Below are 55604 nucleotides of genomic sequence, written 5' to 3' on the forward strand. Positions count from 1 at the left end.
GTGTCGTGTTCTTCAGCGGTGGTTCTTCTGCTGTGCCCGGGGCCGGACCCGGGCGGCGGCGTCAGACGGCGAGTGCCTGGGCGCGGCGCTTGACCTCCGTGCCCCGGTTCTCCCGCAGGGCCGTCACGGGCGAGCCGGGCAGGGACTCGTCCTCGGTGAACAGCCATTCGAGCATCTCTTCGTCGCTGAAGCCGTCGTCCTGCAGGAGCGTGATGGTGCCCGCCAGGCCCTTCACGATCCGGCCCTCACCGATGAAGGCGGCCGGAACCTGGAGCACCCTGTTTCCGGACTCCGCTTCCCGCCGCACGGCGATCAGCTGGCCTTCCTTCACGAGCTGCCGTACCCGGGTCACTTCGACGCCGAGCTTCTCGGCGACGTCGGGAAGGGTGAGCCAGGCGGGGACGAGAGCATCGGTCTTTGCGTCAATCTCGGTCACGGGTTCCAGACTGCCATCTGGGACCGGCGGCCACTACCGCGCCGCCTGCTTCAACGCCACGGCCGCGTCGCGGACCAGCGCCCGGTTCACGGCCGTACCCTGCTGAATCAGCTTGCGGCCCTGCGTGAGATCGCGCGGACGGCCGACGGCCAGCAGCGCGGCCAGCCGCTCCCCGCGCAGCCAGCACACGCTCCAGGCGGCGCCCTCCGGCGAACCGCGCCACACCAGTTCGTCGCCCGGACCGTGGTGGCCGATGTACTGCACGAAACGGCCGAACTGCTCGGACCAGAAGTAGGGCACCGGGTCGTAGGCGACGCTGTCGGCCTCCCCGTCGGCGTGCCCCTCGGCCAGCAGGTTGGCCGCGACCGTACGGGGGCCCTGGAGCGCGTTGTCCCAGTGGTGGATCAGCAGCCGCTCGCCGTAGCGGGCCGACGGGAAGGAGGCGCAGTCGCCCACGGCGTAGATGCCGGACGCGTGGCTGCCGGAGACCGGGGCGCGCAGCCGGGCGTCGGCGGCCACGGAACCGTCGGGGGCGAGTTCCACGCCGGAGCCGCGCAGCCAGCCGGTCGCCGGGCGGGCACCGATCCCGACCAGCACCGCGTCGGCCGGCAGCCGCGTCCCGTCGGCGAGCAGCACCTCGCCGCGCTCGACCGCCTCGACGGCCACCCCGGTGCGCAGCGTCGCCCCGGCCTCCGCGTACCAGGTCCGCATCGGCTCGGTGACCTGCGCCGGGAGCGCGCCGGGCAGCGGTGTCCGAGCGGCTTCCACGACGGTGACCTCGCAGCCCCGCTCGCGCGCCGCCGTCGCGAACTCCGCGCCGATCCAGCCGGCGCCGACCACCACGATCCGGCCCCGCTCGGCCAGCACCGGGCGCAGCCGCCGCGCATCGTCCAGGGTGCGCAGCAGATGGACGCCGGGCACCCCCTCGCTGCCGGGCAGGGTGACCGGCTCGGCGCCGGTCGCCAGCACGAGCCGGTCGTAGTGGACGGGACCGGCGTCGGTGACCAGCAGCCGTTCGTCACCGCTCAGACCGGTGACGGTTCTTCCGAGCTCCAACTCGATGCCCAGCCCGGCGAAGTCGATCTCGAAGAGCGGAGCCTCCGCCTCCGTACCGAGCAGCACGGCCTTGGACAGCGGCGGCCTGTCGTACGGCGCATGCGGCTCGGCCCCGATGAGCCGCACGGAACCGGGCCAGCCCTGTTCGCGCAGCTGCACGGCGGTCTGCACGCCGGCCATCCCGGCGCCCACGATCACGATCCGCTGCTGCTTCTGACTGTCACTCACACGATCACTGTATGCCGGTCGAGTCGTGCGGCCATCGGTCACCGGTCGTAGGCCCGGCGGTGGGGCGTCCCCGAGCGCACCGACGGCCCTTACCCGGCTCGCGCGCACCGCAGTAGGGTGGGTGCGGTAGTTACGGCATACGCGGGAGCCCGGACGCACCGGGCTGAGAGGGAGGCTGCGGCGGCCTCCGACCGTCCGAACCTGATCCGGGTCATTCCGGCGAAGGGAGCAGCAGCGCCCATGCGCGGCACCGCAATTCCGGCAGCAGTCCACCCGAGTCCCGATGTACTCGTCCTCGGCGGCGGCCTCATCGGCCTGGTCACCGCCTGGCGCGCCGCCGGGCGCGGCCTGGCGGTCACCGTCGTCGACCCGGAGCCCGGCGGCGGCGCCGCACGGGTGGCGGCGGGCATGCTCGCGGCCGTCACCGAGCTGCACTACGGCGAGGAGACGCTGCTGGAGCTCAACCTCGCCTCGGCGGCGCGCTATCCGGACTTCGTCGCCGAACTGGAGGACGCCACAGGGCTGGAGACCGGCTACCGGGCCTGCGGCACGCTCGCGGTCGCGCTCGACGCCGACGACCGCGCCCATCTGCGCGAGCTGCACGCGCTTCAGCAGCGGTGCGGGCTGGAGTCCCAGTGGCTGACCGGCCGCGAGTGCCGCCGCCTGGAGCCGATGCTGGCGCCTTCGGTTCGCGGCGGAGCCCGGGTGGACGGCGACCATCAGATCGACCCTCGCCGACTGGCGACAGCGCTGCTGGACGCCTGCGAACGCGCGGGAGTCGCCTTCCGCCGCTCCCGCGCGCTGCGGCTGCTCACCTCGCGGGACCGCGCCCTGGGGGCCACCCTCGAGGACGGCACGGAAGTGCACGCGGGGCAGACAGTTCTCGCGCTCGGCTCCCGCAGCGGCACGCTGGAGGGCCTGCCCCCGGAGGTGGCACCGCCGGTCCGCCCGGTGAAGGGCCAGGTCCTGCGGCTGCGGATGCCGCCCGCCACCCGGCACGGCGCCTTCCTCTCCCGTACGGTCCGCGCCGTCGTCCGCGGCGGTCCCCTCTATCTGGTGCCGCGCGAGGACGGCGAGCTGGTCGTCGGCGCCACCAGCGAGGAGCTCGGCTGGGACACCACGGTCACCGCGGGCGGCGTCTACGAGCTGCTGCGGGACGCGCACGAACTGGTGCCCGGCGTCACCGAACTGCCGCTGGCCGAGACCCGCGCCGGGCTGCGTCCCGGCTCCCCCGACAACGCGCCGCTGCTCGGCCCCACCACACTGGCCGGGCTCCAGCTGGCCACCGGCCACTACCGGCACGGCGTACTCCTCACGCCCGTCACCGGCGAGGTGCTGGCCGAACTGCTGACCACGGGCGCGCTGCCCGAGCCGGCCCGCCCCTTCACCCCACAGCGCTTCGCCTCCTCCCGCCCCCGTGCGCTCCAGGAGCAGCCCGTATGACCTCCACCACCCGGACGCTGACCGTCTCCGTCAACGGCGAGCCCCGCCAGGTGACCGCCGGGCTCACCCTCGACCAGCTCGTGGCCACCCTCACCACCGCACCCGCGGGCGTGGCCGCGGCCCTCAACGAGGACGTCGTCCCCCGGAGCCGCTGGGCCGCCACCCCGCTCGGCGAGGGAGACCGCGTCGAAGTTCTCACCGCAGTCCAGGGAGGCTGAGCACAGCGATGGCCGACGACCCGCTGACCATTGGCGACACCACCTTCGCCGCGCGCCTGATCATGGGCACCGGGGGCGCGCCCAGCCTCGACATTCTGGAACGCGCCCTGCTGGCCTCCGGCACGGAGCTGACAACGGTCGCCATGCGGCGGGTGGACCCCTCCGTGAGCGGCTCCGTACTCTCCGTACTCGACAAGCACGGCATCCGCGTGCTGCCGAACACCGCCGGGTGCTACACCGCCGGTGAGGCAGTGCTCACCGCGCGGCTCGCCCGCGAAGCCCTCGGCACCGACTGGGTGAAGCTGGAGGTCATCGCCGACGAGCGCACTCTGCTGCCCGACCCCGTGGAGCTGCTCGACGCCGCCGAGACGCTGGTGGACGACGGCTTCACCGTGCTGCCGTACACCAACGACGACCCCGTGCTCGCCCGGAAGCTGGAGGACGTGGGGTGCGCCGCCATCATGCCGCTCGGCTCCCCCATCGGCTCCGGCCTCGGCATCCGCAACCCGCACAACTTCCAGCTCATCACCGAGCGGGCCGGGGTGCCGGTGATCCTGGACGCGGGTGCGGGTACGACCTCCGATGTGGCCCTCGCCATGGAGCTGGGCTGCGCCGCGGTGATGCTGGCTTCCGCCGTGACCCGCGCCCAGGAACCCGTACTCATGGCCGAGGGCATGCGCCGTGCGGTCGAGGCAGGGCGCCTCGCCTTCCGCGCGGGCCGCATACCCCGCCGCCACTTCGCGGAGGCGTCCTCCCCCGGCGAGGGAGTCCCCGTACTGGACCCCGAGCGGCCCGCCTTTCGCTAGCTGAGGGCCCCGCGCACGGCGTGTCACCGTTCGGCTCCAGATCCTCCGCAACCCGCAACCACACGACCGAGCCGGCGCAGCCCCCTCGTACACTCTGCGCAATGGACACCACCCTCAAGGACCCCCTGGTCGGTCAGGTTCTCGATGGCCGGTACCGCGTCGATGCCCGGGTAGCCGTCGGCGGCATGGCGACGGTGTACCGCGCCATGGACACCCGCCTGGACCGCGTGCTGGCCCTGAAGGTGATGCACACCTCCCTCTCCGCGGACGACACGTTCGTGACCCGTTTCATCAGGGAGGCCAAGTCCGCGGCGCGCCTCGCGCACCCCAATGTGGTCGGGGTCTTCGACCAGGGCACGGACGGCACGTACGTCTATCTCGCGATGGAGTACGTGGAGGGCTGCACACTCCGCGACGTCCTGCGCGACAGGGGCGCCCTGCGCCCCCGCGCCGCGCTCGACATCCTGGAGCCCGTCCTCGCCGCGCTGGGCGCCGCGCACCGTGCCGGTCTCGTGCACCGGGACGTGAAGCCGGAGAACGTGCTGATAGGAGACGACGGCCGGGTGAAGGTCGCCGACTTCGGGCTCGTACGCGCTGTGGACAGCCAGACGTCCGCGACGACGGACTCCATCCTGGGCACCGTCTCCTATCTGGCGCCGGAGCAGATCGAGGACGGCACGGCCACCACACGCACCGACCTCTACTCGTGCGGCGTGATGCTCTACGAGATGCTGACCGGCGCCAAACCGCACTCGGGGGCCTCCCCCGCGCAGGTGCTCTACCAGCATCTGAACAAGGACATGCCGGCCCCCTCCGCGGCGGTGCCGGGGATGGCGGCGGCGCTGGACGCCCTGGTCGCACGGGCGACGGCGCGGGTGCCCGAGGAGCGCCCCGCGGACGCGGTCGCGCTGCTCTCGGAGGTGCGGACCGCCCGCGCCGGCCTGACGGACGCGGAGCTGGACGCGGTACCGCCGCAGGCCAAGGAAGACGGCGCCGGACCGGTCGGCATCGCTCCCGCGGAGAGCGCGGAGGAGGTCGCCGCGGCAGCGCACTCCGCGAGCGCGAGCGCCGCCTCGCAGACCGAGGCCGACACCTATGTGATCCCGCGCCCGGTGGGGACCGCGGCGAGCGGCCCGGTGCCGGACGCGGAGCCGATGGACCGCACGGCGCTGCTGAGCACTTCCCCCGCGGAGCCGCAGACGGCTCCGCCGGGCGGCGCGGGCGTACCGGCCGACGGGGCCCCGCGGCGGCGTGCGCTCCAGCCGCGCTGGGTGCTGGTGACGCTGGGCGTACTGCTGGTGGCGCTGGTGGGCGCGGGCGTCTGGTACGTCAATTCCGGGCAGTTCATCCGGACGCCTGCCGTGCTGGACAAGCCGCAGTCCGAGGCGACGAAGACGCTGTCGGACGCCGGGCTCGACGTCAAGGTGGAGCAGGACTACAGCGAGCGGGTCGAGCGCGGCCATGTCATCAGCAGCGACCCGAAGCCGGGCGAGCGCGTCCGCAAGACGGGCAGCGTCACACTGACCGTCTCGCGCGGTCCCCATGTGGTGAAGATCCCCGATCTGAAGGGCACACCGCTCTCGGACGCCCGCCGCAAGCTCAAGGACGCCGGTCTGGAGCCGGGGACGGTCAAGCGACGGTTCGACCAGGAGACCGCCCAGGGCTCCGTCATCGCCACCGACCCCGCGCCGGGCAGCAAGCGCAGGCCGGGCGCTGCGGTGGCGCTCACGGTCTCCAAGGGCGCGCCCGTGGAGGTGCCCGATGTGGTCGGTGACGACCAGAGCGACGCCACGGACGAGCTGAAGGAGGCGGGCCTGAAGGTCCGTATAGCCTCCGAGCGGGTCCACTCCGAGCACGACAAGGGCACCATCGCCCGTCAGTCCCCCACCGACGGCACCAGGGCCGCGAAGGGCGACACGGTGACGCTCACGGTCTCCAAGGGCCCGGACATGGTCGAGGTGCCGGACGTGGAGGACAGCAGCGAGGACGAGGCCACCTCGACGCTGGAGCAGGCGGGCTTCCAGGTGAACGTACGCCGCATCTTCTTCGGCGACACCGTCTTCAACCAGTCCCCCGACAGCGGCGAGAAGGCGCCCCGGGGCTCGGAGGTCACCATCTGGCTCCGCTGAGCCGGACCCTGTCTCTGCCCCTGCGCCCTTGCAGCGCCCAGCCCCGCGAGAGCCGGTCCGCCGGCCCTCGCGGGGCTTCTTCCGATGTAGCGGCCTGCTCACCCCGCGTGCGACAGATGTCCGACTTGGTGCGCATATCCCGTCACGGGCAGTGGTGTCCGCCCTCGTGGCATGTGAGCCCACCCATAGGACGCACATCACCTACGAAATGGAGTAGTGGCCAGGAATCCGCCGCTCGACCTGGAAAGCAGCGCATAAAACAGCGGTCGGTGTGACTCCCGGCAACGAATTCGGGTAGTACGTCACACCTTTGATTTCGCAAAACCAGCCCTTTAACAATTGCGGTCGTCGCACGGCGCCGAAACAGCACTCGGCGTTTCCCCCCGGCTCCCCGCCTCTGCGACGACGCCAGCGATGAAAGGGTCCGCACATCCTCATGCCCAGCATCTCCAGCCTCAGTCTCGGCCCCAAGGCCAAGAAGTTCTCCGCCATCGGTCTCGGTGCCGCGGGCGTCGCAACCCTGGCCGCGACGGTTCTTCCGGGCACGGCGGCCCACGGCGACTCCGGCCAGGCCGCCGCCAAGAAGGTCACCGCCGAGAGCGTCGCCTTCAGCTCCCACTCCTCCGTGCTGCCCAAGCAGGGCAAGGACCTCACCGCCCAGCAGCAGTCCCTGGTGAAGGTGCCCGCCGAGGCCGAGCAGGTGGCCAGCGTCAAGGACGCCACCACCACCGCCAAGAGCTTCACCAGCACCGACGAGGCGGCTGCCGCGATCAAGGCGGACGCCGAGAAGCGGGCCGCCAAGGCCGCGGCCCAGGAGAAGGCGGAGGCAGCAGCGGCGAAGGAGCGCGCGGCCCAGGCCGCGGCGAACCGCTCCAAGCAGCGCGCCGCCGCGCCCAGCTACCCGAACAACCTGGACGGCTGGATCCGTGAGGCCCGCGCCATCATGGCCAAGCACGGCATCCCCGGCTCCTACGAGGGCATCAAGCGCAACATCATCCGCGAGTCCGGCGGCAACCCGCGCGCCATCAACAACTGGGACATCAACGCCATCAACGGCGTGCCCTCCAAGGGCCTGCTCCAGGTGATCAAGCCGACCTTCGACGCCTACCACGTCGAGGGGACCGCGTACGACCAGTACGACCCGGTCGCGAACATCGTCGCCGCCTGCAACTACGCGGCGGACCGGTACGGTTCGATGGACAACGTCAACTCGGCATACTGAGTGGTGTGACCACGAACGAGACGCAGCACCTGCGTAATCCCATTGGCGGCCATGTTCCCGTAGCCGGGGGCCTGGCCGCCAACGGCATTTCCTACGCCGCCGATATCGGCGCCGAAGCACTTCAGGTATTCGTCGCGAATCCGCGCGGCTGGGCGACGTCGGCCGGAAATCCGGACCAGGACGCCGAATTCCGCACCGTATGCGCGGAGCGCGGACTTCCCGCTTATGTCCACGCCCCTTATCTGATCAATTTCGGCTCGCACACCGAGGAAACAGCCACCAAGTCCGTGCTCTCGCTGCGGCATTCGCTGCGGCGCGGGCGGGCCATCGGTGCGCTGGGCGTCGTCGTCCACACCGGCGCGGCGACCGGTGGCCGGTCCCGGTCGGTGGCGCTCGCCCAGGCGCGCACCTTGATGATGCCGCTGCTGGAAGAGCTGACCCACGACGACGACCCCTGGCTGCTGCTGGAGCCGACCGCCGGGCAGGGCGCCTCGCTCTGTTCCCAAGTGCACGAGCTGGGCCCGTACTTCGAGGCGCTGGAGCACCATCCGAAGCTCGGCGTCTGCCTCGACACCTGCCATGTCTTCGCCGCGGGACACGACCTGGCCGCGCCCGGCGGGGTGGGGCGCACCCTCGAGGAGCTGGTGTCGGTGACCGGCCCGGAACGGCTGCGACTGATCCACGCCAACGACTCCAAGGACGTGGCCGGCGCACACAAGGACCGGCACGCGAACATCGGCGCCGGCCACATAGGAACCGAGCCGTTCGCCGAACTGCTGGCCCATCCACTGACGGCGGGCGTGCCGCTCGTGATCGAGACCCCGGGCCGCAAGGAGGGACACGCGGCGGACGTGGCGATGCTGAAGAAGCTGCGGGACCGCTGAAGCGCACCCGGCACCGGTGAACCGCGCATGGGCGCTGGCGGAATACCCCTTGGGGGTATAGCGTTACGGATGTGCGAAGGCGCTATCCGCTCTGCTTCACAACGAGAGGTGCCCCATGACCCAGCACAGCCGGCACGACTCCGCCCACGCGCAGCACGAGCACGTCCAGCGCGAGCACGAGCAGCACGGCGGGCATGAAGCCCAGCAGCACGGCGGGCATGAAGCCCAGCACCCCGGCGGGCATGAAGCCCACCTGCACGGTGGCCACGACCCCGCCTCCTGGGCCATGGCCGCCAAGGCCACCCTGCACTGCCTCGTCGGCTGCGCGCTGGGCGAGATTCTGGGCATGGTGATCGGTACGGCCCTGGCCTGGCACAACGCGCCCACCATGGCGCTGGCCATCGTCCTGGCGTTCGCCTTCGGCTACAGCTTCACGATGTACGCGGTCGTACGCGCCGGACTCGACCTGCGTACGGCGATCAAGGTCGCCCTCGCCGCCGACACGGTCTCCATCCTGGTCATGGAACTGGTCGACAACGGCGTCATCCTGCTGGTCCCCGGCGCGATGGACGCGCATCTGGACACGGGGCTGTTCTGGGGCGCCCTCGCGGTGGCCTTCGCCGTCGCCTTCGTGGTCACCACGCCGGTCAACCGCCGGCTGATCGCCGCGGGCAAGGGCCACGCGGTGGTGCACCAGTACCACTGACGGGACGGGGGGGCGGGGCGGCTACAGCTCCGGACCGTCCCCCGGCTCCTCCTGGTAGGAGTAGCGCTGTTCCTTCCAGGGGTCGCCGATGTTGTGGTAGCCGCGCTCCTCCCAGAAGCCCCGGCGGTCCGCCGTCATGTACTCGATGCCCCGGACCCACTTGGGGCCCTTCCACGCGTACAGGTGGGGCACGATGAGACGGACGGGAAAGCCGTGCTCCGCGGTGAGCAGCTCACCGGCCCGGTGCGTGGCGAAGACCGTCTTTTCGGATGTGAAGTCAGACAGCCGCAGGTTCGAGCTGAAGCCGTACTCCGCCCACACCATCACATGGGTGACGTCGGGCGTGGGCGGCGCCAGTTCGAGGATCGTGCGGGCGAGTACGCCGCCCCACTCGGCGCCCAGCATGCTGAACTTCGCGACGCAGTGCAGATCGGCGACCACCGTCCGGTACGGCAGCGCGGAGAACTGCTCATGGTTCCAGCAGTGCTTCTCGCCGTCCGCTGTGGCGCCGAAGACCCTGAAATCCCACCGCTCCCGGCGGAACTTGGGTACCGGGCCGTAGTGCGTGACCGGCCACCCGCGCTGAAGCCGCTGCCCGGGCGGAAGCTCCGGTTGCTCCCCTTCGCGGCTTTGCAGCTGACCCATGCCCCCATGGTGACAGACCCCGGCCCCTGGTCTTGACCACCCCCCGAGCGGGTACTCGCCGGGGACGCCGTCACAGCTCACAACAGCAAATACGGGCACACTCGGTAAGCGTGCACTTACTGGACCGAGCCGGTGGGCGGTGACAGGATGCGCGATTGCGCGCCCGCGCATCCTGCGCCCCGTGCGCACCTGCCCGATACATGCGTCATGCCCCTGGAAGGAGCCCGCCACCATGCAGGGCGACCCCGAGGTCATCGAGTTCCTCAACGAACAGCTCACCGCCGAGCTGACCGCCATCAACCAGTACTTCCTGCACGCGAAGATGCAGGAGCACTTCGGCTGGACCAAGCTCGCCGAGTACACCCGCGCCGAGTCCTTCGACGAGATGCGGCACGCGGAGCGGCTCACCGACCGCATCCTCTTCCTGGAGGGGCTGCCGAACTACCAGCGGCTCTTCCATGTGCGGGTCGGTCAGACCGTCACCGAGATGTTCCGGGCCGACCGGCAGATCGAGGTGGAGGCGATCGACCGGCTGAAGCGCGGCATCGACCTGATGCGGAACAAGGGCGACATCACGTCCGCCAACATCTTCGAGGACATCCTCGCGGACGAGGAGCACCACATCGACTACCTGGACACCCAGCTCGACCTGGTCGACAAGCTGGGCGAGTCGCTGTACCTCTCCCGGCAGATCGAGCAGAAGGCCGCGAATGAAACCTGAGGTCTGACGTCGGGTGTTGTGGTTGCGGACCGCGTTGTCTTCCGCCGGGCTATGCCGCTTGTGCGGCGGCGGCCGGTGCCGTCAGCGCTGCGACCTCCGCCGGTTCCGGGGTGACTGCCGTCGGGGACGACTGTGCCGCGAGCGGGGACTCGCCGCGGTCCAGGGCCGCTCTGCGGGGGCACTGGCCGCGGCCGAGGATGCCCTGGATACTGCGGACGCAGGAGCCGCAGTCCGTGCCCGCCTTGCTGGCGGAGGCTATCTGGCGCGGGGTGCACGCCCCCGCGGCCGCGTGCTCTTGCACCTGCTCTTCGGTGACACCGAAGCACGAGCAGACGTACACGCGGTCACCTCCGCCTCGGATCGATCCGGTCAGACTCAGACTTGCTGAGGTTAACCTAACCTTACCCTTCTGGGCCTGTCCACATACGCCGATGGGGCCCGCGTCACACTGGTGACGCGGGCCCCATCGGTCAGCGGCGGTGGGCTCGGCGGCTCACTGATCGCGGTACATCTCCGCGACGAGGAAGGCCAGGTCGAGCGACTGGCTGCGATTGAGCCTGGGGTCGCAGGCCGTCTCGTAGCGCTGGTGCAGATCGTCGACGAAGATCTCGTCGCCGCCGCCCACACACTCGGTGACGTCGTCACCGGTCAGCTCCATGTGGATGCCGCCGGGGTGGGTGCCCAGGCCCTTGTGGACCTCGAAGAAGCCCTTGACCTCGTCCAGCACATCGTCGAAGCGGCGCGTCTTGTGGCCGCTGGCCGCCTCGAAGGTGTTGCCGTGCATCGGGTCGCAGACCCAGGCGACGGTGGCACCGGAGGCGGTGACCTTCTCCACCAGCTCGGGGAGCCGGTCGCGGATCTTGTCGGCCCCCATCCGGGTGATGAAGGTGAGGCGGCCCGGCTCACGGTCCGGGTCGAGCCGCTCGATGAGGGCGAGCGCCTCTTCCGAGGTCGTCGTGGGGCCCAGCTTCACCCCGATCGGGTTCCGCACCCGGGAGGCGAACTCGATGTGCGCGCCGTCCAGCTGCCGGGTTCGCTCACCGATCCAGACCATGTGCCCGGACACGTCGTAGAGGTTGCCGCTGCGCGAGTCGACGCGGGTGAGCGCCGACTCGTAGTCGAGCAGCAGCGCCTCGTGCGAGGAGTAGAACTCGACCGTCTTCAGCTCTTCGGGGTCCGTGCCACAGGCGTGCATGAACTTCATGGCCTGGTCGATCTCGCGCGCCAGCGCCTCGTACCGCTGCCCGGAAGGGCTGGACTTGACGAAGTCCTGGTTCCAGGCGTGCACCTGGCGCAGATCGGCGTAGCCGCCGGTGGTGAAGGCGCGGACCAGGTTCAGCGTGGCGGACGAGGCGTGGTACATCCGCTTCAGCCGCTCCGGGTCGGGCCGGCGGGCCTGCGGGGTGAACTCGAAGCCGTTGACCGAGTCGCCCCGGTAGGAGGGCAGTGTCACGCCGTCGCGGGTCTCGGTCGCCTTGGAGCGGGGCTTGCTGTACTGGCCCGCGATCCGGCCGACCTTGACGACGGGCACCGAGCCCGCGTACGTGAGGACGGCTCCCATCTGCAGCAGCGTCTTGAGCTTGTTGCGGATGTGCTCGGCGCTGACCTGGTCGAACGCCTCGGCGCAGTCGCCGCCCTGGAGCAGGAACGCCTCACCGCGCGCAACCGACCCCAGCCGCTCCCGCAGCTGGTCGCACTCGCCCGCGAAGACGAGCGGCGGATAGGACTCGAGCTCGGCGAGCACGGTACGCAGAGCCTCGTGGTCCGGCCAGTCGGGCTGCTGTGCTGCGGGCAGGTCTCGCCAGGTGTGGGCACCGGCATCGGTGTGGGCGTTCACAGTCACGGACCCAAGGTTACGGTGTTCTGCGGGGAACCCGTCCGGGTGCCCGCCATACGAGACCGGTATCACGGGCCGCCGGGCGGGGACGGCGGCCGGGGCGGAGCGGTGGGCGGCTGCGGTATCGGGGGCACCGGTAGCGGGCCGTCGTAGAGCAGCTCAGCCAGCAGGAAGCGGCAGGTCCAGCGGCGACCGTTGCGCCGGCTCTCGGTGATCCTCACAAAGCCGTCGGGGACCTGGTAGAACTCCACCCCCCGGGGATTCCATGGGTGCTCGGGCTCATAGGCGCGGGCCTGCACCTCCAGCGCGGCCAGGGCCTGCTCGCGGGTGCCGGTGCAGGCGCCGAGCACTTCGATGCTGCGGTGCAAGATGTCGGGAGAGGGCTCGTTCTGCTCGACGAGGAACTGCCAGGTCGTGTTCAAGTCCGCCTCTGTTGAAGTCGGTTGCTCAGCCCGCTCCGCCTGCGGCCGGGTCATCCTGGTCGGACCGCCCGGCAGGGACCTCGGGCTCGCATAGGACATCGCGGCCCGCTCGTCCGCTATGGTGTGCGACATGCACGCGCTGTCGACCATGAACTGGTGGTGGCCCGCCCGCACGGCGGCCCGCCACGACGCGCGTATGCACTGAACAAGCTCAGTCACGTGCCAGGCCGCCCGAGGGGCGGCCTTTTGCATTTCCGCGGCCGTTCCTCCCGTACACCTCGTACACCGCGAAGGGACTCCGCATGCACCGCACCGCCACCGCCGCTTCCGCACCCGCACCCGCCGCCCTCATCGAGCGGCTGACCGGCGCTGACGCGCCACCGTTCGCGCTGTTGCGCAGGCGTACGCCCGGCCGGGACACCGACCTCGTCGAGGTGCTCACCGGCAGCGTGCGGGAGGTGGAACGGCTCGCCGACCTCCCCGTGCGCCCGGACGGGGAGGCGGGCGCGCTGGCGCTCGTACCGTTCCGGCAGATCCGCGAGCGGGGCTTCGACGTACGGGACGACGGCACACCGCTGTCCGTGCTGCTGCCCGACGAGCGGTACGAGCTGCCGCTGACCGACACGCTCGCCGCGCTGCCCGACCACCCGGTGCGGGTCGAGCAGGGCGCGTTCGATGTGGCCGACGGCGTATACGAGGAGATCGTGCGCCGGGTGGTCACGGACGAGATCGGTGCCGGTGAGGGCGCCAACTTCGTCATCCGGCGCGACTACGAGGCCCGCATTCCGGGCTTCTCCCGCGCGGACGCGCTGGCCCTCTTCGGGCGGCTGCTGAGGGGTGAGCAGGGTGCCTACTGGACGTTCGTGGTGCACACCGGCGACCGGGTACTGGTGGGCGCCAGCCCTGAGGTCCACGTACGGATGAGCGGGGGCACGGTGGTGATGAACCCCATCAGTGGCACCTACCGCTATCCGCCGCAGGGCCCGGACGTGGCGGGGCTGCTGGACTTCCTGGCCGACCGCAAGGAGAGCGAGGAGCTGTCCATGGTCGTCGACGAGGAGCTGAAGATGATGTGCACCGTCGGCGACGAGGGAGGCGTCGTCGTCGGGCCGCGGCTGAAGGAGATGGCGCACCTGGCGCACACCGAGTACGAGCTGCGCGGACGCAGCACGCTGGATGTGCGCGAGGTGCTGCGCGAGACGATGTTCGCCGCGACGGTGACCGGCTCGCCCGTGGAGAACGCCTGCCGCGTCATCGAGCGGCACGAGGCCGGCGGGCGCGGCTACTACGCGGGGGCGCTCGCGCTGCTCGGTCAACATGCGGGCGGCGCCCAGACGCTGGACTCCCCCATCCTCATCCGTACCGCCGACATCGACGCGTCCAGCGGTCGGCTGCGGGTGCCGGTCGGCGCCACGCTGGTGCGCGCCTCCGATCCGGCGAGCGAGGTGGCGGAGACACACGCCAAGGCGGCCGGTGTGCTGGCCGCGCTGGGGGTGCGCGAGGTGCCGGCCCGTACGCCGGGCGGTCCGCGCCCGCGGCTGGCGGACGATCCGCGGGTGCGGGCCGCGCTGGAGGGGCGGCGGGCCTCTCTCGCGCCGTTCTGGCTGCGGATGCGGGTGGGGCGGCCGGAGCGGACCGACGCGGCACAGGTGCTGGTCGTGGACGGCGAGGACACCTTCACCTCGATGCTGGCGCATCTGCTGGGCTCGACGGGGCACCCGGTGCGGGTGCGGCGCTACGACGAGCCGGGGCTGGCCGAGGCAGCGCTGCGGCACGAGGGGCCCGTGGTGCTGGGCCCCGGGCCCGGTGACCCGCGCGATGCGGGCGACCCGAAGATGCGGCTGCTGCGCGGTCTCGCCGCCGAACTGGTGCGCGCCCGGCGGCAGCCGCTGCTGGGTGTCTGCCTCGGGCACGAACTCCTCGCGGCGGAACTGGGTCTGGAGCTGGTCCGCAAGCAGCACCCCTATCAGGGCGCGCAGGAGACGATCGAGTTGTTCGGGCGGCAGGAGACGGTGGGCTTCTACAACTCCTACACCGCACGCTGCGACGACGAGGCCGCCGCCGAACTGGCCCTGCACGGCGTCGAACTGAGCCGTGACCCGGCAAGCGGCGAGGTCCACGCACTGCGCGGGCCCGGCTTCGCGGGGGTGCAGTTCCACCCGGAGTCGGTGCTGACGCTGGACGGGGTGACGGTGACCGCACAGCTGCTGGCGGCGGCGAGCGAGGGAGCCGCGCGCGCGGGACGGGCGTGAAGGGGCCGACGGAGAGGAGACGGGCGGAGCCCCCGAGGGGGCTCCCTTCTCCGTCGTCAGCCGATCTCCGTCATCAGACGCCGGCGTCAGCCGAAGAAGACGCCGGCCTCCTCGTAGAGCGCCGGGTCCACCGTCTTCAGCTTCTCGGTGGCCTTGGCGAGCGGGACGCGGACGATGTCGGTGCCGCGGAGGGCGACCATGCTGCCCCACTCCTCGTCACGCACCGCATCGATGGCATGCAGGCCGAAGCGGGTGGCCAGCCAGCGGTCGAAGGGCGTGGGGGTGCCGCCGCGCTGGACGTGGCCGAGGACGGTGGTGCGGGCCTCCTTGCCGGTGCGGGACTCGATCTCCTTGGCCAGCCACTCGCCGACGCCTGACAGTCTGACGTGCCCGAAGGAGTCCGTGGAGCCGTCCTTGAGAACCATCTCGCCGCCCTTGGGCATCGCCCCCTCCGCGACGACGACGATCGGCGCGTAGCTCGCCTTGAAGCGGGAGGTGACCCACTCGCAGACCTGGTCGACGTCGAACCGCTGCTCGGGGATCAGGATGCAGTTGGCGCCGCCCGCCAGGCCCGAGTGGAGGGCGATCCAGCCCGCGTGCCGTCCCATGACCTCCACCACCAGCACCCGCATATGGGACTCGGCGGTGGTGTGCAGCCGGTCGATGGCCTCGGTGGCGACGGTGACCGCCGTGTTGAAGCCGAAGGTGTAGTCAGTGGCGGAGAGGTCGTTGTCGATCGTCTTGGGCACGCCGACGCAGCGGATGCCGTACTCGTCCGTCAGCCGCGCTGCCACGCCCAGGGTGTCTTCGCCACCGATCGCGATCAGCCCGTCGACCTCGTACTTGGCGAGGTTCTCCTTGATCCGGCGGACGCCGTTGTCCTCCTTGAAGGGGTTGGTGCGCGAGGAGCCGAGGATGGTGCCGCCGCGCGGCAGCATGCCGCGCACCGCCGGGATGTCGAGCCGGACCGTCTCCCCCTCCAGCGGCCCCCGCCAGCCGTCACGGAACCCGGTGAACTCGTAGCCGTACTGCTGGACTCCCTTACGGACGACTGCCCGCATGACCGCATTGAGACCGGGGCAGTCGCCGCCGCCGGTCAGCACTCCGACCCGCATGGGATCTCCCTTCTCCGCATGGACGCGCCTGGATGCGACGCCGTGAGCCCACGGCGCAACATCCGTCACGCTAGCGGTGATCCACGTCACACGGGATGCGGCGAGCAGCGGATTTCCTTGGGAGATCCGGGATTTGAGGCTTGGGCAATCACCCGTACGAAGGACAGGCGTACGCGGCGACTCCGCGGCCCTCGTCGGCAGGCGCTAGTCGTCCAGCCCGCGCTCGATCGCGTACCGCACCAGCTCGACGCGGTTGTGCAACTGGAGCTTGCCCAGGGTGTTCTGGACATGGTTCTGCACAGTGCGGTGCGAGATGACGAGCCGCTCGGCGATCTGCTTGTAGCCGAGCCCCTTGGCGACCAGGCGCAGCACCTCCGTCTCGCGCTCGGTCAGCTTCGGCACGCCCGGGGCGTCCTCGGCGGCCGGAGCCGGGTCGGCGGCCAGCCTGCGGTACTCGCCCAGCACCAGCCCGGCCAGCCCCGGGGTGAAGACCGGGTCGCCCAGCGCGGTGCGGCGTACCGCGTCCAGCAGTTCTTCGGGTCCCGCCGACTTGACCAGATAGCCCGTGGCCCCGGACTTGACGGCCTCCAGCACATCGCTGTGCTCGCCGCTTGCCGACAGCACCAGCACCCGCAGCGCCGACTCGGGCCCGACCAGCTCACGGCAGACCGCAACGCCCGGCTTGCCCGGCAGGTTCAGGTCCAGCACCAGCACGTCGGGGGAGGTGGCGCGGGCCCGGCGGACCGCCTGCTCGCCGTCGCCCGCCGTGGCCACGACCTCGAACCCGGCCTCGGCCAGGTCCCGTGCGACGGCCTCGCGCCACATCGGATGGTCGTCGACGACCATCACCCGGACGGGTTGTGCCTCAGTTGTCATGTTTCGGAACCCTCATCTCCACTTCCGTTCCCTGGCCGGGCACCGACACCAGCTCCGCCGTGCCACCCAGGTCCCGCAACCGTCCCCGGATGGAGAGCGCGACGCCCATCCGGCCCTCGGCCTCCGCGTCCGCCAGCCGTCCCTCGGGGATGCCGGGCCCGTCGTCCCGTACGGTCACGATCACCACGTCCGGCTCGTCCTCCAGCAGGATCCACGCGTGCGCCTCGCCCCCCGCCCCGTCGCCGGCGTGCTTGGCCACATTGTCCAGGGCGGCTCCGACAGCCGCCGCCAGTTCGGCGGCCACCCGGGCGGGCAACGGCACCGGCGCCCCGGGCTCGACGAAGGTGACCAGGGACCCGGCGTAGGAGGAGAGCAGCGCGCGGACGTCGCAGGGGGCGGCGTCGGTGCTGTCGGTGCCGTCGGTGCCGTCGGTGCCGTCGGTGCCGTCCGTGCCGTGCATCCCGGCCTCGGCGACCGAGCCGGTGGCGGTGCCGGTGGCGCCGTCCGTGGTGAGCGCGGGCCGGCGGGCACCGGTGAGGGTGCGCCCAGGCTCGGGCACCACGCCGCTGGAGACCAGGGCGCGCAGGGCCACTTCCTGTTCCCCCGCCATCCGGCCGAGCTCCGCCGCCTCGCCGCCCAGCGCCGTGCCTCTGCGCTGCACCATGGCCAGCACCTGGAGCACGCTGTCGTGGATGTCGCGGGCCAGCCGTTCCCGCTCCCGGGTGGCGGCCTCGATCTGGAGGGCGCGCGCCAGGGTGCGTTCACTGGCGCGGGCGACCTCGATGACGTAGCCGATGGCGACGCTCGCGACACAGACGAGCAGCACATTGTGGAAGGTGGAGCGGGTGATCATGCCGCGCTCCACGATGTTGGCGATCCCCACCAGCACCGAGGCGCCCGCGGCCCACCGCCAGCCGCCCTTGAGCGCGAACGCGAGGACGGGGCCCGCCACCCAGATGGACGGCAGGGTCGGTCCCACCAGGTCGTGGCCGTCCACGACCGGGGAGAGGAGGATGCCGACGACGCCCAGCACGATGTCCGTGACGAGGAACCGCAGCGTGCAGCGGTCGGCCGAGCCGAGGTTGCGCAGGGTGCCGAACGTCCAGCAGGCGAGCACCAGGAGGTAGATCCCGCCCGGCACCGGAGCGCTGTACTCCCGGTAGCTCCAGAAGAAGACGCCAAGGACGTAGAGGACGGCAAGAATGCGGTAGCCCGTCAACGCCCGCCACAGCGGCTGCTCCACGGACATCAGCTTTGCACCCATGGCTCCCCCAAGAATCTTCCCGCCGCTGGCCGGAAGACGGCCGGACTAGGCAGCCCTGTTGCCGCCCGCGTCATCCTGACCGGCCCGCTTCTTCGCGGCTTCCTCCCCCTGCGCGGCTTCCTCCCTCTTGGCGGCCTCCGCGATCTTCGCGGCCTTGGCGGCCTCCGCGATCTGCCGTTTGGCCGCCGTCGCGTACATGTCCACGTACTCCTGGCCGGAGAGCTTCAGGATGGCGTACATCACCTCGTCGGTGACGGCGCGCTGGATGAACCGGTCGTTGTCCATGCCCTGGTACCGGCTGAAGTCCAGCGGGGTGCCGATCCGGATGCCCGGGCGCATCAGCTTGGGGACGACCTTGCCGGGTGGCTGGATCTTCTCCGTATCGATCATCGCCACCGGGATCACCGGCGCGCCCGAGCGCAGCGCGACCCGGGCGAGGCCGCCGGGCTTGCCCCGGTAGAGGCGGCCGTCGGGCGAGCGCGTGCCCTCCGGATAGATACCGAAGAGCTCGCCGCGCTCCAGCACTTCGAGCCCGCTCCTGATCGCCGCCTCACCCGCGCCGCGCACGCCGGAACGGTCGACGGGGAGCTGGCCGACGCCCTTGAAGAACGCGGCCGTCAGCTTGCCCTTGACCCCGGGCGAGGTGAAGTACTCGGCCTTCGCGATGAAGGTGACCTTGCGGTCGAGGACGGCGGGCAGGAAGAAGGAGTCGGAGAAGGAGAGGTGGTTGCTCGCCAGGATGGCGGGCCCCTCCTCGGGCACGTTCTCCAGGCCCTCTACCCAGGGCCGGAACGCGAGCTTCAGCGTGCTGCCGACCGACAGCTTCATCGCGCTGTAGAACAACCTCGACCTCCTTGGTGGGACGCACCGACCCTATCCCGCCACCGCGCCGCCGGACCCCCGCCGCCCACCGTCCGGCCGCGGGGTGCCCGTCCCGGCTCGTTCACACCTTCACAACGATCTTTCCGATGTGCTCGTTCGACTCCATCAGACGGTGGGCATCGCCCATCGCCTCCAGCCCCTCGAAGACCTCCGCTACCACGGGAGCCAGTTCGCCGGACGCCAGCCCCGCGCCGAGGAAGGCGGCGGCGCGGCGGCGGAAGCCCGGGTCGTCGGCCAGCAGGCCGTTCGCGTACGTGTGGACGGTCAGCGGCCAGTTCATCGACAGCACGATGGGGCGCGGATCCAGCCAGCCGTAGGCGACGATGGTGCCCCCGGCGGTGAGCGCGTCACCGACGGCGGCGAAGCCGGGGCCGCCGATGCCGTCGAAGGCCAGCCGGACACCGGCCCCGCCGGTGAACCGCTTCACCTCCTCGACCAGGTCCTCCGAGTCCGTGCTGATCACATGCGCGGCGCCGAGTTCCCGCAGCTGCTCCCGCTTGGCCACGCCGCGTGTGGTGACGATCGGGACGGCTCCCACCCGCCGGGCCGTCTGGACGGCGGCCGTACCGACGCCGCTGGACGCGCCGGTGATCAGCACCTGGTCGCCGGGCGCCAGCCCACCGGTCTCGACCATGCCGCCGTATGCGGTGGTGTACGTCAGCCACAGCGCCGCCGCGCTCACCGGGTCCGCGCCCGCCGGGCCGGGCACCAGCGAGCTCTCCGGCAGCACGATGCGCTCGCCGTACACCCCGTGCACCCCGAAGTCGAAGTTGCCGGCGGTCAGCACGCGGTCGCCGGGTGCGAACGCGGTCACGCCCTCGCCGACCGCCTCCACCACTCCGGCCGCCTCGTAACCGAGCCGGGAGCCCGGCAGGGTGGGCCGGTAGTAGTACCCGCCCGAGCGGAACAGTGCCTCAGCCCGGTTGAGGCCGATCGCCTCGACGCGGAGCAGGACCTCGCCGGGGCCGGGTGCCGGCAGCGGCACCTCCTCGACCTTCAGGACCTCGGGCCCGCCGAGTTCGTGGAAGACGACCGCCCGGGTCGTGGTGGGGAGGGAGGTCGGTGCGGACCGAGTGGCCGATGTGGTCGGTGTGTGCGATGCGGTTGATGTCATACCGATGACCGTAGAGAGCCCCGCAGCGACGACCAATATCCCAAAAACTCTCCTTCATGTCCCATCGTCTCCCGCACTGCGGGGAACAGCGGGCCGTCGAGAGACCAAGGGGATACCGTGCGGGCATGGACGTACTGAGCGACGCCATCGCCGCCATGCGCACCGGACGGCCGCACTCCTCCCGCACCGTCAAGCGTGCGCCCTGGGGCGTGCGGTTCCCCGACTCCGACGGCGCCGGGTTCCATGTCGTCCTCCAGGGTTCGGCCTGGCTGCTGCCGCCGGACGACGCCGAGCCGGTGGCGCTGGCCCCCGGAGACGTGGTCTTCCTCGCCCATGGCTACGGCCACGGGCTCGCCGACCACCCCCGGACCCCGCTGGAGGACGCCGTGCCGGAACCCGACGGCAGCTGGCCCTCGCTCCGCCACCGCGGGCCCGCCCAGAGCGACGAGACCCTGATGCTCTGCGGCGCCTACCGACTCGACAGGTCACGCGCCCACCCGCTGCTGACCGATCTGCCGCCCTACATCCACCTTCCGGCGCGGGTGGGAAAGCACGACCGGCTGCGCTCCGCAGTCGATCTGCTCGGCGCGGAGCTGTCCGAACCGCTGCCCGGCTCCGACGCCGTGGTCCCGGCCCTGCTGGACACCCTCCTGCTGTATCTGCTGCGCACCTGGTGGCTGGCCGAACAGGGCGAGGAGCCCGCCGGCTGGGCGGGCGCGCTCGGCGACCCCGGCGTCGCCGCCGTACTGCACGCCCTCCACGACGACCCGGCCAGGCCCTGGACCGTCGAGGGGCTCGGCGCGCTGGCGGGGCTGTCCCGGGCCGCCTTCGCCCGCCGGTTCACCACGCTGGTCGGCCGTCCGCCGCTGGCCTATCTCACCTGGTGGCGGATGACCTGCGCCGGCCGGCTGCTGCGCACCACGGAAGCGCCGCTGCGGAGCATCGCCGAACGCACGGGCTACACCTCGGAGTTCGCCTTCGCCAAGGCGTTCAAACGGGAGTACGGCATGTCGCCCGGGCACTACCGCAGGGCCGGGTCCGCGCTCCGAGCGGGGTGACCCCGTGGGGCCCCTGGACACTGCCGGAGTACCGGACGACGAATTAGGGTGGCAGCACGCCTTGTCGAGCCCCGACCGCTGAGCCTCTGGAGGCCCACCGTGCCGCCCATCCTCCCCGGAGCCGAGCCATTCCGCCGCGACGGATCAGCGACCGGTGTGCTGCTCTGTCACGGCTTCACCGGGACCCCGCAGTGCCTGCGCCCCTGGGCCGAGGACCTGGCCAGGCACGGGCTGACGGTCTCCCTGCCGCTGCTCCCCGGGCACGGCACCCGCTGGGAAGACATGGCGATGACGAGCTGGGAGGACTGGTACGCGACCGTGGACCGGGAGCTGCGGCTGCTGAGCCAACGCTGTGACCAGGTCTTCGTCTGCGGGCTTTCGATGGGCGGCACCCTGGCGCTGCGGCTGGCCGCGCTGCACGGGAACGCGGTGCGCGGGGTCGTCGTCGTCAACCCGGCGATCACCTTCCCCCGGTTGCCGGGGTATCTCCTGCCCGTCGGCCGCTTCCTGGTCCGCTCGGCGCCGGGGATCGTGAGCGACATCGCCAAGGAGGGCCGGCACGAGCTGGGCTACGACCGGGTGCCCACCCGGGCTGCGTACGCGCTGCGCGACTTCTTCCGCGTCACCCGGCCCGAGCTGCCGAAGGTGACGCAGCCGCTGCTGCTCCTGCGCAGCCGTGCCGACCACGTGGTGCCCCCCGCGGACTCGGCACTCGTCCTCAGCCGCGTCTCCTCCGTCGATGTGACCGAGACCGTGCTGGAGAACAGCTTCCACGTCGCCACCCTCGACCATGACGCGGAGCGGATCTTCGCCGACTCCCGCGGTTTCATCGACCGGCTCACCGCCGAGCGCGAGCCGGCTCCCACGGTTCGGAGCGCCAGTGACGGGGCGTGACCCGGACGAGGGCGAGCCCCGCGACCCTGGGGAGAGCAAGTCGTCGCTGCCACCCGAAGAAGAGGCGGCGTGGGCAGCGATCGTCGCGGCGTACGGAGACGAGCCGACGGAGCCGCCGGGCGCGGACGGCTCGTCCGAGGTCCGGCGCCCGGACGGGGACGGTGACGGCGAGGGGGCCGGGGAGCCGGACGGTGACATGCTCACCAAGCCGCGTCCGGCGCCGGACGCGGAACCCCCGGTGCGCAGCTTCACCGTCTACGCCGCCGGGACCGGGCCCCGCGACTGGGAGCCCGCCGAGGAGGCCGGGGACGAGGACGGCGAGGGGCACTTCGAGCCGCCCGAGCCGCCGCCGCTGCCGCAGACGGACACCACGACGAAGTTTGCCTGGCTGGCCGCGCTGGGCGGGCCGCTGCTGCTGATCGGCGCCGTACTCGTGCAGGCCGATATGACGTGGTGGATCGTCACCCTCGGGGTCGGCGGCTTCCTCGGCGGCTTCGCCACACTGGTGACCCGGCTGCGGGACGGCCGCGACGACGATGACTGGGAGGACCCCGGGCGGGGCGCCGTGGTGTGAGCGGGGGGCTATTCCCCCGGGACCCGCAGCGCTGCCAGGACCGGGAGGTGGTCGGTGGCGGCGGTCAGGTCCGCCGCGGTCACACCCGGCAGCCCGCGGGGCACGCCCGCGCCCAGTACCTCGACGCCCTCACCCGCGAAGACGGCGTCGATGCGCTGCACCGGTGCGGCGGGCGTCGAGGTGTACTCGGCGCCCCACGGCTCGACCGCCCACGCGTCCCGCAGGCCCGCCGCGTCCCGCAGCCCCTCCCCGAGCAGCCCGAACGTCCGGCCGCCGGCCCGCTCGTTGACGTCACCGGCAGCCACCACCCGGTTGCCGCCGAGCGCGGCGGCCCGCTCCAGCAGCGCCCGGGCCTGCTGCCGCCGTTCGCGGGCCTGGAGGCTGAGATGGAAGCTGATCACGCCCAGCCGGGCCGGGGGCACCTCCTGGGGGTAGCCGGGGGACGGCCCGAACCGCAGCTCGGCCATGGCGAACCCGCGCTGGTGCAGCCCGGGGGTACGCGGCAGCAGCACGTCCTCGGTGCGTTCGACGTGGGCCCGCAGCGAGGCGAGGATCATCGGTCCGGCCGCCGTCGCGCCGCCGGTGACATAGGTGAGGCCGGTGCGGCGCGCCAGCCAGCCGGCCTGCTTGCGCCAGCGGAAGAACCGCGGCGCCTCCTGTATGCAGACGACGTCGGGGGCGCACGCCCGGATGACCCGGACGAGCGCCTCCCGGTCGTCCCGCAAGGAGCGGATGTTGTAGCTGAGCAGCCGGACGACGGCCGAGCCGTCGGGCTCGGTACGGGAGGGCGGCAGGTCGACGACCTGCACGCCCCCTCCCGGCGTCGTCCCGCCCGTCTCCCCCGTCATCGCGGCGGCCCCCCGGTGCGCTCAGCCCTGGCGGGCCAGGTCGGCGACGCCGACCATGCCGGCCTTGTTGCCCAGTTGGGCGGCGAGGACCTCCGCGTGCGGGCGCCAGCGGCTGCCCACCAGCCAGCGGCGGTAGGACTTGCGGATCGGGTCCAGCACCAGCTCGCCCTCGTCGGAGACGCCGCCGCCGACGATGAAGGCGCCCGGGTCGAAGAGGGAGGCCAGATCGGCGAGGCCGGCGCCCGCCCAGCGGGCCAGCTCGCGGAAGGAGTCGATGGCCACCAGGTCGCCCTGCCGGGCCGCCTCGCTGATGTGCTTGCCCCGGATGCCCTCGCTGGTGCCGTCACCCAGTCCCAGCAGGATCGCGGCGTTGTCCGGGGTGGCGGTGGCGCGCTGCTGGGCGTAGCGGAGCAGGGCACGCCCTGAGGCGTACTGCTCCCAGCAGCCCTGGTTGCCGCAGCCGCACAGCAGACCGTCCGGGACCATCCGGATATGGCCGAACTCGGCGGCCACGCCGTACCGTCCGCGGTGCAGCTTGCCGCCGATGATGGTGCCGCCGCCCAGGCCCGTGCCGATGGTGATGCAGACGACGTCCTCGTGACCTGTGCCGACACCGAACTTGTACTCGCCCCAGGCGGCGGCGTTCGCGTCGTTCTCGATCACGACCGGCAGGTCGATGCGCTGCTCGACCTTGTCCTTGAGCGGCTCGTGCCGCCAGCTGAGGTTGGGGGTGAACAGCACGGTGGCGCGCTTGTCGTCCACGTACCCGGGGGCGCCGATCCCGACGGCCTCCACCTGATACTCGGCGCTGGCCTGGCGTACGGCGTCCGCGATGGCGTCGATCACGGCTTCAGGGGTGTCGGGTGTGGGCACCGTGCTCGTCTCGAGAATGGTGCCTTTCTCGTCCACAACGCCAGCCGCGATCTTGGTGCCGCCGATGTCGACCCCGATTGTGAGTCCCATGTGTCCCTCGGTCATCCGATGTGATCCCCGCCGCCGCCAACGGTACCGGAGCACGCTTCCGCGAGGGGCCGCGCATGGTTGCCCCGCGTCGCCGCTGGGCTGGGGAGGGGGTGCCCCTGCCTGGCGTACGCAGGCTGCCGGCTTGTTGTGGCTTGTCGCGCAGTTCCCGGGGCGCCCCCTGGCTAGTCGGCGTCCTCGTCCTCGTCCGGCTCGACCGCGATGTGCTCCTCGACGGCCTGCTCCGCGGCTCGCGCGTCCAGGTCCGCCTGGTGGGAGAGGTCGGCGGCCTCCTCGACGTCGATCCGCTCGGCGTCGGCGGCGCCGGGCGGTTCGCTCCAACGGCGTTCGGCCTCGTGGACCACGGAGCGGTAGGCGGCAAGCAGTTCGCCGCCCGCGGCGGCGAGGTGGTCGAAGAGCTGCGGGTTGCGCTCGACGACGGGCTCGATGGTCGCCCTGGCCTGTTTGAACAGCTGCTGCGCCACGCCCTGTGCGGCGGCCGATCCGGCGGCGCCCATCAGGGGCTTGCCGAATTCGGCGACCTTCTCGGTGACCGCGTCCGCCAGCCGACGCAGCTCCTCGGCCGGGCTGGTGGGCGGCAGACCGTACTGGGCGCGGCGGCGTGCCTTCTCGGCGGCCAGGTCCTCCTCGCACGCGGTGGCCCAGGCGTCGGGGTCCGGGGCGGCAGGGCGATCGGCGGCATCGCTCATGGCGGGCTCCTACGGGCGACAGGTGGTTGCGGGGTACGGGCCGTGCACCTTCCGACGTTACCCGAACGGCGGCACGGGGTTGAGGGCGACGGCGGCGGCCCGGGGCGGGCCCCTGCGCCGTCAGCCGCTCCGCCCCGCGGGTTCGGAGCGCCCGCGCCGGCCGGGCCACAGGTCGGGGTCGGGGGTGAAGCGGACGCCCAGCACCCCGCCCTTGAGGCCCGCGCCGGAAACGCGGCAACGGCGCAGCGCCGACGGGAGCGGGAGCACCCTGCGGTAGGGGCCGACGCCGACGGTCAACTCGTCGCCGCGGCGCACCAGTTCCAGCTCGTCCCGCTCGGCGCCCGGCAGGGGCAGGTGCCACACCAGTTTGCCGTCCGCGGCCAGCCGGTCCTCCAGCCAGCCGTAGGCGATGTCGGTACCGGGGCCGCCCTCGGCCCCGGCGGGCGGGCGCAGGCCCTCCCCCGCTGTCCGGTCGGCGGCGACGGCGGTGCGGGCGGCGTTGGCGAGTGCTGTCAGGTCCTCGGGGCCGTGCGGGTCGCGGCCCAGGTGCGGCAGCTCGCACAGCGGCACGGACTCGGCCTCGCACTTCTCGCGCAGCGCCGCCAGCGCGGTCTGCTGCTGTCCGGCCAGCGCGGTCAGCCAGGGGTCGGAGGAGCCGGTCGGCAGCAGCCGGTTGGCGACGACGGACTCCAGCGCGAGCCCGTGCAGCCGCACTCCGGCCCCGGCGGTGCGCAGGGACTCGGCGGCGAGCGGTCCGGGCTCGGTGACGAGTCGGACGAGGGTCGCCGGCGACTCCACGATCCGCTGCACCCCGGCCAGTTCGTCCGACCAGCGTGTGGCGGCGTCGTACAGCCACTGCGCGGGCATGGGGGCACCGGCGAGCTGGGCCAGTACGGGGCGCAGGGCGCGCGCCGCCTGGCGCTCGGCGGGTATGAGACGGCGCAGATAGCGGCGCAACTGTTCGGGCAGCACCAGCAGGTTGAGTCCCTCGGGCGCTGCCGGCATGTCGACGACGACGATGTCCCAACCCTCGCCGTTCTCTCCGGTGCCGCCCGTGTGCGCGGTGTGCAGGGCGCGCAGCAGGGCGAAGGTCCCGGCGCCGGGGAGTTCGGTCAGCTCGTCCTCGTCCAGCGGTACGGCGCCCAGCAGGTCGAGCACGGTCTTGCCGCGCGACTGGAGGGCGACGGCCTGGCTGCGGAACTCCTCGCCGGAGTCGATGCGCAGCAGCCACAGGCCGGCCGCGCCGGCGACGGGTTCAGGTGTGCCCGGCCGGAAGCCTTCGCCGGAGGCAGCCGAGGGCCGGGCTGACGTCCCCTTGTCCGGCGCTGCCGTGCCCAGCAGCGCGGCGAGCCGGCGTGCAGGCTCCGCGCTCAGCAGCAGGGTGCGGTGTCCCTGGGCCGCGGCGGCGCACGCGGTGGCGGCGGCCACCGTGGTGCGTCCCGTCCCGCCCGCGCCGGTGACCAGGACGGTCTGCGGGCCGGGACGCTGCGGTTCGGGGTGGTGGAGGTCGGGGCGCTCGGGCCCGGCGCCCGCTCCGCCGGTCAGCTGCGGTCTCCGGACGCCTCGGCGCCGCCCGCCTCGACGCGCTTCTTCAGCCCGTCGAGCGCCCGGTCGATGATGACCTTCTCGGCCTTGCGCTTGATCATTCCGAGCATGGGGATCTTGACGTCGACGGTGAGCTGGTACATGACCTCGGTGCGCTCGCCGCCGCCGACCGGGGTGAGGCGGTAGACGCCGTCCAGGGAGCGCAGCATCTGGGACTTGACCAGGGACCAGCGCACCTCGTTGACCTCGGGGTCGCCGATCCACTCGTAGGCGAGGGTGTGCTCGTCCTTGATGGCTCCGGCGTCCAGCAGCAGGCGCACCTGCTCGGCGCGGCCCTCCTCGTCCCGGCCGAGCACCTCGGCCTCCTTCACCTCGCCGGCCCACTCCGGGTAGCGGGGGAAGTCGGAGATCACGTTCATCACGGCCTCGGGTGCCGCGTCAACGGTGATGCTCGAGCTGGTGTGTTCCGCCATCGCCATGGCCCTCCGATATACCCGTGTCCGAAATGCCCGCCGTAGGTGGAAAGACCGCGCGGGATGCCCGCCGTGGCGCGGGGAAGCGTCTGCGGTGGAAGGCTACCGCGCGGTTGTCCGGCCCGGCGCCGCGCGGGTCACCTCCGGCCCCGAACGCCCCGGCACCGTCACCACTCCAGCACCCAGGGCGTCCCGGTCGCGTTGAAGTGGCCGACATTGACGCACTCGGTGGCGCCGATCCGCATGCGCTGGGCCAGCGGCTGGTGGACGTGACCGAAAAGGTGGTACCGCGGGCGCAGCGTGTGCAGGGCCTCCAACAGCTGCGGGCTGCCCCGCTCGAAGCGGCGCGCGACGGTGTCGTAGCACAACTCGGGTACTTCGGGCGGAATATGGGTGCACAACACGTCGATCTCGCCCAGCGCGGCGACCTTCGCCGCATAGGTCTCGTCGTCGATCTCGTACGGGGTGCGCATCGGCGTGTGCAGTCCGCCGCCGACGAAGCCGAAGCGCCATCCACCGATCACCACCGTCTCGCCGTCGAGCACGTTCACGCCTGGACGCGCGTATTCGGGCCACAGCGGCGGCATGTCGACGTTGCCGTACGTGGCGTACGTGGGCGTGGGAAAGGCAGCGAACAGTTCGGCGTACTGCTTGCGCACCGCCGTCTCCATCGCGGCGTCGCGGTCGAGGCCCGCCCACAGTTCCCGGGAGAAGGCGCGGGCCTCGGTGAAGCGGCGGGCGGTACGCAGGGCGACGATGCGGTCCGCGTTCTCGACGCCGAACAGATCGGGGAAGATACCGCGCGAGTGATCGGCGTAGTCGAGGAAGAGGATGAGGTCTCCCAGACAGACCAGCGCGTCAGCGTCCTCGCCCGCCTTCGCGAGGTCCGCACTGTTGCCGTGTACGTCGCTGACCACGTGGACTCGCATGCGCCCACCCTAGATTGCCGCGCAGGTCACGGGGAGGGGGAGCAGGCGCCGATGAGGGGCGCCGCAGCACGGCACACTCGGGGCGCCGGCCGAAAAGTGCCGTACGCCCGCTCTTTCCGCTCTCTCCCCTCGCGGCTTCCGTGTCCCCGAACGCCTCGACTAGGCTGCTATCCGCCCATCTCCACCTGTGACGCACAAGACATCTCCGCGTCACCCTCTACCCCCGCCCCCATACCGATGGGTAACGTCCGGGCCGTCATTCTTCCGGGATCGCTCGCCGACCCTGGACCGAGCCAATGGAGGCCGATCCCCGCGGCCCCCCTTGGCGCGCCGACGAGGAGCAGCAGTCTTGCGCGAGTACAGCCTTCCGGCACTCTACGAAGTCCCCGCAGAGGGCAACCTGACGGACCTCATCCGCCGGAACGCAGCTCGGCACCCCGATCTTCCCGTCATGGGGCGCAAGCGCGACGGCCGGTGGGAGGACGTGACCTCCACCGCGTTCCTCGCCGAGGTGCAGCAGGCCGCCAAGGGTCTGATCGCGGCAGGCGTGGAGCCCGGCGACCGGGTGGGCCTGATGTCCCGCACCCGTTACGAGTGGACGCTGCTGGACTTCGCGATCTGGAGTGCGGGCGGCGTCACCGTACCCGTCTACGAGACCAGCTCCCCCGAGCAGATCTCCTGGATCCTCGGCGACTCGGGCGCCGTCGCCTGCCTGGTGGAGACCGACACCCACGCGGCGGCCGTGGACTCCGTCCGCGACCGGCTGCCCGAGCTGCGCGACGTATGGCGGATCGAACCCGCGCCGGGGACCGACGAGAGCGAGACCGCCCTTGCGCAACTGGCCGCGCTCGGCGCCGGGATCAGCGATGAGAAGGTGGAGGAGCGCAGCTCCGTCGCCGACGCCGACTCGCCCGCCACCATCGTCTACACCTCGGGCACCACAGGGCGCCCCAAGGGCTGTGTGCTCACCCATCGCAGCTTCTTCGCGGAGTGCGGGAACGTGGTCGAGCGGCTGAGCCCGATGTTCCAGCCCGGCGAGGGGTCGGTGCTGCTGTTCCTGCCGGTCGCCCACGTCTTCGGGCGGCTGGTGCAGGTGGCGGCCGTGATGGCGCCGATCAAGCTGGGGCACGTCTCGGACATCAAGACCCTCACCGAGGACCTCGGCTCCTTCCGGCCGACGATGGTGCTGGGCGTCCCCCGCGTCTTCGAGAAGGTCTTCAACTCAGCGCGGGCACAGGCCGTCGCGGACGGCAAGGGGAAGATCTTCGACAAGGCGGCCCGGGTGGCCGGCGCCTACAGCAGCGCCCTGGACTATCCGGCGGGCCCCTCGCTCAAGCTGCGGCTCCAGCACAAGGTCTTCGACAAGCTGGTGTTCAGCAAGCTGCGTGCCGTCCTCGGCGGCCGGGCCACCCACGCCATCTCCGGCGGCGCACCGCTGGGAGAGCGGCTGGGCCACTTCTTCCGCGGCGTCGGCTTCACCGTGCTGGAGGGGTACGGGCTCACCGAGTCGTGCGCCGCGACCGCCTTCAACCCGTACGACCGGCCCAAGATCGGCACCGTGGGGCAGCCGCTGCCCGGCTCCGTCATCCGGATCGCCGACGACGGCGAGATCCTGCTGCACGGCGAGCACCTGTTCACCGGCTACTGGAACAACCAGCAGGCCAGCGACGAGGCGCTGGCCGACGGCTGGTTCCACACCGGCGACCTGGGAACGCTGGATGTGGACGGCTATCTGACCATCACCGGGCGGAAGAAGGAGATCCTGGTGACCGCGGGCGGCAAGAACGTCGCCCCCGCCGTCATCGAGGACCGCATCCGCGGTCACGCGCTGGTCGCCGAGTGCATGGTCGTCGGCGACGGCCGGCCCTTCGTCGGCGCGCTGCTGACCGTGGACGAGGAGTTCCTGCCGCGCTGGGCCGCCGAGCACGGCAAGCAGGACCTCAGCCACGACCAGCTGCTGGCCGACGCCGAGCTGCTCGCCGAGCTCCAGACCGCCGTGGACGAGGGCAACGAGGCCGTCTCCAAGGCCGAGTCGGTGCGTAAGTTCCGGGTCCTGCAGGAGCAGTTCACCGAGGACTCCGGCCACGTCACCCCCTCCCTGAAACTGAAACGGGGCGTGGTCGCCAAGGACTTCGCCAACGAGATCGAGGCCCTCTACACGGCGTAACGCGCCGCTTCCTCCCGCTCCCCGGCCGCCAGCCGGTCCGCCAGCTCGGTGACCGCCTGCCGGGCCGCGGCCTCCGAGTCGGCGGCGAGCGACCGGAGCGGCGCCATCGTCGGCACGTCCCAGGCGCGGGTCAGCTCGGCCGTCACGAAGTGCAGCTGTTCCTCCGGCACTCCGCGGTCGGTGAAGTACCCCCGCAGATACGGCACCTGGAAGTCGAGGCCCTCGCGCGGGGCACCCGGCCCGTAGCCGCCGCCGCGCGCGCTGACGACCACCACCTGCTTGTCCCGCAGCCGGCCGGCGCCGGTCTCCGGATCGAGGAGCGCGCCCGGAAAACTGATGCGGTCGATCCACGCCAGCAGCGCGGCGGGCACTGTCAGGTTGTACATCGGCACTCCCAACAGCAGTATGTCCGCCGCCAGCACCTCTTCGACCAGCGGCAGCGTCACCCGCCACACGCCCGCGTCCGCGGCGTCCCCGACCAGCCCGGCCACCTGGTCCACCGGTACGGTGCCGTGCCGCTCCACCCGGTACCCGAACCGGGCGTAGTCAGCGGTCACGTAAGGGACGGGCTCAGCCGCCAGATCCCGGTAGCGGTAACGGTGCCCGGCAGCGCCCCGGGACCGGCGCCAACAGTCGGCGAACAGCGCGGTGAGCCGCCTGCTGACGGACTCGCCGGGCGGGCTCACGCTGGTGTCGATATGCAGCAGACACGGCGTCGTCGCCTCGTGGTTCATAGCAGGCTCTCCCCTGTCACTTCTGTCGCGTCGGATACGTCGATGAAGGTGACGGAACACGCGAGGGAAAGGTGACCGATGGACGAGCTGACCGGGCTGGCCGAGCGCTTCGAGGAGAGCCGCGGCCCGCTGCTGGCGGTCTCCTGCCGGATGCTGGGCTCGCTCAGCGAGGCGGAGGACGCCGTGCAGGAGGCGTGGCTGAGGCTGAGCCGGTCCGACGCGGAGGGCATCGACAACCTGGCCGCCTGGCTGCGTACCGTCGTCTCGCGTATCTGCCTGGACATGCTGCGCGCCCGCGCCGCCCGCCCCGAGGAGCCGGTGGGACAGCAACTGCCCGACCCCCTCCCGCTGGAGGACGGCGCCGGTCCGGAGGACGAGGTGCTGCTGGCCGACTCGGTGGGCAGGGCGCTGCTCGTCGTGCTGGACACGCTGGGGCCCGCCGAGCGGGTCGCATTCGTGCTGCACGACATGTTCGCCGTCCCGTTCGAGCAGATCGCGCCGCTGGTGGAGCGCTCACCCGTCGCCACGAAGAAGCTCGCCAGCCGTGCCCGGCAGCGCGTACGCGGCACACCCGCCGTGCCCGCAGCGGAACTGGCAGAGCAGCGGGCAGCGGTCGAGGCGTTCCTGTCCGCCGCGCGCGGCGGTGACCTGGCGGGGCTGCTGGAGGTGCTCGCTCCCGACGTGGTGCGCTCCGCCGACCCCGCGGCGCTGCCCGCCGGCGTCCCGGCCCGGCTGCGCGGCGCGGACGCCGTGGCGCGGGGCACGGTGCTGCTGGCTCAGCGCTCGCGGTATGCGCAGACCGCGCTGGTGAACGGCGCTGTGGGGGCCGTTCTCGCACCGGATGGCAGGCTGCGGGCAGCGCTCACCTTCACGGTCGAGGGCGGCCGGATCGCGGCGTACAAGGTGATCGCGGACCCGGCCCGGCTGGCCGGGCTGGAGCTGGCGCTGCTCGGTCCGGTGCCGCCCGCGGCTGCCCCGGGGCCCGGCTCACAACAGCTCGCGTAGCCGTTCGGCGAGGAGGTCCCAGCGCCATCGCTCCTCGACCCACTCGCGGCCCCTGGTGCCCATCCGGGTCCGCAGTTCGGGGTCGCGGAGGAGTTCGGTCAACCGGTCGGCGGTCTCCGCCGGGTTGCCGCCGGGGACGACCCAGCCGGTCTCGCCGTTCAGTACGGCGTCCGGCGCCCCGCCGGAGTCACCGGCGACGACGGGCAGTCCGGTCGCGGACGCCTCCAGATAGACGATGCCGAGTCCTTCCACGTCCAGCCCGCCGCGCCGGGTGCGGCACGGCATGGCGAAGACATCGCCCGCGCCGAAGTGCGCGGGCAGCTCCTCCCAGCTGACGGGACCGGTGAAGCGCACGGCGTCGGTGAGTCCCCGGGAGGCGGCCAGCTTCTCCAGATCCGCGCGGTAGGGGCCGCCGCCGACGATCAGCAGCACCGCGTCGGGCACGGCCTCCAGCACCCGGGGCATGGCCTCGATGAGGGTGTCCTGGCCCTTGCGGCGGACGAGACGCGAGACACACACGACCACGGGCCGCTCGGTCAGTCCCAGCCGGGCGCGGACCTTGTCGCCGCCCGATCCGGGGTTGAAGGTCTTCTCGTCCACGCCGGGCGGCAGCTGCACCATTCGCGCGGCGGCTTCAGGTGTGAGCGCGGCGGCGATCCGGCGGCGTGTGTAGTCGCCGAGGTAGGTGAGGGTGTCGGTCTCCTCGCCGATCCGCCGCAGCAGGCTGCGGGCCCCGGGGAGCTGCGCCCAGCCCGCCTCGTGGCCGTGCGTGGTCGCCACGATCCGCTCGGCCCCGGCCCTGCGCAGCGCGGGCGCCATCAGCCCCAGCGGCGCGGCGGCGCCGAACCACACCGCGCGGCAGCCGTGCTCCCGCAGCAGCGAGACGGCACGCTTGGTCACCCGCGGAGTGGGCAGCAGCATCGTCGTACGGTCACGGACGACCGTGAAGGGCTGCTCGGCGTCGAACGCCGCGGTGGCTTCCGCACCCTCCCGGCCCCGCTTCCAGGTCGAGGCGTAGACGACGACCTGGGACGGGTCCAGGCGCAGCGCCATGCTGTGCAGGAACGCCTGGATGCCGCCGGGACGGGGCGGGAAGTCGTTGGTGACGATCAGGGTTTTGGGCATCGTCTTGCGCATCGCCGCCGACAGTACCGCGTGCCGGTACGGGGCGGAGCGGCCGGCCGATCGGCACAGACGAGGAAGGACAGATGTGCGGGGCGAGGCGAGGAGAGCCCGCGGTGCGGTGGCTCTCGTGCTGGTGTGGACGGTCACCCGGGCGGTGCTGCTGCTCTACGTCTTCAAGGTCTTCACGGTCCCCGGGGGCATGGACATCACCACCGACGTCTCGGTGATCTACCACGGCTGGTACGAACAGCTGAGCAGCGGAACGTTTCCGTCCGACGATGTGACCTGGCAGTATCCGCCCGCCGCAGCGCTGGTGATCTTTTCTCCCGGGCTGCTCACCGGGCTTGGCCTGCTCAGCTACGCCTCCGCCTTCTTCGTGCTCGCCTGCGCCGCCGACGCGGTGGTGCTCGGGCTGCTGCTGTACGCGGCGCGACGGCGCGGACCGCGCGATCCGGGGGCCGGATCCCGCAGCCGGGCCGGGGTGTGGGCGTGGGTGGCCGGGGTGCCGCTGCTGGGGCCGACGGCGTATGCGCGCTACGACCTGATGGTGACCGTGCTGGCCGTCGCCGCGCTGCTGGCAGCCGCACGGCATCCCCGTGCGGCGGGGCTGCTGGCCGGGCTGGGCGCGCTGGTGAAGGTGTGGCCTGTGCTGCTGCTGCTCGGCACCCCGCGCGGCCGGGCGACGCGGGTGATCTGGCTGAGCGCGCTGGTGACCGTGCTGGTGGTGACGGCAGGCTTCGCCGCCACCATGCCGGGTGCGATGAACTTCCTGTCGGCACAGGGCGGCCGGGGCACGGAGGTGGAGTCGGTCGGCTCGCTGGCGCTGCACGCCGCGCGGCAGTTCGGCTGGGAGGGGCAGGTGCTGCTGCGGTACGGCTCCATGGAGTTCGTGGGGCCGGGGGTACGGGCCGTGAGCAATGTGGCCGTGGTGCTGACCGGGGTGGCGTTCGGATGGCTGCTGTTGTGGCGGCTGCGGGCGCGGGTGTGGACCTCGGCGACCTTGGCGGATGCCGCACTCGCCGCTGTGCTGGTCTTCGTCGTCACGAGCCGGGTGCTGAGTCCGCAGTATCTGGTGTGGCTGGTGGGGCTGGCCGCGGTCTGTCTGACCCTGCGGGCCAGTTGCCAGCGGGTGCCTGCCTGGTCGGTGCTCGGGGCGGCCGGGCTGACTCAGCTGGAGTTTCCGGCCTGGTTCGCTGATGTGGTGGCCAGCGAAGGAGCGGGCACGGCGGTACTGGCCGTGCGAAACGTGGTGTTGGTTGTGGCTGCTGTTGTCGCTTGTGTTCGGTTGTGGCGGTCGGCGGTCGCGGACGAGCCTGCGGTGCCCCGGCCCCGCGAAGGCGGCGGGGTCTCCGTTTCGGCGAGCCCCCGGCTCAAGGGTGGAGTTGCCGCAGCACGTAAGTCCGCCAGCGGCCGGTGAACTCCCTCTCGCTCACGCCCAGGACGGAGCGCAGGGCCGCGTCGGCGTTCTCGCGGCCCGCCCGGTCGTAGAAGGCGATCAGTTTGTCGGGACCCCACTGTTCGGCGATCATCCGGCAGGCCAGCCAGCCGCCTTCGTAGGCGCGGGCGAGTTCGGTGGGGTCGTTGCCGAAGTGGAAGTCGTCGTCGGAGGGCAGGGTGCGCGGCGCGGAGGCCGCGCGGGCCAGCTCGGGGGCCGCCTCGCGGGGGGACAGGTGCGAGTGGCGGTAGCCCGCCCAGTCGGCGATGCCCTCGGAGAGCCACAAGGGGGTGGCGGAGGTGGTCTGCCGGCGGGTGGCGACATGGGTGGTCTCGTGGGTCAGTACGACCCGTCGGCCTTCTGCGCTGAGCAGCCCGTACGCCTTCGGGTTGACGACGATACGGTCGCCGGGCCCGGCGCCGGCGCCCGCTTCGCCGGTGGTGACGGCGGCTATACCCGCGTACGTAGGGGAGTTCGCGGCGGGAGAGCCCAGCAGGCGGGCCAGCTGCTTCGTCGAGGCGGGCGCCTCCAGCACCGTCCTGCGGGTCCATCCGGACGGCCAGGTCTTGGCGACGCCGGGTACGGCATGGTCGGCGGCGGTGGCGAGCGCGCGGAGCTCGGAGCGGTCCCGGCCCACGCCCAGCACCAGGCTGTGCCGGCCGCGGACGACCGTCATGGTGCCCTGCTCCCACAGCTGGGTGTCGCTGCCCGACGCTTCGGAGGCGATACGCCAGGCGCCGTCGCGCCGTACGAAGCGCAGCCGTTCGGTGGCGGTGGTGGAGGCCCGGTCGTAGCCCGCGAGGCGGTAGCGGAGAGCGGCCTCGACGGTCGCGGCGCGGTCGCTCTTGGCTGTGACCTTCCGCACGTCGTACGACCAGGCGGAGAGCGGCAGACGGCACAGATTGCGGAAGACCTGGCGCTGTTCGCCGCGGTGGCCCGCGTCGACGGCGGTGAGGTAACCGGACTCGTCGCCGCTGCGCAGTGCCGCAGCCTGCTGGTCGAGGGTCCGCTGGAACGGGACGTGGTCCGGGTCGTGCCCGGCCGTGCGGGCCGAGGCGCCGAGCGCACACAGCAGAGCGAGCGCTGCCGTACCGCTCAGCGCTCGCCCGTACCGCGTCGGTTGCCGCTTCTCGCCCACCCCACCGAGGGTACGGGCGCAAGAGCGGGGCCGATCAGGGTCTGGTGACCGAGGAGACCGGCATCATGCCGACCGGGTCGTAGCGCACCGGCGCACCGGGATGCGGCGCGTGCACCACCTGGCCACCGCCCACATACATGCCCACATGGCTGGCGTCGTCGCGGTAGATCACCAGATCGCCGGGGCGGGCCTGGCTGAGCGGGACCTGCTGTCCTGCCGAGCGCTGGGCCTGCGACGTACGCGGGATCGAGGTGCCCGCCTGCTTGTACGCCCACTGTGTGAGACCGGAGCAGTCGAAGGCGCCCGGCCCGGCCGCACCCCATGCGTACGGGCGTCCGACGGCGGACTTGACGGCGGCGACGGCCGCTGCGGCGCGCTGGGAGGACGGCTTGGAGCCGCCGACGTCGACGCCGTGCGCCTTTCCGCTCCGGTGGCCGTCCCGGGCGGCGCGCTGCTGGGGCGAGAGCTGGTGGAGCAACCGCCGGGCGGCGGCGAGCTTCTTCTGGACGTCCTTCTTCTGACGCTTGAGACTCTTCTGGAGTCCGTCGAGCTGTTCCAGCTTGCCGGCCGCCTCGCTGCGCTGCTGCTTGAGGTGGCGCTGGGCCGACTGGAGTTGGCGCAGCTTGGTCAGCTGACGGCTGCCGATGCGGTCGAGGGTGGCGGCCTTGTCGAGATAGCTGTCGGGGTCCTCGGTGAGCATCAGTGCCAAGGCCGGGTCGATGCCCCCGGAGCGGTACTGCGCGCCCGCGAGGGAGCCGAGGGAGTCGCGCAGCCGGTTCACCTTGGCCTGGCCACGGGCCACACCGTCCTGCGCGTTGGCCACCTGCTCGCGCAGCTTGCCGGTGCGCTCGGCCACCCCGTTGTACTTCTCCGTCGCGACTTCCGCCTGCTCGTAGAGCCGGTCGATACGGGAGTTGAGGCGGGCCGTCGGCTTGTCGTCGGGCTTGGCGCCCGCCGGTGCCGCGGGGACGAGCGCGGCTGCCGCGCCCGCAGCGGCGGCGGACAGCACGGTGACCCGTGCTGTCCAGCCCTGCCCGGGCTGCGGGGTGCGTCGAGGGGACCGGTGCGATGCCACTGGAGGAGGCGTTCCTTCCGCTAGGCGACTTGCGCCCGCAGAATCTAGCCGCGCCCATACAGGGGGCAAAGGACCGTCCGCCGTCGTCGAATCCCGCACCACGCCGTGGCGTTCGCCGATCACGCAGGTCACCGGCCGGGTTCCGGGGTCACCAGGACCCTGGGGGTTTCACCCGGAGGAAGGACGTTTAGCGGTCATCACACTGGCTGGTGATCAGCTGGGAGTGGGACCGCCGCCGGACGTCACACCCGGACGCCGAACTTGAAGGGCATATTGCCCATCGCCTCGAAGCGCACGTTGGCACCGGGCTTGGGAGCGTGCAGCACCTGGCCGTTCCCGGCATAGAGGCCGATGTGGTGCAGGTCGTCGTAGAACAGCACCAGGTCGCCCGGCTTGAGCTGGCTCTGGCTGGGGATCCGGGTTCCGGCGTTGGCCTGCGCCTGGGAGGTGCGCGGCAGCGAGGCGCCTGCCTGCTTGTACGCCCACGAGGTCAGCCCGGAGCAGTCGAAGGAGCTGGGGCCGGTGGCGCCCCACACGTACGGACTGCCTATCTTGCTCTTGGCGGCGGACAGCGCGGCGGCGGCGCGGCCCGAGCCCGCCGGGACGTCGCCCAGGTCGGCCCGGTCGCTGGAAGCGCGGTCCGCGCGCTCCTGCTTCTCGGCGAGCTTCGCCTTCTCCTTGGCGGTCAGCGTGTTGAGCAGCCGCTGGGCCTCGGAGAGCTTGCCCTGGATCTCCTTCTTCTTCTTGCCGAGCTCCTTGCGGGTGCTGCTGAGGTCCTTCAGCTTCCCGGAGGCTTCCTTGCGCTGCTGCGCGAGGCTGCGCTGCTTGGCCTGGATCTTCTTGAGCGCGCTGGCCTGCTTGGTGCTCAACTGGTCCATGGCCGAAGCCTTGTCCAGGTAGTTGTCCGGGTCGGACGAGAGGAAGAGCTGCACCGAGGGGTCGATACCGCCGGAGCGGTACTGCGCCGTGGCCATCGAACCGAGCTTGTCGCGCATGCCGTTGAGCTCGCCCTGGCCGCGGGCGACGCTGCCTTGGAGGTTCTCGACCTCCTTGGAGAGCTTGGACTGCTTCTCCTTGGCGCCGTTGTACTTCTCGGTGGCGGCCTCGGCGTCCGCGTAGAGCTTGTCGACCTTCTCCTTGACGTCCTTCTTGGAGGACTGCGGGTCGGCGTGGGCCGCCTGGGAGGTGAGAGCGACTGCCGCGGCAGCGGTCATGGTGAAGACACTGACACGTGCGCGACTCGGCTGCTTGGGACGACGGTGGGACGCCACTGGGGCGAGCTCCTTCTTCCTCAGCCGCCTGCCGGTCGGTCATCTCCGGCTCCGCTGCACGGGACTGGGCGATCCCGGTCGTACGGAACGAGGCGGTCCTCCGCTGTCACCCCGGATAGGCGATCAACCAAGCGAAGGTTCGGGCCTGAGAGTAGCCACGGGTAGTGATCCGATCAAATCCCTCAGGGAAAAAGACGTCCCACAGCCGCATTCTTTACCCGATGTACACGTTGGGCGAGCACAGTCTCACCCAGCGCTTACCGCGCCGCCGGCACGGCAAGCTTGATGTCCTTTATGTGCCGAGTAGTTGGGACCGTACCGCTTTCTCAGCTGCGGGCCAGCCGCTTGAGGAGGAGCGCCGAGGCCACCGGCCTGGCCCCGGCCGCCGCGCAGCCGTCGGCGACCTCGCGGTCGCTGGAGACCACCACCACGGCGCGGCCCGGCGGTTCGGCGCGCACCAGCCGGCGGATCAACTCGTCCGCGGTCTGGCCCGGTTTGGAGAACAGCACCCGCACCCCGCGCGGCGGCGCCAGCAGCACGGGAGCCGCCAGTTCGGCACCGTCGAACACGCAGGTGACCTCGGCGCCCGACTGGGCCGCCAGCACCGCGAGTCCGCCCAGCAGCCGCAGCCGCTGCTTCTCCAGCGGCAGCGTGGGATAGCCGGTCTTGGTGACGTTGTAGCCGTCCACCACCAGATGGGACTGCGGCAGCGCCAGCAGCTGGTCCAGCAGCGCCGGATCGGTCTCCGAAAGCGCCCTGGCCGCCACGTCCTTGGGCGACATCCGGCCCGGCTCCACGGCGTCGACCGTATCGGCCGGGCGGGTGTCGGACGGCGGGAGCGCCAGTTCGCGGCGTAGCCCCTGGGCCGCGTCGAGCACGGTGTCGAGCAACAGGCGCACCCGCATGTCCTCCACGCTGCGGCCCTCGCGCGCCGCACGCCGCCCGGCCTCCAGCGCGGACTCGGTCTCGGCGAGGCGGGACTTGAGCCGGCGCACCTCGCTGTCCAGCGCCGTCTTCTCCGTACCGGCGGCGGAACGTACCGCGTCCAGCTCCTCCTGGAGCTTGCGCAGCGACGCCTCGCGGCGGCGCACATCGGCCTGCGCACTGCGCAGCTTGCGCTGGGTGCCGTCCAGCTCCTTGCGCAGCGCCTCCAGCTCGCGGCGGCGCTGCTCGGCCTCGTCCCGGGCCGCGTCCTTGGCATGGGCCAGCTCTTCGCGCAGCCGGGCCAGCTCACGCTGGGCCTCCTCGCCCGCACGTTCGGCCTGGGCCCGCTGGGCCTCCTCGCCCGCCGCCGCGACCAGTTTGGCCCAGCCGGGCGGGCGCAGGATGTACGCCGCCGCCGCCACGTCCACCGGGTCGGCGGCCGGGGGCGGAGTGCCCTCGTCGAGGGCGCCCGCCAGCTCGGGGAGCTGTTCGCGCACCCGGGAGGCGATGCGCTGCCGGAAGGCGGCGTCGCTCTCCAGCGCCGCCGCCATGGCGTTCCCGCCGAACTTGGCGCGGCGCTGCGGGGTGAAGCGGGCGTACTGCCGCAGCGGGGGCGGGAGTTCGGCGACGGTCAGCCCGCCCAGCGCTTCACCGGTGAAGGCGACCACCCGCCGCCGTACCTTCTCCGGCAACGGCCGCTCCAGGCTCTCGCCCGCGCCGTCGGGCTCCTCCGCGCCGGGGTCCGGGGCCTGCTGCGTCTCCGGGCGCCGCTCCTCCGCGCCGCCGGGGCGCTCCTCGGTGTGGTCCGGGTCCGTCCGGGCCGCCGGGTCCTCGGCCGCCGCGCGGGCAGCGGGCCCGGTCTCCTTCCCGGCAGCCGGTTCCGGCTGCCGAGGGTCGCCGCCCGTCCGTTCCACCACCGGTCACACCTGCCGTCTCTGAGCCCTGAGCCCTATACCTGAGCGCTGGGCCGGTCCACCAGTTCGACCTGGTCCACGGCGTTGCACCATCTGCAGCGCACCGACTCGATGCTCTCACTGAGCACGTCCCGCTCCTCGACCTTCGGCGCCCCGGCCAGGTCCAGATGGACGTACTCGACCACCTTGCTGGAACGCGTCACATCGAACCGGGTGAGATTGCCGCACAGGGTGCAGCGCCAGCGGGTCTCGGCCGTCGGCGTGGGGACCGCCATCGTCTCGTCCTCATCTCTTCGAAATCTCTTCGAAAGTCCCAGCCCCGAAGTTCCCGGTCCCGGAAGTCCCGGTCCCGAGGGTCTCGGTGCTGTCGGTTCCGCGGAACACATCACGGACATGCGGCGCGGGGTCACGTCCCGTAAACCCTACGGCCTGGGACCCTCCGCGTGCCTCCACGTGTGTCGAGGAGCATGCCCGGCCACCGAGCGGTCATGATCCGCTCATGGACGGCACCGACCGCGCCGACGCCCCGCCCCCGGACCGCGGCGAGGGGCCGCAGCCCACTACGCGCCTCCGGCTGCTGACCCTGCCGCGGCTGCTGACGCGCCCCCTGATGACGTATGCCCTGATCGGCTGCTGCTGCCTGATCTTCCTGATCGGACCGGCCTCCGGCTTCCTGCCCTCGCACGGTACGGGGCAGGTGCTGGAGCAGGCCCGGTCGGCCTACTTCGACCGGTGGGGCGTGGTGCCCCGCGCGCTGCTCAGCGGTGCCGCACGTCCGCTGCTGACGCCGCTGACCGCGCTGTTTCTGCACGGTAACTGGCTGCATCTGCTCGGTAACCTGATCTTCCTCCATGTCTTCGGGGGGCTGGTCGAGCAGCGCATGGGCCCGGTGCGCTTCGCCCTCTTCTATCTGAGCGCCGGCTATGTGGCCATGTTCTGCTACGCGGTGGCCCACCCGGCGTCCGGCGAGACGCTGGTCGGCGCCTCCGGAGCGATCTCCGCGGTGCTGGGCGCCTTCCTCCGTCTGCACCCGCACACCCGGGTGACCAGTGTCTTCCCCTTCCTCTTCTTCCTGCCGCTGCGCTTTCCCGCCTGGGTGGTACTCCTCTTCTGGCTGACCGTGCAGTGGCTGGCCGCCCGGCAGGCAGCCGACGGACCCGGCGTGGCCTATCTGGCCCATGTGGTGGGTTTCACGCTGGGCTTCCTGTATGCCTGGCTCCACTACCGCCGGGCTAGAGTGACCGGGCCAACCCCGGCGTCAGAGGGAGAGACCGAACCGTGATCACTTCCATCGTCCTCATCCGGACGAGCACCGAACGCATCCCTGAGATCGCCGAGCAGATCGCCGCCATCGAGGGCGTCAGCGAGGTCTACTCCGTCACCGGTGCGCACGATCTGATCGCCATGGTCCGCGTCGCCCAGCACGACGACCTCGCCGACATCATTCCGGGCCGGATCAGCAAGGTGCCGGGCGTCCAGTCCACCGAGACCCATATCGCCTTCCGTACCTACTCCCAGCACGACCTGGAAACCGCCTTCGCCATCGGGCTGGACTCCTGACGGCCTCGTTGATGAACGCTTCTTCATCCACGCTTCATCGGAGGTAACCGGCAGGCACGGCAGCGTGGCCCGTATGGCCTTCTCACACCGCATCGCGACGCTCACGGCAGTCGTAGCGATCCCGCTGGGCATCGCCGCCACCAGTTACGCGCTGACCGACAGCCCGGACCCGCCCAGGCCGCCCGCGAAGGTCGAGCTGGACAGCGAGAGCCCGTCCGCCGAGCGCCCGTCCGGCAAGAAGCCGGAGCCGTCGTCCGGTCCCTCCAAGGGGTCCTCCCGGCCGTCCGGGGACGAGACGGTGCGACCGCCCGCCACCGACGACACGAGCGACGATGACCGCAGCGAAGAACCGGACGACCGGAACGACGACGGCGGCCGGGACGACCAGGACGACGGACCGGGCGACGACGGCTGAGACCGGCTCAGGGCCCGCACGGCGGCCGCGGATCTCGGCCCGGGTCCGCATCCTGCTGTGGCTGCTGGCGGTGATGGCAGTGGCGCTCGGCACCGTCGCCACCACCACCCGGTCGATCCTCGCGCGCGACGTGGAACACCGGATGACGCGGCTGCTGGAGCAGGAGACGGGCGAGTTCGCCAACTTCGTTGAGCATGGCCGGGACCCGGAGACCGGACGCCCGTTCACCGAGGCCAGACGGCTGCTGAAGGTCTTCCTGGAGAGGCAGTACTCCGACCCGGACGAAGAACTGCTGGGTGTGGTGCGGGGCAAGGTGATCCGGCAGAGTCGCGACATCCCCTCCGCGCTGCCGCTCCACCGGGACAAGTCGGCGCTGCGCCGGATCACCTCGGGCGAGCGGCGCAGCGGCGTCCTGCACCGGCCCCAGGGCGAGGTGCGCTGGGCGCGCGTCCCGATCGAGCCGGGCGGCGGTTCACCGTCGGGCACCTTCATCGTCGCCATCCACGCCGACCGCGAACAGGCCGGACCGCAGACGGTGTTCCGCATCCTGCTGGCCATATCCGGCGTCGCACTGCTGCTGACCTGCGGCATAGGCTGGGCCGTCGCGGGCCGCATCCTGGCTCCCGTACGGCTGGTACGGACGACTGCCGCGCAGTTGACCGAACAGGATCTGACCCGGCGCATCCCGGTACGCGGCCGGGACGACATCTCGGCGCTCGCCGAGACCTTCAACGCCATGCTGGACCGGCTGGAGCGCGCCTTCGCGGCGCAGCGGCAGTTCGTGGACGACGCCGGGCACGAGTTGCGCACCCCGATCACCATCGTGCGGGGCCACCTGGAGCTGATGGGGGACGGGCCCCAGGAGCGCGAGGAGACCGTCCGGGTCGTGACGGACGAGCTGGACCGGATGAGCCGCATCGTGGAGGACCTGCTGCTCCTCGCGAAAGCCGAGCGGCCGGACTTCGTCACCCCCGAACCCGTGGAGCTCGCCGAGCTGACGGCCGATGTCTTCGTCAAGGCACGCGCTTTGGGCGAGCGCGCGTGGCAGCTCGCCGAGGTGGCCGAGGGCACGGTACGGCTCGACCCGCAACGCGTCACCCAGGCGATGGTGCAGCTTGCGCAGAACGCCGTCCAGCACACGGCACGGGGCACGGCCGTCCACATCGGCTCCCGGCGCTCCGTCACCCGGCGGGCGGTGGAGCTGTACGTCGCCGACGGCGGACCCGGCGTCAGCGGGACGGACGCCGAGCTGATCTTCGAACGCTTCCGCAGGGGCACGGCCCGGCGCGGCGCGCGCGGCAGCGGCGCCGGGCTCGGGCTCGCGATCGTGAAGGCCATAGCGGAGGGGCATCCCGATGGCCGGGTGGAGCTGCGGTCCACGGCAGGCGGCGGGGCCACTTTCGTGCTCGTCCTGCCCGAGTCGGGGGCTGCCCAGGCGGAGCAGGAGGAGGAAGACGGATGACGCGGGTGCTGATCGTGGAGGACGAGGAGCGGATCGCCGCTTTCGTGGAGAAGGGGCTGCGCGCCAGCGGCTTCACCACGACGGTCGCCGCCGACGGGGACACCGCGTACGACTACGCCCACACCGGCGGTTTCGACCTGATCATCCTCGACATCGGGCTGCCGGGCCGGGACGGTTTCACGGTGCTGCGGCAGCTGCGCGAGGCCCGGATGACGGTGCCGGTGATCGTGCTGACCGCGCGGGACTCGGTACGTGACACGGTCGCGGGGCTGGAGGGCGGCGCCGACGACTGGATGACCAAGCCGTTCCGGTTCGAGGAGCTGCTGGCCCGCGTACGGCTGCGGCTGCGCACGGCGGCACGCGAACCGGAGACCACGGTGCTGCGCAGCGGCGAGCTGTCGCTGGACCTGCGCACCCGGCGGGCCCGTGCGGGCAGCAGGACGGTGGACCTGACGGCGCGGGAGTTCGTCCTGCTGGAGCTGTTCCTGCGGCACCCGGGACAGGTGCTCTCCCGGGAGCAGATCCTCTCGCACGTGTGGGGCTACGACTTCGACCCCGGCTCCAACATCGTGGATGTGTATGTGCGGGCTCTCCGCAAGAAGCTGGGCGCCGAGCGGGTGGAGACGGTGCGGGGGATGGGGTATCGGCTGCCCTGAGCCTTGAGCGGCAGGGCCGGATGAAATCCCCTTCATCACGCGCTCATCGAGGGCTCACCGCCGGCCCGGAAGCTCGTCCGCATGACACCGTCCGTCAGCACACCGCCCGCCCGGAAGGCCCTCTCTCCCGCCTCCCTCTGCCTCCTCTGCCTCGCGTTGAGCGTGTGCGCGCTGCTCGCCGTGCCCGGGAACTTCCCCGGGCTGAGCGGGGACGCGCGGGTGACGCTGGCCGTCTTCGCCCTGACGACGTGCGCGTGGATCGGTACCCCGATCGACGACACCTACGTCGCGCTCGGCGGCGGGCTGGCACTGGCCGTGACCGGGGTGATCAGCTCCGACACGCTGTTCGGCACCCTCGGCGACGCGACCGTCTGGCTGCTCATCTGCGCGTTCGTCCTCGCGGCAGCGGTCGCGCGTACGGGCCTGGCGGCCCGGGCAGCCGCCTTCCTGGTCAGCGGCGCGCGGTCGGTGCGGCAGCTCGTTCATCTGACGACGGCTGCACTGGTGGTGAGCGCGTTCGCGATACCCGCCACCTCGGGCCGGGCCGCGCTGGCGCTGCCCGTCTTCCTCGCGCTCGCCGCCGTGCTGCGGGAGCGCACGCGGCTGGTGGTGATGCTCGCGCTGCTCTTCCCCACCGTCATCCTGCTGTCCGCCGTGGCGACACTGATCGGCGCGGGCGCACATCTGATCACCGTGAGCGTGCTGTGGGAGTCGACGGGCCGGCACATCGGCTTCACCCAGTGGCTGCTGCTGGGCCTGCCACTGGCCGTCGCCTCCTCGCATCTGGCGGCCGAGGTGGTGCTGCTGACCACCACGCGGCGGGCCGACCGGCGGGACGGTGTCCGCGTCACCGTCGAGGACATCCAGCAGCACTCCGCGACCCAGGTCACAGGGCCGCTGTCGCCGCCGGAGGCCCGGTCGGCGCTGCTGCTCGTCACGGTCGTCGTCCTGTGGTGTGCGGAGCCGCTGCACGGGGTGTCGCCCGCGCTGGTCGCGCTGATCGGCGCCGTCGTCGCCGCCTCGCCCGCGCTGGGCACGGTCGGGCTGAAGGACGCGCTGAAGACGGTGCCGTGGTCGCTGCTGCTGTTCATGGCGGCGACGATGGCGATGGGCGTCGCGTTGTCGGCCTCGGGCGCCGCCGCGTGGCTGGTCGGCGGGCTGCCCGGGGGTAACGCGATACCGCCGTGGGTGTTCCTCGCGGCTGTCGTGATGGTGAGTACGGGAGCACATCTGCTGCTCCAGTCACGGTCGGCCCGCTCCAGTGTGCTGGTGCCGCTCGTGGTCGCCGCTGCGGCAAGCGCGGACGTCAACCCGGTGTCGGCCGCGCTCGCCTCCACCGCGGCGGCCGGCTTCTGCCACACGCTCCCCGCCTCGGCGAAGCCCGTGGCCCTCTTCGCCGACGTACCGAACACCCCCACCTACACGCCGAGCGACCTGCTGCGGCTGTCCGCCGTACTCGCGCCGCTGACAGCGCTGCTCGTCCTGCTGTTCGCGCTGGCGGTCTGGCCACTGCTCGGCGTTCCCGTGCGCTGAGCCGTACCGCGCCCTGCTTTCCCCTCGCTGTTCTCTCACTCTGGAGATCCGGATGCCGTTCCACTTCGTTCTCGCACCCAGCGGATTCAAGGAGTCCCTCTCCGCGCGGCAGGCCGCCGAGGCCATGGCCGAGGGCGTCCGGAGGGTCGCCCCGCGGGCCGCACTCGACCTGATACCGCTGGTGGACGGCGGCGAGGGCACGGCCGAGGCGCTGGCCCTGGCGACCGGTGGCCGGCTGGTGCACCGTACGGCGACCGGCCCTGTGGGCGAGCCGGTGCGGACCCACTTCGCGCTTCTGGGCCGGACCGGCACGTTCCGCGTACGTCCCACCGCTGTGGTGGAGATGGCGGCGGTCGCGGGTCTCTCCCTGGTTCCGGCAGACCGCCGCGATCCGGGGTCGACGACCACGTACGGCGTCGGGGAGCTGATCCGTGCGGCGCTGGACGCGGGGGTCCGCCAGGTGCTCGTGGGGTGCGGCGATTCGGGCACCTCGGACGGTGGCGCCGGAGCGCTCCAGGCCCTCGGCGCGCGGCTGCTGGACGCGGACGGCGTGGAGCTGCCGCGCGGCGGAGAAGCGCTGGCGTTGCTGGACCGGATCGACCCGTCGGGCCTCGACCCGCGGCTGGCGGAGACCGAACTGGTGGCCGCCTGCAACCCGTTCAACCTCCTTTGCGGGCCGTCGGGTGTCGCCCGGGTCTTCGGCCCGCAGAAGGGCGCGACGCCTGCCCAGGTCCGGTCGCTGGCGGCGGCGCTGGAGCGGTGGGCGGCGGTGCTGCGGCGGGACATGAGCCGGAGCACCGCGGCAGCCGATCTGCGCACGGGTCCCGGAACCGGCGCCTCCGGCGGCCTCGGCGCCGGTCTGGCCGCGCTGGGCACCCGGCTGCTGCCCCGCTTCGAGGTGCTGCTCGGCCATCTCGACCTGGACGCCCGGCTCTCCCGCGCCGATCTCGTACTGACCGCCGAAGGCTCCCTGGACCGGCAGACCGCTCGCGGCAAGGTGCCCGCCGAAGTGGCCCGCCGCGCCAAGGAGTTCGGCAAGCCGGTACTGGCCCTGGCCGGCACCCTCGGCGAGGGTGCCGACGAGACCCGCGCCACCGGCATCGACGCCTACCGCTCCATCCTCCCCTCCCCGCTCACCCTCTCCGACGCCCTCACACTGGCCCCCCTCCACCTGGCCGACGCCACCGAACACGCCGTCCGCATGGTGCTGCTGGGCACCCGGCTCCCCGCGCAGCGGCAGCCCAGCGGGGCCGATAGCGTGGGGGCATGAGCACGGGGCAGGTTGCGACGACCACACTGTGGCGGCCCACCGGGCCGAAGGAGCTGGAGCTGGTACGGGAGCTGGAGTGGCGGGCCTGGCCGCCGCGGCTGCCGGAGCAGCCGATCTTCTATCCGGTCCTGAACGAGGACTACGCCATCCGGATCGCCCGCGACTGGAACGTCAAGCACGACGGTGCGGGGTACGTCACGCGCTTCGAGGTGGACGCGGAATTCCTCCGCCGGTATCCGGTGCAGCAGGCCGGCGGGGAGACCATCCTCGAACTGTGGGTCCCGGCCGAGGAGCTGGCGGAGTTCAACGCGCACATCGTCGGGCAGATCGAGGTCGTGCACGAGTTCCGTTGAGATGGCGGCACCGCCGGAGTGGACTCTCCCTCCCTGGGAGAGTCCATCGTTGTCCCGTGAACGACGACCACCTGCTGTCCATCGGACAGTTCGCCCGCCTGGCCCGGCTCAGCGTCAAACAGCTGCGGCACTACGCCGACCTCGGCCTGCTGCCGCCCGCCCGGGTGGACCCCGCCACCGGATACCGCTACTACCGCGCCGGGCAGGCCCGCGACGCGCTGACCGTCGGACTGCTGCGCTCCCTCGATGTGCCGCTGCCCGTCGTGGCGGAGGTGCTGCGCGGGAAGCCCGAGGCCACCGGTGCGCTGGCCGATGTCCGCGACCGGCTCGACGAGGAGCTGGCCCGGCGGCAGCACAGCCTCGCCGCACTGGAGCGGATCCTCGAGCGGGGACTGCCCAGCGCGGAGGCCGCCCACGTCGCGCTCCGCGAGGAGAGCCCGCAGCGCGTCGCCCTGGTACGGGACCTCGCCACGTCGCCGTACGACATCGGCCGGGCCACCTCCCTCTGCGTGGCCCGGCTGCTACCGCTGCTCGACACCGCTCGCCCTCCCCGGCTCACCGGGCTCTTCCCCCTCGACATGGGCGAGCAGGTTCCGGTCGCGGTCGCCGCCACGCTGGACGACGGGGCCCGCGCACCGGAGTCCACGACCGTCGATCTGCTGCCCGGCGGGGTGTTCGCCTGCGCCACGCATCTCGGCCCGTACGCGCAGGTCTCGCTGACCGCGCACGCCCTGCTGGCCTGGTGCGCCGAGCGCGGGCACGACCTCGCCGGGCCGCTGCGGGAGGTCTATGTCAACGACCCCGCCACCACCCCGCCCGACCAGCTCGTCACCCGGCTGATGGTCCCCGTACGGGAGACGAACGAGATGCAGGAGACACCGTGAAGACCGATACCGCTTCCTGGTACACCGCCACCGACGAGCCCGAGCCGGCCGAGTACGGGCCCGTGCGCGGCCTGGGCGTCACCGGGCAGGGCGAGCCCGGCGGGGAGGAGTACGGAATCTGCGTACGCGCCCTGTGCACCGTCGCCGGTGCGCTGCCGAACGCCGAACCGGTGCCGCTGGAGGGCCGGTGGTGGGTCGAGGACCCGCGTCCGCCGCTGGAGGTCGAACGGGCGCTGTGGCGGTGGCACCTCTTCCTGCGGCTGCCGGACGAGCTGGACCCCGCGCTCGTCGATCAGGCCCGAGAGGCGGCACGCCCCTCCGCAGCGGCCGTCGACCGGGTCCAGCTGGTGACGTTCACCGAGGGACGCTGCGTACAGCTGGTCCACCACGGGCCCTACGCCGACGAACCGGCCTCCCTCGCCCGCATGGACCGGTATATGCGGGAGCACGGCCTGGTGCCGAACGGACTGCACCACGAGATCTATCTGTCGGACGTGTCGGAGACCGACCCCGCCAAGATGCGGACGCTGCTGCGCCACCCGTGCCGCCCCGCGTGAGGCGGGCCTACGTCAGTTGGGCCGGCCCAGCGGGCGGACGACGACGGTGTTGACGTCGACGCCGGCCGGCCGAGGGCCCGCCCGTCGGCCTCAGCCCTCCGCGTCCTCCGCGTCCTCCGCTCCCTCCCCCACCCCCAGCTCCCGCAGAAACGCAGCCCCCGCGGGGGTGAGGCGGGTGGCGCTCCAGACCAGGCGCTCCTCGCGTTGCGGGCCTTCGTGTACGGGGAGGACACGCAGGCCGGAGAGCTGGGAGACGAAGGCGGAGGGGAGGAGGGCGATGCCCATGCCGTTGCGGACGAGGCCCGCGAGGAACTCCCAGTGGGAGACCTCGAAGGCCACGTCGCGGTGCAGTCCGGCCGCGGCGAAGATCTCCTCCGTCTGGGCCCGGGCGTGGCTGCCCGCGGCGAAGTCGACGAAGGTCTCCTCGGCCAGCCGCGCCAGCTCCAGCGGCCCGTCGGCGCCCTCGTCGGCGAGGGGGTGGTCGGGGGCGACCATGACGACATGGCGGTCCCGCACCAGGGTGCGGGACCGGACGCCCTTCGCGCGGAAGGCCGGGGTGACGCCGAGGAACGCCAGGTCGAGGGTGCCGCGGCGGACTTCCTCGACCAGCAGCTCGCTGCGGCCGGCGGTCATGCTGATGCGCACCTGCGGGTAGCGGGTGTGGAAGTCGCGGAGCAGCCGCGGCAGGTCGACGGAGGCAATGGTGCTGATCGCGCCGAGGGCGAGGGTGCCGCGGATCTCGCCGGTGGCCGCCGCGACCTCGGCGGCGGCACGGTCGGCGGCCTCCAGGGACTGCCGGGCAGCGGGAAGGAATGCCTCACCGGCGGGGGTGAGCGCCACCCGGCGGCTCGTACGGTCGAACAGCCGGGCGCCCAGCTCCTTCTCCAGCTTGGCGATCTGGTGGCTGAGCGCGGACTGGACGACATGGCAGCGCTCGGCGGCACGGGTGAAGCCGCCGGTCTCGGCGACGGCGACGACGTAGCGCAGCTGCTGGAGTTCCATGCTGCTCAGCGTATGCCCATCGATCGCGATCTGCGATTGCTCGCATGACAAGGATGCGTTGGACTCATCGAACTCTCCGGCCGCAGCCTGATCGCATGACCGAAACCGCTGCCGACGCCCGGCCCACGAGGCCCGCCGAGGCCGACCCCGCAGCCGGAGCCGCCGCGCCCAGCCGCAGGCTGCTGCTCCTGATGGCCGTCGCCACCGGCCTCTCCTGCGCGGGCAACTACTTCGCCCAGCCCCTCCTCGACCTCATCACCCGCGATCTGCACATCGGCACCACCCTCGCGGGCCTGCTGGTGACCGCCTCGCAGGCCGGATACGCGCTCGGCCTGCTGCTGATCGTCCCGCTCGGGGACGTGCTCGACCGGCGCCGCCTCGCGGTGGGACTGCTGGCGGCGACCGCGCTGTTCCTCGCGCTGACGGCCGCAGCGCCCAACGGCCCGCTGCTGCTGGCGGGCACCGTGGCCGTGGCGCTGACGGCGGTCGGCGCGCAGGTCGTCGTCGGCTACGCGGCGGCCCTCGCCCCGGACGAGGCGCGCGGGCGGGCCGTGGCCACCGTGATGTCCGGGGTGCTGCTGGGCGGGCTGCTCGCCCGTACCGTCTCCGGCGCGCTGGCCGGGCTCGGCGGATGGCGCACCGTGTACTGGGCCGGCGCGATACCCGTCGCCGTGATGGCCGTGGCGCTGCACCGCTGTCTGCCGCGCGTACGGTCCACGGCCCAGCTGTCCTACCCCGCGCTGCTGCGCTCCTCCCTGGCCCTGCTGCGCGAAGAACCCCTGCTGCGCCACCGCTCGGTGCTCGGCGGCCTCTCCCTCGCCTCGTACAGCGTGCAGCTCACCGCGCTCACCTTCCTGCTGGCCCGGCCGCCCTTCAACTGGTCGGAGGGAGCGATCGGCCTCTTCGGACTGCTCGGGGCCGTGGGAGTGCTGGCGATGACTTTCGCCGGGAGGCTGAACGACCGCGGATTCGTGCAGTACGTGACCGGATCCGGCATCGTCCTGCTCGGCGGCGGCTGGCTGCTGCTCCTGGCAGGTGAACGCTCCCTGCTGTGGCTGTCGTTGGGCATCGTCGTGCTGAACGTCGGCCAGCAAGCCGTGCTCAACAGCAGCCAGACGGTGCTGTACGCGCTGCGCCCCGAGGCCCGTAACCGCCTCAACTCCGTCTTCATGACCAGCTTCTTCATCGGCGGCGCCACCGGCTCCGCGCTGACCGCCGTGGTGTGGACGCACGCGGGCTGGAGCGGGGTGTGCCTGCTGGGGGCAGGGCTGGCTGCGGGCGCCCTCGCGGTGTGGGCGCTGGAGCGGCTCGGCACCGCTCGGCGCACCGCCCAGTGACCACATATAGCCCTGAACACTTGTCGACAAGTAGTTCTCACCGAGGAGTTGAGCACCATGCGCATAACCGTCTTCGGCGCGGCGGGCAACGTCGGCAGCCGACTGGTCACCGAGGCCCTCTCCCGCGGCCATGAGGTCACAGCGGTCGTCCGCGACCCCGCCCGCTTCACCGCGCTGCACCCCGGGGCCACTCACCGGGTGGGCGACGCGGCCGACGCCGGTGACGTGGCGGCCCTCAGCGACGGCCAGGACCTGGTCGTCAGCGCCACCCGCCCCGCGCCCGGCAACGAGGAAGGGCTGCTGCTGGCAGCACGCGGCCTGCTGGCCGGGCTCGGTACCACCGGCGTACGACTGCTGCTCGTCGGCGGCGCGGGCAGCCTCACGGTGCCGGGCACCGAGGGCCGCGTCCGGGTCAGCGACGACCCGCGCTACGTCCCCGAGGAATGGCGCCCCATCGCCGAGGCGTGCAACGAGCAGTACGCGGTGGTCCTGCGGCACGCCCCGGCCCACCTGGACTGGGCGTACGTCAGCCCGCCCGCGCTGCTGGAGCCGGGACGGCGCACCGGCCGCTACCGGCTCGGCGCCGACGAACTGCTGCTGGACGACGCGGGCCGCTCCGCCCTCTCCATGGAGGACTTCGCCGTGGCCCTGCTCGACGAAGCGGAGCGGCCCAAGCACCACCGGGTGCGGTTCACGGTGGCCTACTGAGCTCAGCTCCCGGCGTGCCCGGGTGTCTCCGGGACGCAGCGGCCGTCCTCCGTACGGTAGGTCCAGCGCGCGCCGTCCCGCACCAACTCCCGTACGGCGGCGACGAACCGGTCCACGTGCTCGTCCGGCGTCCCGGCGCCGAAGCTGACGCGGATCGCGTTCAGCGACCGTTCCCCGGGCGCCGCCTCGGGCGCTCCGCACTCGCCGGGGGTGTCGCCCTCCTGCCCGAGGAGGGTACGCAGCAGCGGGTGGGCGCAGAAGAGGCCGTCGCGGACGCCGATCCCGTACTCGGCGGAGAGCGCCGCCGCGAAGTGCGAGCTGTTCCAGCCGTCGACGACGAAGGAGGCCACGCCGACCCGGTCGGCGTCCTCCCCGAAGAGGGAGAGCACCTTCACCTCGGGGACGTCGGCCAGGCCGGTACGGAGCCGGCCCAGCAGCTCCTCCTCGCGGGCGACGAGGCGGTCGAACCCGGCCTCGGTCAGCGCCCGGCAGGCGGACGCGACGGCGTACGCGCCGATCACGTTGGGCGAGCCCGCCTCGTGCCGGGCCTCGTTGTGCTGCCACTCCACCTCTACGGTGCCGTCCGCGCTGCGGGTCACGCGGCGGCTCGCGCCGCCACCCGCCAGATACGGCTCCGCAGCGCGCAGCCAGTCGGCGCGGCCGGCCAGGACGCCCGCGCCGAAGGGCGCGTACAGCTTGTGCCCGGAGAACGCCACCCAGTCCGCCTCCAGTTCCGTCAGGCTGACGGGGCGGTGCGGGGCGAGCTGCGCCGCGTCCAGTACCAGCCGCGCGCCGTGCCGGTGCGCCGCGCGGGCCAGCTCGCGCACCGGCCACACCTCGCCGGTGACGTTCGAGGCACCCGTCACGCAGACCAGCTTCGGCCCGGCGGGCGCCGCGTGCAGCGCCGACTCCAGTGTGGCGACGGCCTGTTCGGGCGAGCGGGGCGCGTCCAGATACGTCACGTCGTGCGCCCGCCACGGGAGGAGGGAGGCGTGGTGCTCGGTCTCGAACACGAACACCCTGGTGCCGTTGGGAAGTGCCGCCGCAAGGAGGTTGAGGGAGTCGGTTGTCGCCCGGGTGAAGACGACCTGGTCGCCCTCGCGGCAGCCGAGGAACTCGGCGACGGTCTGCCTGCTCTGCTCGAACAGTTCCGTCGACAACTGGGAGAGATAGCCGGCGCCGCGGTGCACGCTGCCGTAGTACGGCGCGTACGCCGCCACGTCGTCCCATACACGCTGTAGCGCGGGGGCGCTCGCCGCGTAGTCCAGCGCCGCGTACGGCGTTTCGCCGCCGGTGACGAGCGGCACCTGGACGTCGCGGCCCAACACGGGGAGGGGCTCGCCGCTGCGAGAGGGGGTGCCGGCGGGGGTACAAGAGGGGGCAAAGGTGGTGGCGGAAGACATGGCAGTACTCCGGGCAAGGTGAAGGAAGTGAGTTGCGCGGGAATCACGGCATGGTGATGCCGTGTGCTGTCGCCTGACGGCGGAACAGTGGGAGGGCCGGGGCGCGTTGAAAAGTGCCGCCCGCCGGCCCTAGCGCATTCGCTTGCTCACAGAAGGCTCCCTCGTAGACCAGGACCCCTGGCGGAGAGGGATCCGCGCTTGCCGTAGACCTTGCTGTCCTACGGCCTGGTCATCACCCGGGGCACCCCGCCACGGACGGAGGGTTGCCGGACAGCGGGCCGGGGCCTTTGTCGCTGTCGCTCGTGACCTGCGAGGGAGTATGCCATACGCTCCGCGGGCCCACCATTGGGGCGTCCGCCATGTGGACCGCCGTCGCTTGTGGGGGCACCCCCGTGAGGGCCGTCGCTTGTGGGGGCACGCCTCGTTTCGTTTTCGGCTGCCTGCCGGTGCTTGTGGGGGCACGCCCCCCTTGTTTTTCGGCTGCCGCCGACAGGTCGTGTCGGGGGGCTCCGCCCCCCAACGGCCCCCCGCCAGGTGGGCTTCGCCCCCCTAGAACCCCCCTTCCGCAAGACCTTGATCTATTGACGTGAGGGATCTCCGCCAGCAGTTGCTGCCTTTTGTCTGCACGTGGCGCCCATATCTGGGGTGGGTGAGAGCGCCCATGCTCCAACCTCAGACGGAGCTTGGGGGCGGAGCCCCCAACAAAGGGAGGGGGCCCAGGGTTGGGCCCTCAGCTCACGGCAGCGGCAAGCCGGGAGTGCACCCTCCCGGCGAGGGTGGCGGTCACGCGGGGGTGGGCTCCCAGGGGCGGGGCGACGACGTCGGCGCCGGCGGCGCGGAGCCGGTCGGCGAACAGGCCGGGCGCCAACAACCAGGTGGCGACGGCAACACGCGCGGCCCCAGAACTCCGCAGACGAGCCACTTCCTCCGCGACAGCGGGCTCCGCGGTGGCGGCCCAGGCAACGGGAACGGGCCCCCGCAGAAGGCGGCCGAGTCGCCGCGCCATGGCGTGGGCCTCGGCGCGGGCCCCCGCGTCGGAGGACCCGGCGGCGGCCAGCACGACGGCATCCCCCTCCCGTACGCCCGCCTCGGCGAGCCGGTCGACGAGCGCTGCCAGCAGCGCGGGATCGGCCCCCAGGGCGGGGGTCATGGTCACGTCCGCGGTACGCCCCGCGGCAGCGACCTGCGCAGGTATGTCGGCCCGCACGTGGTAGCCGGAGGCGAGGAAGGCGGGGACGAGGGTGACGGGGCCGGGCAGCCGGGCGAGGGCGTCCGCGACGGTCGGCCCCCGTACGTCCGCGTAAGCGACGGTGACCGGCTGCCCCAGCCGCGCTGCGACCCCGTCGGCCAGCTCCCGCACGGTGCGCGCACCGGCGAGGTGCCGGGTGCCGTGCGCGACGAGCAGCACCGTCATGCGTCGGACTCGCAGACCGATGAGACCGAGGCTGGGTCGAGGGCGATGCGATAGCCGCGCTTGGTGACGGTCTGCACGACGGCGGAGACCCCCAGTGAGGTCCGTAGCCGGGCGACGGCGGCTTCGACGGCGTGCTCGTCGGTGCCGCCGCCGGGCAGGTACGGCAGCAGGTCGGCGCAGGACATCACCTGGCCCGGGTGGCGGGCCAGGGCCCGCAGGATGGCCATGGGGCCGGGGCTGACGGGCCGCAGCTCGCCGTCGAGCAGCGCCGCGGTGCCGCGTACCTCCAGCATGTGCCCGGCGGCGGGCAGCATGGGCGCGGTGGCGGGCAGCCGTTCGCACAGCAGCCGGACGAGGGCGCCGACCCGGAACCGCTCCGGCCAGTAGGCGGGGATGTCCCGGGCCAGCAGCGGCGCGGCCGTGACGGGGCCGACGCAGGCGACCTGGGTGCGGCCGCGCAGCGCCTGGGTCAGTTCCTCGGTGAGGCCGCCTTCCTCGGCGCGGGCGTAGAGCCCGGCGGCGGCCAGGGCGCTGGTGAAGGTGAGGGCGTCCACGCCGCCGCCCAGTACGGCGTCGATGAGCCGGTCGAGAGGGCCGGGGTCGACCGGGCCCGTCCACCGGTAGACGGGCACCGGTACCACCTCGGAACCGGCGCCGCGCAGCGCGTCGATGAAGTCCCGCAGCGGTTCGCCGTGCAGCTGGACGGCGATCCGCAGCCCGTCCAGGTCGTCGCGGGCCAGCAGGCGTTCGAGAACCTCGGTGGAGGACTCCGAGGCCGGGGACCAGGCTTCCCGCAGGCCCGCGGCACGGAGCGCGCCGCACGCCTTGGGACCGCGGGCCAGCAGTTCGCCGACCGCGAGGGCACCGCGCAGGGCCTCGCCCTCGCCCCAGCCGTCCGCGGCCTCCATCCAGCCGCGGAAGCCGATGCCGGTGGTGGCGACGGTCACATCCGGCGGGCGGGCCACCAGCTCCTTGGTGGCGTCCCGCAGTTCGACGTCGTCCGCGAGCGGGACGA

General features: G+C 72.3%; 55 protein-coding genes and 2 riboswitches (1 of these 57 only partly in view). Of the genes, 27 read left to right on the forward strand and 28 right to left on the reverse strand.

Annotated elements, in window-relative coordinates; translation table 11 throughout:
* Positions 1–61: 61 nt before the first annotated feature.
* On the reverse strand, positions 62–436 hold the full coding sequence (locus ACTWP9_RS17265; RefSeq protein ID WP_443247062.1) for an Rv2175c family DNA-binding protein: 375 nt from the start codon (positions 434–436) through the stop codon (positions 62–64).
* A gap of 33 nt (positions 437–469) precedes the next feature.
* Entirely contained in the window at positions 470–1672 is a 1203-nt protein-coding gene (locus tag ACTWP9_RS17270) for an NAD(P)/FAD-dependent oxidoreductase (RefSeq protein ID WP_443247246.1), read from the reverse strand.
* A gap of 179 nt (positions 1673–1851) precedes the next feature.
* Positions 1852–1965, forward strand: a riboswitch (TPP riboswitch).
* On the opposite strand from ACTWP9_RS17270, the gene thiO reads away from it, so the two are divergent.
* The 7 genes from thiO (at position 1961) to ACTWP9_RS17305 (ending at position 9128) form a co-directional block, all read left to right on the forward strand.
* Complete coding sequence (thiO, locus tag ACTWP9_RS17275) at positions 1961–3163, forward strand: glycine oxidase ThiO (RefSeq protein WP_443247063.1); 1203 nt, start codon at positions 1961–1963, stop codon at positions 3161–3163. It overlaps the preceding riboswitch by 5 nt.
* The gene (gene thiS / locus ACTWP9_RS17280) at positions 3160–3381 is read left to right on the forward strand and encodes a sulfur carrier protein ThiS (protein ID WP_443247064.1); all 222 of its coding nucleotides are present in this window, start codon (positions 3160–3162) and stop codon (positions 3379–3381) included. The genes thiO and thiS overlap by 4 nt, the downstream gene beginning before the upstream one ends.
* 8 nt (positions 3382–3389) lie before the next feature.
* Positions 3390–4187: a thiazole synthase gene (locus ACTWP9_RS17285; protein ID WP_443247065.1), complete on the forward strand. Its 798-nt coding sequence runs from the start codon at positions 3390–3392 to the stop codon at positions 4185–4187.
* A 101-nt stretch (positions 4188–4288) separates the two neighbouring features.
* On the forward strand, positions 4289–6316 hold the full coding sequence (pknB, locus tag ACTWP9_RS17290; protein ID WP_443247066.1) for a Stk1 family PASTA domain-containing Ser/Thr kinase: 2028 nt from the start codon (positions 4289–4291) through the stop codon (positions 6314–6316).
* A 436-nt stretch (positions 6317–6752) separates the two neighbouring features.
* On the forward strand, positions 6753–7538 hold the full coding sequence (locus ACTWP9_RS17295; RefSeq protein ID WP_443247067.1) for a transglycosylase SLT domain-containing protein: 786 nt from the start codon (positions 6753–6755) through the stop codon (positions 7536–7538).
* 5 nt (positions 7539–7543) lie between these two features.
* Positions 7544–8422 (forward strand): deoxyribonuclease IV, encoded by an 879-nt coding sequence (locus ACTWP9_RS17300; protein WP_443247068.1) that lies wholly within the window; start codon positions 7544–7546, stop codon positions 8420–8422.
* Between the two features lie 115 nt (positions 8423–8537).
* Positions 8538–9128, forward strand: a complete 591-nt coding sequence (locus tag ACTWP9_RS17305; protein ID WP_443247069.1) for a DUF4396 domain-containing protein — start codon at positions 8538–8540, stop codon at positions 9126–9128.
* A gap of 21 nt (positions 9129–9149) precedes the next feature.
* Here ACTWP9_RS17305 and ACTWP9_RS17310 read toward each other — a convergent pair whose 3' ends face one another.
* A complete protein-coding gene (locus tag ACTWP9_RS17310; RefSeq protein ID WP_443247070.1) occupies positions 9150–9773 on the reverse strand; it encodes a sulfite oxidase-like oxidoreductase in 624 nt (207 codons plus the stop codon).
* A 232-nt stretch (positions 9774–10005) separates the two neighbouring features.
* On the opposite strand from ACTWP9_RS17310, the gene bfr reads away from it, so the two are divergent.
* Complete coding sequence (bfr, locus tag ACTWP9_RS17315; RefSeq protein WP_443247071.1) at positions 10006–10494, forward strand: bacterioferritin; 489 nt, start codon at positions 10006–10008, stop codon at positions 10492–10494.
* 49 nt (positions 10495–10543) lie between these two features.
* Here the strand turns inward: bfr and ACTWP9_RS17320 are convergent, their stop codons facing one another.
* The 3 genes from ACTWP9_RS17320 to ACTWP9_RS17330 form a co-directional block, all read right to left on the reverse strand.
* Positions 10544–10834 (reverse strand): (2Fe-2S)-binding protein, encoded by a 291-nt coding sequence (locus ACTWP9_RS17320; protein ID WP_443247072.1) that lies wholly within the window; start codon positions 10832–10834, stop codon positions 10544–10546.
* Between the two features lie 153 nt (positions 10835–10987).
* Positions 10988–12331 carry a class II 3-deoxy-7-phosphoheptulonate synthase gene (locus ACTWP9_RS17325; RefSeq protein ID WP_443247247.1) on the reverse strand — a complete coding sequence of 448 codons (1344 nt, stop codon included), beginning with the start codon at positions 12329–12331 and terminating at the stop codon, positions 10988–10990.
* A gap of 68 nt (positions 12332–12399) precedes the next feature.
* Entirely contained in the window at positions 12400–12753 is a 354-nt protein-coding gene (locus ACTWP9_RS17330; protein WP_443247073.1) for a hypothetical protein, read from the reverse strand.
* Positions 12754–13055: 302 nt separating this feature from the next.
* Here ACTWP9_RS17330 and ACTWP9_RS17335 point away from each other — a divergent pair, with 302 nt between their 5' ends.
* On the forward strand, positions 13056–15005 hold the full coding sequence (locus tag ACTWP9_RS17335) for an anthranilate synthase family protein (RefSeq protein ID WP_443247074.1): 1950 nt from the start codon (positions 13056–13058) through the stop codon (positions 15003–15005).
* 86 nt (positions 15006–15091) lie between these two features.
* On the opposite strand, the gene ACTWP9_RS17340 is transcribed toward ACTWP9_RS17335, so the two are convergent.
* The 5 genes from ACTWP9_RS17340 to ACTWP9_RS17360 all read right to left on the reverse strand — a co-directional run bounded on the left by ACTWP9_RS17340 (position 15092) and on the right by ACTWP9_RS17360 (position 20256).
* Entirely contained in the window at positions 15092–16120 is a 1029-nt protein-coding gene (locus ACTWP9_RS17340; protein WP_443247075.1) for a 6-phosphofructokinase, read from the reverse strand.
* A 204-nt stretch (positions 16121–16324) separates the two neighbouring features.
* Positions 16325–16996, reverse strand: a complete 672-nt coding sequence (locus tag ACTWP9_RS17345) for a response regulator (RefSeq protein WP_443247076.1) — start codon at positions 16994–16996, stop codon at positions 16325–16327.
* Positions 16986–18260: a MacS family sensor histidine kinase gene (gene macS / locus ACTWP9_RS17350; RefSeq protein WP_443247077.1), complete on the reverse strand. Its 1275-nt coding sequence runs from the start codon at positions 18258–18260 to the stop codon at positions 16986–16988. The genes ACTWP9_RS17345 and macS overlap by 11 nt, the downstream gene beginning before the upstream one ends.
* A gap of 45 nt (positions 18261–18305) precedes the next feature.
* Positions 18306–19103: a lysophospholipid acyltransferase family protein gene (locus ACTWP9_RS17355; protein ID WP_443247078.1), complete on the reverse strand. Its 798-nt coding sequence runs from the start codon at positions 19101–19103 to the stop codon at positions 18306–18308.
* 100 nt (positions 19104–19203) lie between these two features.
* Positions 19204–20256, reverse strand: coding sequence for a zinc-dependent alcohol dehydrogenase family protein (locus ACTWP9_RS17360; protein ID WP_443247079.1), 1053 nt, complete (start codon positions 20254–20256; stop codon positions 19204–19206).
* A 125-nt stretch (positions 20257–20381) separates the two neighbouring features.
* Here ACTWP9_RS17360 and ACTWP9_RS17365 point away from each other — a divergent pair, with 125 nt between their 5' ends.
* The 3 genes from ACTWP9_RS17365 to ACTWP9_RS17375 all read left to right on the forward strand — a co-directional run bounded on the left by ACTWP9_RS17365 (position 20382) and on the right by ACTWP9_RS17375 (position 22782).
* Positions 20382–21314 carry an AraC family transcriptional regulator gene (locus ACTWP9_RS17365; RefSeq protein WP_443247080.1) on the forward strand — a complete coding sequence of 311 codons (933 nt, stop codon included), beginning with the start codon at positions 20382–20384 and terminating at the stop codon, positions 21312–21314.
* A 99-nt stretch (positions 21315–21413) separates the two neighbouring features.
* Positions 21414–22208, forward strand: coding sequence for an alpha/beta hydrolase (locus ACTWP9_RS17370; protein WP_443247081.1), 795 nt, complete (start codon positions 21414–21416; stop codon positions 22206–22208).
* Positions 22195–22782: a hypothetical protein gene (locus tag ACTWP9_RS17375; RefSeq protein WP_443247082.1), complete on the forward strand. Its 588-nt coding sequence runs from the start codon at positions 22195–22197 to the stop codon at positions 22780–22782. The genes ACTWP9_RS17370 and ACTWP9_RS17375 overlap by 14 nt, the downstream gene beginning before the upstream one ends.
* Positions 22783–22790: 8 nt before the next feature.
* Here ACTWP9_RS17375 and ACTWP9_RS17380 read toward each other — a convergent pair whose 3' ends face one another.
* The 6 genes from ACTWP9_RS17380 to ACTWP9_RS17405 all read right to left on the reverse strand — a co-directional run bounded on the left by ACTWP9_RS17380 (position 22791) and on the right by ACTWP9_RS17405 (position 28247).
* Entirely contained in the window at positions 22791–23630 is an 840-nt protein-coding gene (locus ACTWP9_RS17380) for an endonuclease/exonuclease/phosphatase family protein (protein ID WP_443247083.1), read from the reverse strand.
* A gap of 21 nt (positions 23631–23651) precedes the next feature.
* Entirely contained in the window at positions 23652–24593 is a 942-nt protein-coding gene (locus ACTWP9_RS17385) for an ROK family glucokinase (protein WP_443247084.1), read from the reverse strand.
* 182 nt (positions 24594–24775) lie between these two features.
* Complete coding sequence (locus tag ACTWP9_RS17390) at positions 24776–25300, reverse strand: DUF5304 family protein (RefSeq protein ID WP_443247085.1); 525 nt, start codon at positions 25298–25300, stop codon at positions 24776–24778.
* A 120-nt stretch (positions 25301–25420) separates the two neighbouring features.
* Entirely contained in the window at positions 25421–26764 is a 1344-nt protein-coding gene (locus ACTWP9_RS17395) for an ArsA family ATPase (protein WP_443247248.1), read from the reverse strand.
* 77 nt (positions 26765–26841) lie between these two features.
* Positions 26842–27318, reverse strand: a complete 477-nt coding sequence (locus ACTWP9_RS17400) for an SRPBCC family protein (protein WP_443247249.1) — start codon at positions 27316–27318, stop codon at positions 26842–26844.
* A 167-nt stretch (positions 27319–27485) separates the two neighbouring features.
* Complete coding sequence (locus ACTWP9_RS17405) at positions 27486–28247, reverse strand: metallophosphoesterase family protein (protein WP_443247086.1); 762 nt, start codon at positions 28245–28247, stop codon at positions 27486–27488.
* A 349-nt stretch (positions 28248–28596) separates the two neighbouring features.
* Between ACTWP9_RS17405 and ACTWP9_RS17410 the strand changes: the two genes are divergently transcribed.
* Positions 28597–30414 carry an AMP-dependent synthetase/ligase gene (locus ACTWP9_RS17410; RefSeq protein WP_443247087.1) on the forward strand — a complete coding sequence of 606 codons (1818 nt, stop codon included), beginning with the start codon at positions 28597–28599 and terminating at the stop codon, positions 30412–30414.
* Here the strand turns inward: ACTWP9_RS17410 and ACTWP9_RS17415 are convergent.
* Complete coding sequence (locus ACTWP9_RS17415; protein WP_443247088.1) at positions 30402–31148, reverse strand: FMN-dependent NADH-azoreductase; 747 nt, start codon at positions 31146–31148, stop codon at positions 30402–30404. The genes ACTWP9_RS17410 and ACTWP9_RS17415 overlap by 13 nt on opposite strands.
* Positions 31149–31226: 78 nt before the next feature.
* Between ACTWP9_RS17415 and ACTWP9_RS17420 the strand changes: the two genes are divergently transcribed.
* Positions 31227–32153: a sigma-70 family RNA polymerase sigma factor gene (locus tag ACTWP9_RS17420; RefSeq protein WP_443247089.1), complete on the forward strand. Its 927-nt coding sequence runs from the start codon at positions 31227–31229 to the stop codon at positions 32151–32153.
* On the opposite strand, the gene ACTWP9_RS17425 is transcribed toward ACTWP9_RS17420, so the two are convergent.
* Positions 32136–33278 carry a glycosyltransferase family 4 protein gene (locus tag ACTWP9_RS17425; RefSeq protein ID WP_443247250.1) on the reverse strand — a complete coding sequence of 381 codons (1143 nt, stop codon included), beginning with the start codon at positions 33276–33278 and terminating at the stop codon, positions 32136–32138. The two genes, ACTWP9_RS17420 and ACTWP9_RS17425, sit on opposite strands and share 18 nt — an antisense overlap.
* A 118-nt stretch (positions 33279–33396) precedes the next feature.
* Between ACTWP9_RS17425 and ACTWP9_RS17430 the strand changes: the two genes are divergently transcribed.
* On the forward strand, positions 33397–34695 hold the full coding sequence (locus ACTWP9_RS17430; RefSeq protein WP_443247090.1) for a glycosyltransferase 87 family protein: 1299 nt from the start codon (positions 33397–33399) through the stop codon (positions 34693–34695).
* Here ACTWP9_RS17430 and ACTWP9_RS17435 read toward each other — a convergent pair.
* From ACTWP9_RS17435 to ACTWP9_RS17455, 5 genes are all read right to left on the reverse strand, one after another.
* The gene (locus tag ACTWP9_RS17435) at positions 34649–35851 is read right to left on the reverse strand and encodes a hypothetical protein (RefSeq protein WP_443247091.1); all 1203 of its coding nucleotides are present in this window, start codon (positions 35849–35851) and stop codon (positions 34649–34651) included. The two genes, ACTWP9_RS17430 and ACTWP9_RS17435, sit on opposite strands and share 47 nt — an antisense overlap.
* 34 nt (positions 35852–35885) lie before the next feature.
* Positions 35886–36926, reverse strand: coding sequence for an NlpC/P60 family protein (locus ACTWP9_RS17440; RefSeq protein WP_443247092.1), 1041 nt, complete (start codon positions 36924–36926; stop codon positions 35886–35888).
* A gap of 242 nt (positions 36927–37168) precedes the next feature.
* Positions 37169–38197, reverse strand: coding sequence for a C40 family peptidase (locus ACTWP9_RS17445; protein WP_443247093.1), 1029 nt, complete (start codon positions 38195–38197; stop codon positions 37169–37171).
* A 326-nt stretch (positions 38198–38523) separates the two neighbouring features.
* Positions 38524–39825 (reverse strand): NYN domain-containing protein, encoded by a 1302-nt coding sequence (locus ACTWP9_RS17450; RefSeq protein ID WP_443247251.1) that lies wholly within the window; start codon positions 39823–39825, stop codon positions 38524–38526.
* A gap of 245 nt (positions 39826–40070) precedes the next feature.
* Positions 40071–40310 (reverse strand): hypothetical protein, encoded by a 240-nt coding sequence (locus ACTWP9_RS17455; protein WP_443247094.1) that lies wholly within the window; start codon positions 40308–40310, stop codon positions 40071–40073.
* Between the two features lie 335 nt (positions 40311–40645).
* On the opposite strand from ACTWP9_RS17455, the gene ACTWP9_RS17460 reads away from it, so the two are divergent.
* From ACTWP9_RS17460 to ACTWP9_RS17505, 10 genes are all read left to right on the forward strand, one after another.
* On the forward strand, positions 40646–41317 hold the full coding sequence (locus ACTWP9_RS17460) for a rhomboid family intramembrane serine protease (protein WP_443247252.1): 672 nt from the start codon (positions 40646–40648) through the stop codon (positions 41315–41317).
* Complete coding sequence (locus tag ACTWP9_RS17465) at positions 41314–41595, forward strand: Lrp/AsnC family transcriptional regulator (protein ID WP_443247095.1); 282 nt, start codon at positions 41314–41316, stop codon at positions 41593–41595. The genes ACTWP9_RS17460 and ACTWP9_RS17465 overlap by 4 nt, the downstream gene beginning before the upstream one ends.
* Before the next feature lie 73 nt (positions 41596–41668).
* Positions 41669–42010, forward strand: coding sequence for a hypothetical protein (locus ACTWP9_RS17470; RefSeq protein WP_443247096.1), 342 nt, complete (start codon positions 41669–41671; stop codon positions 42008–42010).
* Positions 41928–43472, forward strand: a complete 1545-nt coding sequence (locus ACTWP9_RS17475; RefSeq protein WP_443247097.1) for a sensor histidine kinase — start codon at positions 41928–41930, stop codon at positions 43470–43472. The genes ACTWP9_RS17470 and ACTWP9_RS17475 overlap by 83 nt, the downstream gene beginning before the upstream one ends.
* Positions 43469–44128: a response regulator transcription factor gene (locus ACTWP9_RS17480; protein WP_443247098.1), complete on the forward strand. Its 660-nt coding sequence runs from the start codon at positions 43469–43471 to the stop codon at positions 44126–44128. Before ACTWP9_RS17475 ends, ACTWP9_RS17480 begins: the two co-directional genes overlap by 4 nt.
* Positions 44129–44209: 81 nt before the next feature.
* Positions 44210–45661 (forward strand): SLC13 family permease, encoded by a 1452-nt coding sequence (locus ACTWP9_RS17485; protein WP_443247099.1) that lies wholly within the window; start codon positions 44210–44212, stop codon positions 45659–45661.
* A 52-nt stretch (positions 45662–45713) separates the two neighbouring features.
* Complete coding sequence (locus tag ACTWP9_RS17490; protein WP_443247100.1) at positions 45714–46931, forward strand: glycerate kinase family protein; 1218 nt, start codon at positions 45714–45716, stop codon at positions 46929–46931.
* Positions 46928–47284, forward strand: coding sequence for a hypothetical protein (locus ACTWP9_RS17495; RefSeq protein WP_443247101.1), 357 nt, complete (start codon positions 46928–46930; stop codon positions 47282–47284). The genes ACTWP9_RS17490 and ACTWP9_RS17495 overlap by 4 nt, the downstream gene beginning before the upstream one ends.
* A 56-nt stretch (positions 47285–47340) precedes the next feature.
* Positions 47341–48168: a MerR family transcriptional regulator gene (locus ACTWP9_RS17500; protein WP_443247102.1), complete on the forward strand. Its 828-nt coding sequence runs from the start codon at positions 47341–47343 to the stop codon at positions 48166–48168.
* Positions 48165–48725 (forward strand): GyrI-like domain-containing protein, encoded by a 561-nt coding sequence (locus ACTWP9_RS17505; RefSeq protein ID WP_443247103.1) that lies wholly within the window; start codon positions 48165–48167, stop codon positions 48723–48725. The genes ACTWP9_RS17500 and ACTWP9_RS17505 overlap by 4 nt, the downstream gene beginning before the upstream one ends.
* Before the next feature lie 90 nt (positions 48726–48815).
* On the opposite strand, the gene ACTWP9_RS17510 is transcribed toward ACTWP9_RS17505, so the two are convergent.
* Positions 48816–49727 (reverse strand): LysR family transcriptional regulator, encoded by a 912-nt coding sequence (locus ACTWP9_RS17510; RefSeq protein ID WP_443247104.1) that lies wholly within the window; start codon positions 49725–49727, stop codon positions 48816–48818.
* A gap of 95 nt (positions 49728–49822) precedes the next feature.
* On the opposite strand from ACTWP9_RS17510, the gene ACTWP9_RS17515 reads away from it, so the two are divergent.
* A complete protein-coding gene (locus ACTWP9_RS17515; protein WP_443247105.1) occupies positions 49823–51064 on the forward strand; it encodes an MFS transporter in 1242 nt (413 codons plus the stop codon).
* Positions 51065–51121: 57 nt separating this feature from the next.
* Entirely contained in the window at positions 51122–51772 is a 651-nt protein-coding gene (locus ACTWP9_RS17520) for an NAD(P)-dependent oxidoreductase (protein ID WP_443247106.1), read from the forward strand.
* A 2-nt stretch (positions 51773–51774) separates the two neighbouring features.
* Here the strand turns inward: ACTWP9_RS17520 and ACTWP9_RS17525 are convergent, their stop codons facing one another.
* The 3 genes from ACTWP9_RS17525 to ACTWP9_RS17535 form a co-directional block, all read right to left on the reverse strand.
* Entirely contained in the window at positions 51775–53175 is a 1401-nt protein-coding gene (locus ACTWP9_RS17525) for an aminotransferase class V-fold PLP-dependent enzyme (RefSeq protein WP_443247107.1), read from the reverse strand.
* A gap of 189 nt (positions 53176–53364) precedes the next feature.
* Positions 53365–53483: riboswitch (SAM riboswitch) on the reverse strand.
* Between the two features lie 422 nt (positions 53484–53905).
* Positions 53906–54589, reverse strand: coding sequence for a sirohydrochlorin chelatase (locus ACTWP9_RS17530; RefSeq protein ID WP_443247108.1), 684 nt, complete (start codon positions 54587–54589; stop codon positions 53906–53908).
* On the reverse strand, positions 54586–55604 hold the 3' portion of the coding sequence (locus ACTWP9_RS17535) for a uroporphyrinogen-III synthase (protein ID WP_443247109.1). 154 nt of this gene lie beyond the right edge of the window; only the last 1019 of its 1173 coding nucleotides appear in the window; the start codon falls outside the window, past its right edge; it ends in the stop codon at positions 54586–54588. Before ACTWP9_RS17535 ends, ACTWP9_RS17530 begins: the two co-directional genes overlap by 4 nt.

Source organism: Streptomyces sp. 3N207 (assembly GCF_052246355.1).
In the GTDB taxonomy this organism is placed as follows: Bacteria; Actinomycetota; Actinomycetes; order Streptomycetales; family Streptomycetaceae; genus Streptomyces.

Coding starts and splice junctions, on each gene's coding strand:
- ACTWP9_RS17270 (WP_443247246.1), bottom strand. CDS start 1,672: ATGGCCGGCGTGCAGACCGCCGTGCAGCTGCGCGAACAGGGCTGGCCC.
- thiO (WP_443247063.1), top strand. CDS start 1,961: ATGCGCGGCACCGCAATTCCGGCAGCAGTCCACCCGAGTCCCGATGTA.
- thiS (WP_443247064.1), top strand. CDS start 3,160: ATGACCTCCACCACCCGGACGCTGACCGTCTCCGTCAACGGCGAGCCC.
- ACTWP9_RS17285 (WP_443247065.1), top strand. CDS start 3,390: ATGGCCGACGACCCGCTGACCATTGGCGACACCACCTTCGCCGCGCGC.
- pknB (WP_443247066.1), top strand. CDS start 4,289: ATGGACACCACCCTCAAGGACCCCCTGGTCGGTCAGGTTCTCGATGGC.
- ACTWP9_RS17295 (WP_443247067.1), top strand. CDS start 6,753: ATGCCCAGCATCTCCAGCCTCAGTCTCGGCCCCAAGGCCAAGAAGTTC.
- ACTWP9_RS17305 (WP_443247069.1), top strand. CDS start 8,538: ATGACCCAGCACAGCCGGCACGACTCCGCCCACGCGCAGCACGAGCAC.
- ACTWP9_RS17310 (WP_443247070.1), bottom strand. CDS start 9,773: ATGGGTCAGCTGCAAAGCCGCGAAGGGGAGCAACCGGAGCTTCCGCCC.
- bfr (WP_443247071.1), top strand. CDS start 10,006: ATGCAGGGCGACCCCGAGGTCATCGAGTTCCTCAACGAACAGCTCACC.
- ACTWP9_RS17335 (WP_443247074.1), top strand. CDS start 13,056: ATGCACCGCACCGCCACCGCCGCTTCCGCACCCGCACCCGCCGCCCTC.
- ACTWP9_RS17340 (WP_443247075.1), bottom strand. CDS start 16,120: ATGCGGGTCGGAGTGCTGACCGGCGGCGGCGACTGCCCCGGTCTCAAT.
- ACTWP9_RS17345 (WP_443247076.1), bottom strand. CDS start 16,996: ATGACAACTGAGGCACAACCCGTCCGGGTGATGGTCGTCGACGACCAT.
- macS (WP_443247077.1), bottom strand. CDS start 18,260: ATGGGTGCAAAGCTGATGTCCGTGGAGCAGCCGCTGTGGCGGGCGTTG.
- ACTWP9_RS17360 (WP_443247079.1), bottom strand. CDS start 20,256: ATGACATCAACCGCATCGCACACACCGACCACATCGGCCACTCGGTCC.
- ACTWP9_RS17365 (WP_443247080.1), top strand. CDS start 20,382: ATGGACGTACTGAGCGACGCCATCGCCGCCATGCGCACCGGACGGCCG.
- ACTWP9_RS17380 (WP_443247083.1), bottom strand. CDS start 23,630: ATGACGGGGGAGACGGGCGGGACGACGCCGGGAGGGGGCGTGCAGGTC.
- ACTWP9_RS17385 (WP_443247084.1), bottom strand. CDS start 24,593: ATGGGACTCACAATCGGGGTCGACATCGGCGGCACCAAGATCGCGGCT.
- ACTWP9_RS17390 (WP_443247085.1), bottom strand. CDS start 25,300: ATGAGCGATGCCGCCGATCGCCCTGCCGCCCCGGACCCCGACGCCTGG.
- ACTWP9_RS17400 (WP_443247249.1), bottom strand. CDS start 27,318: ATGGCGGAACACACCAGCTCGAGCATCACCGTTGACGCGGCACCCGAG.
- ACTWP9_RS17405 (WP_443247086.1), bottom strand. CDS start 28,247: ATGCGAGTCCACGTGGTCAGCGACGTACACGGCAACAGTGCGGACCTC.
- ACTWP9_RS17415 (WP_443247088.1), bottom strand. CDS start 31,148: ATGAACCACGAGGCGACGACGCCGTGTCTGCTGCATATCGACACCAGC.
- ACTWP9_RS17420 (WP_443247089.1), top strand. CDS start 31,227: ATGGACGAGCTGACCGGGCTGGCCGAGCGCTTCGAGGAGAGCCGCGGC.
- ACTWP9_RS17425 (WP_443247250.1), bottom strand. CDS start 33,278: ATGCCCAAAACCCTGATCGTCACCAACGACTTCCCGCCCCGTCCCGGC.
- ACTWP9_RS17455 (WP_443247094.1), bottom strand. CDS start 40,310: ATGGCGGTCCCCACGCCGACGGCCGAGACCCGCTGGCGCTGCACCCTG.
- ACTWP9_RS17460 (WP_443247252.1), top strand. CDS start 40,646: ATGACGTATGCCCTGATCGGCTGCTGCTGCCTGATCTTCCTGATCGGA.
- ACTWP9_RS17470 (WP_443247096.1), top strand. CDS start 41,669: ATGGCCTTCTCACACCGCATCGCGACGCTCACGGCAGTCGTAGCGATC.
- ACTWP9_RS17475 (WP_443247097.1), top strand. CDS start 41,928: ATGACCGCAGCGAAGAACCGGACGACCGGAACGACGACGGCGGCCGGG.
- ACTWP9_RS17480 (WP_443247098.1), top strand. CDS start 43,469: ATGACGCGGGTGCTGATCGTGGAGGACGAGGAGCGGATCGCCGCTTTC.
- ACTWP9_RS17485 (WP_443247099.1), top strand. CDS start 44,210: ATGACACCGTCCGTCAGCACACCGCCCGCCCGGAAGGCCCTCTCTCCC.
- ACTWP9_RS17490 (WP_443247100.1), top strand. CDS start 45,714: ATGCCGTTCCACTTCGTTCTCGCACCCAGCGGATTCAAGGAGTCCCTC.
- ACTWP9_RS17495 (WP_443247101.1), top strand. CDS start 46,928: ATGAGCACGGGGCAGGTTGCGACGACCACACTGTGGCGGCCCACCGGG.
- ACTWP9_RS17510 (WP_443247104.1), bottom strand. CDS start 49,727: ATGGAACTCCAGCAGCTGCGCTACGTCGTCGCCGTCGCCGAGACCGGC.
- ACTWP9_RS17515 (WP_443247105.1), top strand. CDS start 49,823: ATGACCGAAACCGCTGCCGACGCCCGGCCCACGAGGCCCGCCGAGGCC.
- ACTWP9_RS17520 (WP_443247106.1), top strand. CDS start 51,122: ATGCGCATAACCGTCTTCGGCGCGGCGGGCAACGTCGGCAGCCGACTG.
- ACTWP9_RS17525 (WP_443247107.1), bottom strand. CDS start 53,175: ATGTCTTCCGCCACCACCTTTGCCCCCTCTTGTACCCCCGCCGGCACC.
- ACTWP9_RS17530 (WP_443247108.1), bottom strand. CDS start 54,589: ATGACGGTGCTGCTCGTCGCGCACGGCACCCGGCACCTCGCCGGTGCG.